Source organism: bacterium (assembly GCA_035295165.1).
In the GTDB taxonomy this organism is placed as follows: domain Bacteria; phylum Sysuimicrobiota; class Sysuimicrobiia; order Sysuimicrobiales; family Segetimicrobiaceae; genus JAJPIA01.
In genome coordinates, this window is the sequence record DATGJN010000085.1 from 57,672 (window position 1) to 110,571 (window position 52,900).

Sequence of the window (52,900 nt, forward strand, 5' to 3'; positions counted from 1 at the left end):
CCGTTGGGGTTCGATCTCGGGCATGCGGAATCCCGGCGCCGTCAAGGTGAGGCCACCATGGCGAAGCCACATGCGCATCTCTAATCTCTTCTCTCTCGTTCACTTCAACGATTACGTCGGTCCGCTCGCCGTCCCATCACCGATCTGGTTCGACCGCGCCTATCATTCCGACCACGGATCTTGACGCAGCAGACCTCGCCGGCGTCATCCGCAGGCGCGGCGCAACGCATCGACCAGTTCGGTCGGAGAAATATGGTAGGCTTCGGCCACGTCCGCCACCGACTCGAACCGTGCAATCGGGCAGCCCACGCACGCCATACGACGATGGATAAACACGCGCGCGGTCCGCGGCCAACGCCGCAACACCTCGGCAACGGGGAGACGGGCAAGCATCGTGGGCGAGAGCATACGCCTCGAGGGTATCCAACCCGTGCGGGGATGTCTTTGCGCTGGAACAAAGCGCCGTACGCACGGAGATCGCATGCACGCTTCCGACGACATTACGCTGGGCAGCGGCCGTCCATCCTGCCGGTGCCCGGTGCCGCGATCGTGAGCTCCGCGACCACGAAGTCGAAGCCGCTGTACGATCACGTGTGCGGCGAGGCGACGATCGCCGAGCGCTGGAACCCGGTGAGCGCCTACAGTCGCGCGGGCCGGCGCGGCCCCACGAACCGAGGCCGCCCGGCGGTTACGCAGCGACTAGCGGTCGCGCCGCTGCCGCCATCACCTCGAACCCACGTTGCCGGCGCCGCCGTCGCTGCCCCCGCCGATGGGGCTGTCGCTCGCGGTGCGCTTGGCGCTCGACCACGAACCGTCGTCGACGTACCCCGCGGGGCGTGGCGCCAGGTCGTCGGATCGCGTCGACCGCCCTACTCGTGCATACGCTCGGAGGGCCAAGGGGAACTCGGTGCGTGCCTGGATGCGTGGAACGTAGCCGAGCGCGGTGATCTTGGCGATGTCGAAGTGATAGTCACCCAAGAACACGTCGACGTCTCGCTGCCGCAGCTGTGCTATCTCAGGAATCTGCGCCAACCGGCCAACAATACGAACCAGAGGCACGGCGCGGCGGGCGACCCACGGAGAAATGGATGGACACCACGGGGACCGATCTAGCGCGTCGGACATCCAGCGGATCAACTCCCGCAGCTCATAGCGGCAGCCGTCCGTCACGTTGTACGCTTCCCCGTGAAGTCCGGCCTCCATGACCAGCAGATGAGCTGCCGCGACATCATCCGCATGGACCAGATCTACCACGTGACGCCCGCCGTCCGGGAGGGGGATCACGGGGAGGCGCATCGTAGTCACCGTTTGGGGGATGAAATACCGGTCGCCCGGGCCGTATACGATGCATGGACGCACGATCATGCAGCGGAGTCCACTTGTCACCGCCTCCCGTATCAGGCGTTCCGCCCGAACTTTCGAGATCCCATAGGCCGACGACGCATTCACGGGGGTCTGTTCGGTGGTCCCCTGCGCAAGATGGTCACCGTACACTGCGACTGAACTCGTGTACACAAGCTGGGTGACTCCGCTCGCCTCCGCGGCCTCCAGAAGCCGCCGGGTGCCTTCCACATTGGTCTCGTAGATCTCCGCGCCAGTGCCATTCCGAAACCCCAGTTCTGCCGCGGCGTGGTAGATCTCCCCGACGCCGTCGCACGCCTTCCGTAAGCTCGCCGCAGCGCTCAGGTCGCCGACGGCAACAGACACCGATGCGCCAAAAAGGACACGGGCCCTCGCCGGGTCGCGTGCGAGCACGCACACGGAGCGCCCACGGGCCAGCAGCGCGTGCACGATCGCACGCCCCACCATGCCGGTGGCTCCGGTCACCAGGGCGGATCGCCGCCTCGTGGACCCGGTGGTGTGGGGCCGCCCGCTCACACCGGCATCGACGGACATCCCGTTAGGCACGCTGCTGTACAGGTGCATCGGCTCCTCCGTTGCTGACGCGGTGCTTGAGACGTCGGCAATCCTGGCGGCGAGATCGGCTTCGAGGACGCCCCGAAAACCTGGCCAGGGCACGCGCGAGCCCGCGAAAGCCTCGCGCTACCGACCACGCCATCCGCACCTCTGGTGGCTCGGCGCGCACTGACGACGGACACGAAACTCCCCCAAGGAGATGCGTCATCGGACGGGACCCTACACAATCGCATGATCGGCCACCTGCCTGACTATTCGACACTCACCCCGGAACGTACTTGTCCTGAGTTTCCGATTTGGCTGGGCACTGGAAACCAGGGTGATGTGTCGAATGCCCTTATGGATGCAGGCATGCGCGCAATGATGACGCTGGGAGGGCGGTCTCGTCTCTTCGTTCGAACCTTTCGAACGCCGCGTTTCTGATCGTGGACGGAGGTTGGAGCGGTGGCCCCGCGGGCACGACACGCCATTCAGCAGTGTGGGATGACAAAGGGAAACGGGTGGCATCTTACGGGACATGGGTTCCATACGCAGGCGTTGCGGCACGATTCTTAGCCGCTGTGCTGCTCGCCGTCGCGGCGGTGTTTTGGTACCTCGGGAACAGATTACGCGGCCCAGTTGCGGTTGAAAGGCCTGGGGCCGTTGTTAGCGGCTTTATGATCGTTATCTGGGCTCTATCAATATGGACGACGCTCGTCGCGTTCTACGCTTACGGGGTGCAGCTGTATGAAGTGCATCTGTTTTCGCGACCGCCGGTGGACCGGATTGCTCCCATCACTGTGCTGACCGCCGCGATCACCTTCTTCACAATCCTGTATATGACAAAGACGCACGGATGGAAGGTCGCTCTTGGCAGCGCGTTTGTCGGTGCCGCCGCGGCTCCAATGATCTTTGAGCTGCCATTTGATCTCATCGTCATGGCCCGAACCGTCCCTTCCATTCCTCCTGCTCCAACACTGTATAGAGAGCTTTTCTTCTTTCCCTTGTTCATCGCCGAGATTTCGACAATCGCCCTCCTCACGCTGCTCCCTTCGATGAGGATATCAAGCTACACACTATACTCGCTTGCGGCAATGTTCTTTGTGTTCGCAGTGTGGGCGGTGTTAGGCTTCCACTATCCAACCGATCCGATTCCCTACGCACTGAACGCCGTATCCAAGGTGGTGAGTTTCGTCAGCGTGATCACGCTCTTCTTGGATGGAAAGAACGCCAAGACCTAGTAAGCGAACATTGCCCGTTTGGCACGATCTTGGGGGACGATCGGATCCGCTCGGAGACGGAACTCCGCCTCATGCTCCTCGTGGGCACGGCGTGGGTGCGCGTCCCGAGGAGCGATTTTGCGTGTCGCCGAATCTCGCCGCGCCATCGCGGCTCGTACTCTATACCGCTGGCGCCTGCGACTATCGGAGCGCAGCGAATCGATCGGTTGCGCGGATCAGTTCTTGGGTGACGCTCGGATTATCGGGAGAGTGCCCCGCCTGGTCAACGATCACGAGCTCGGCACGTGGCCACGCGTGTTTGAGCTCCCATGCGTTCGCAATCGGGGCCTGGAAGTCAAAGCGCCCGTTCACGAGGATACCAGGAGTGTCGATCAGCCCATCGGCGCCTCGGAGCAGGCTACCGTCTTCGATCCACGCATCGTGTCGGACGTAATGGGTAACGAGACGCGCAAACGCCATGGCAAACGCAGGATCGGTGAACCTGCGGGCCAACCCACGAGTCGGCGGCCACGCGGGTGTCGCGGACTCCCACAGACACCACGCGAGCGCGGCCCGCCGGCGCACCGCAGGGTCTGGATCGTGCAGCAGTCTATGGTATGCCTCGACGAGATCGCCGTCTCGCTCGCCAACCGGCACAGCGGTCCGCAGGCGTTCCCACTCCTCGGGAAAGAATGCGGCCACACCGCCACGGAACAACCAGTCGAACTCCTTGCGGCGTCCAGTTGTGACGCCAAACAGGATCATCTCCGCGACCCGAGCCGGGAACCGCTCGGCGTAGGCGAGCCCCAACGTGCTGCCCCATGATCCGCCGAACACTAACCACCGCGCGACGCCCAGGTAGTAACGCAACCGCTCGATGTCCGCTATCAGGTTCGACGTGTTGTTGCTCGCCAAGTCGGTATCGGGTTCGCTTGCGTGCGGCAGACTCCGCCCGCAGCCCCGTTGATCAAACAGCACGACGCGATAGGCGCTGGGATCGAACAACCTGCGGTGCCACTCCGTACACCCGGAACCCGGCCCGCCGTGCAGAACGACGGCGGTCTTCCCGTGCGGATTGCCACACGCCTCCCAGTAGACGAGGTTGCCGTCACCAACCTCCAACATGCCGTGCTCGTATGGTCTGATCTCTGGATACAGACCTCGCATGATGGCCACGGCTCCTCTTCCGTTCCTGAATTCACCGCCTGGTACGGGACGCCGGCCACCCGCGCGTCAGCGCTCCGTCGTCCCACCGGCGGGACGGGCAGCGCGTGCGCGGACGCCGGGCGGCATACGTCCATGCCACTCGTTCTGACGCGAGAGTGGAGCCGAACGACGCGCCCGAAGCACGTTCCTCCAGCGCCCGCGATCGTTCGTGGACACAGTCCCGACCGCAAACGGACGGGTCGCACGTCATCCTCACCGCCCGGGATCACCCTGTTCGCGGTCCGGCACGTACACAGATGGCACCGCCCCACTATATGGCCCCGCACCGCTGCGTTGCGGCACGAGCACCATCTTCCGATGATCGCGTGCAAACCGCCCGGCGAGCGCGTCCCGCAGCCAGTCCGCAAGAAACGGGTAGATTTCCAACCCCGCAATCCCCGCCTTCCCCGAGACGCGGTGAAACTCGTTCTCAAACACCCAAAGCTCTTTGGGACCGCCGAGCTCCTCGAACAGCGCGACCGCTTCCTCCAGGTGCGACAGCGGATCGTACTCGCCCGTGACCAGCAGCGTCGGGCACGTGACGTCCGTGCCGTACCCGGCGGTCGTCATCTGCGCCGCCATCGCGTCGAACGCGTCTTCGTCGGTCATGCCCGCCATGTACATGAACATCTGCTTGAACCGCGGCGAGGCTTCCTCGAAGATCGACACCTTCGGCCCGTACACCGCGTGGGTGGTGGCGAGGGCGCGCACGCGCCGATCCATCGCGGCGACGCGAGGCCCCCAGTGCGATCCGAAGCTCACACCACACACGCCGATGCGCTCCCCGTCGACCTCGGGGCGCCCCGTCAAGTAGTCAACAGCCGCCTTCGCCGCTCGTTCGTAGTTGTCGACGGTCACCCAGAGCTTCCGGAGATTGCTCACGCCCTGACCAGGGCCGTCGATCACCAGAACATGCATCCCCCGTGCGGCGAATGCGTTGTCGAGCGGATTCGGGGCCGCTTCCTTCGTCATATCCATGCCAGGCAGCAAGAGGATGGTCGCCGCTTTCCCGCGTTCTCCGCCGAGGTGCAAGAGCGCGCTGATCGTCCGCCCCTCCCACGGGATCTCAACCTTCTCGATCGCGTAGTCGGCCAGCGCGATCACGTGATCGAAGCACTCCAGAAGCTTCCCGTGGAAGTACCGCTTTTCGGGTTGGTCATCCTCGAAGATCGCGTGCTGCGCCTCCCGGTACGTCTGCGCCGCCCGCCAAAACAGCGACCGGGCGGTCTCCCGGTGCCCTGCTGCAAGCGCCGCCCGCGCGATCGCTTCCGCATGCTTCGCGTCCCGGTAGAGTGTCCGTGGAATCATCCGGTAGCTCTTCACCTCGGCCGGCACGTCCCGCTCGTCGTTCGCGAAGTTCTGCACGCGACCCGTCTGCTTCACCGCCAGATCCAAGATCCACTGCTGGCCGTCCCGCCGCCGTTTCAATTGCGGCCCACCATCCTGCGCGCTGGTCCGGTCCCTCGTCACGCTCGTCACCCCTCCGATCTGATCCGCGTCGCGGGACTTCCCGCGCCGGTGCCGCTCACGTCCGCGCCACCAGCACCGCGAGCGTCGCCGCCATCGCAACGACGACTCCTCGAGGCAGCGTCTTCGTCGGCGTTGTCCCGCCTCCTTGAACCGCCGCGCGGACGGTACGTCCAGCGCCACGGCATCGCTCGCGCTGGAAGTGTGGGGCACGATGAACCAGTAGGCACCCGATCTCCTCGATGGCTGAGCCAAACTGGATGGGCTACTGACGTCGCGCCGACTCGATCACCGCACGGGCGTTTGGCGGCCGGCTCGCAATTCGATCACTTCCTTTCCTCTTGGAACCAGCCGGCGGATGAAGCAGTGTCACCGCAGCGGCGCGTCTTGTGAATCTTCACATTGTGAACGTGTGAAGCCCATGAAATATGAAGGCGACTCTGCCGGGTAACATCCTAGAAGACTAGAGATAAGGAGGAGATCCCGATGCTGGTCAGACAGGCGGGCGTAGGCGTGTTGATTCTGGCGCTCGCGTTCGCAGGCATGAACACCCTGCCCGCGGCGCTGCCACAAGCACACGCGCAAAGCTACGGCGTCGCCGGCACGATCTTGGGGCTCGCCATCATCGCGGGCGTCGTCTACCTCGTTTCCCGAGATCGGGACGGCGTGTACCATCGCTACTACTACGGGAGGTATAACGGGCCGCATTACCGGTACGAAGGAGCCTACTACAACGCGTACCCGCGGTATCACGATCGATACTATCGCGGTCCCTTGCCGGGCCGGTGGCGTAGCAACGAGGGGTGTGTGGGCGGACCGCCCTGGGTTGCGGAGTGCCGCTAGCGCGCACGAACGGTCCTACACGAGGGGGCCCGGAGCCGCGATCGTGGCTTCGGGCCCCCTCGTACACGGCTCCGGAGCTGACGCCGGCCCGGCACCAGATCCGGCCGCGCGTACGTCCGTACGTCCCCGCTGGATCAGTCGGCGGGCGAACACAGAGATACGAGCGTGTCGATGCTTGGGGGGCAGAGCTTGCTTCCGCCACATCTGCGCGATGGTGACAATTGATCATGCGAACCATCACTCTGGAAGAACACTACGCAAGCCCCGCGTTTCTGGAAGGCCCTGGGCGAAAGCTGATCAACTGCCAGTCAGCTCCACCGACAGGGAACGGATCGCCCATGGCAATGCCGAACGCCTCCTTCGATTCTTTGCGTGAGGTGGCAATCTAGCGCCTCAGTATCGCCAAGCGCTGACCGGGAATGCTCCGCGCCCCGACGTCACCCGCGCTGACGTCGTAAGCGAGCAAGGGATCCGCCAAAACGGGTGCGATCATCCCTCCTCCCCGGCGGGAGGCGGCGTATCCCGCATCACTTCCACCATGGCGTCGAATGCGGCTTGACCGGCGGAAAAGTCGAACGTGTCCACGGCTTCATCGGGGATCGCCGATACTCCTGATGTGAGACGGTTCAGGCCCGCCCAGCCGTCGCGCATCCATACCGTCCCGGGCAGAATTCGATCGGTGACGTGCGCGCGAGCGTGGAACTCTCCCCGACCGTTGAAGATGCGGATCGGTGCGCCGTCCTCCAAACCCCGCGCCGCGGCATCGTCCGGCGAGATCCACAGGTTCGGCTCCGGGTCGAGCCGCGCGAGCGTTGGAAGCGCCTGGCCGTGGTCGTAGAAACTGTGAAACCTGGTGAGCGTCCGTCCCTGGCGAAAGATCAATGGATAGCGGTCGGAGGCGGCCAGCGGCGTGTAGACTGGGAGGGCTGGGAGCCCAAGCGCCTTCGCTCGCGCCGAATAGAACTCGATCTTGCGCGATGGGGTCGGGAAGGAAAGATCAGGGTGGGCGACGTGGGAGATGCGCAGAGCCCGCATCCCTCCCTCGGCACGCAGCGCAGCAACGGTGGCGCGGCCCGTGGCCGGATGATCGAGAAGCGCGTCGATCGGCCCTTCGTCTGTGTCCCACGGGAAGAAGTCCGCGAGACCCAGGCGACGTCCCAGCTCCCGAAGGATCCAGGTGATCGACCGCGCCTCGCCGGGCGGGTCGAGGACCTGCGGCATCAGGTAGAGATGGGTGTTGGTGCTCTTGCAGCCCAGCTCCTCAAGCCACGCCGTGGCGGGGAGGACCACGTCGGCGAAGCGTCTCGCCGTATCGTTCATGAAGAGGTCGTGGCTAACAACCAGGTCGGCACGCGCGAGGCCCTCGGCCAGGCGCTCGGCGTCCGCGAAGGAGGAGAGCATATCTGTCCCGAGGAGGAAGAGCACGCGGACGCGGCCGTCCAGCAGGGCCTCCGTGATCCGGGCCATCTGGTTCGGGATGTAGCGTCCGGCCGTCCGCCGTTCCATGGCGGTGATGTTCCCAAGCGCCTGGCCGTGGCTTGCGGCGCCGTGGCGCGGACCGAAGCCGCCACCGGGTATGCCGAGGTTTCCCGTGAGCGCGGGCAGGCATGCGACGGCCCGTGCGCCCTGCCACCCGTTCGCGCCCTTATGCATCGAACTGCCGCCGAGCAGGATCATCGAGGGCCGCGTCGCGCCGTAGCGGCGCGCGAGCGCCACGATCCGATCGGCGTCAAGCCCGGTCTCGCGCGCCGCCCACTCGGGGGTATAGGCTTTGACGTGCTCCCTCAGCTGGTCGAACCCGACCGTGTGCGCTTCCACAAACTCACGATGATGGAGCCCCTCGCCGACGAGCACGTGCATCATCGCCAAGGCGAGCGCCGCATCAGTTCCCGGACGGATCACGAACACCTCGTTCGATTGCGCCGCCGCCTCCGTGTGGCGAACGTCGACGGTCACCACCCAGGCCCCGCGGCGCTTCGCCGCCGCGAGATGGCGCCCGGTATTCGGCTGGCTCGCCAGGTTCGCCCCCCACAGCAGGATCAGGTCGGCATGTGCGCCCATGTCCTCCTTCGTGTTCGTCTCGATGGGGCCGGTGAGTCCGATCCCGAAGCCCCCGAGCCCCCAGCAGATCATCGCCGGGTGCCACCACTGGCAGCCGTAGAAGTTGGCAAACCGTCGCAACAGCTGAGAAGCGATGCGTGTCCCGTAGTTGTTGGCGAAGTGGCCGTGGCCCTGCCACAGCCCCACCGCCTCTCGCCCCGCCGATTGCATGCGTCTCGCGATGAGGTCGAGCGCCTCGTCCCAGCTCACCGGCCGCCAGCCGGTGTCTCTCCGGTCGCGGACCAGCGGCGCGAGTAGCCGCTTCGGGTTGTCGATGATCTCCCCCGAAGCGTGCCCGCGGATGCACAGGAACCCACGGCTGTCCGGGTTCTCAGGATCGCCCTTGACGCCGATGAGTCGCCCGTCCTCCACCTCCACGAGCATCCCGCAGAGTGTGGGATGGCAGTTCATGGGGCACATCGTTCGGATCGTCCGGCGCATCGAACCCATGGACTTCCTCCTGGTTCCCGTCTCGGCCGGTGACGCCGAGCGACGTGACGGGTCGCTGCGGACACCACCGATGATTCGAGCAATCCGGCTGGCGCGCCCTCCTTCGTCCGGGCCACATGTGTTCGTGGGAACAACGAGACGCACAATACGAGCTCAAGAGCAGCCGGAATCGTCGACTAATTCAGCCTATGCATGCCGATGTCCCGCGTGCTCGGCGGCCCGATATGGATCGCGGCATACGAATTTGCAACGTCGGCCGAATCCGCGCGAGGAGGGGCTCTGTTCGGCACACTAAAGTTGGGGCACGCACCAGACTCCGTGTTCGATGGATCGCTCCGGAACGAAGGACGTAAAGCCCAGACGGTCATGTCGATTTCGAGCTAACGCGTTCGACTAAGTAGTGAACGAAGCACCGGCAGCCAACTGAGAATCGGAGGGGCACATGACAACGAGAACGGAGTATGCACACGGCGAGTTTTCCTGGGTCAACCTCGGCACGACTGATCCCGCGTCCGCGAAGCGCTTCTACGGCAGCCTGTTCGGGTGGGAATGTGACGACATGCCCGCCGGACCGGAAATGACGTACACGATGTGCCGGTTGAAGAGCCACTACGTGGCGGGGTTGTATGGCTTGGATACGAGAACGTTGTCGCAAGGCGTCCCGCCGCACTGGCTTCCGTTCATCAATGTGAGGAGTGCGGACGACGTCGCGACGAAAGCGTCGCAGAGTGGCGGGAGGGTCCTGTTCGGTCCGAACGATGTCCTCGACGTCGGCCGGAGTGTGGCGATGCAGGATCCCACCGGCGCCCACTTCGCGGTATGGCAGGCGAAGAAGCATGTCGGCGCCGGGGTCATCAACGAACCCGGTGCGATGTGCTGGAATGAACTGATGACCCCTGACGTCGGCCTCGCACGGCAATTCTACTCCACGACATTCGGCTGGACCGCCGAGCTGGTCGATATGAGCGCGGATAGCACGTATACGATCTTCAAGGCTGGCACGACACAGGTCGGAGGCATGATGGCGCGACCGCCGCAGATGAAAGATATTCCCCCGCACTGGCTCACCTATTTTGGCGTTGCCGACTGCGACGGTACCGCCGCGAACGTCGGGGAGCTCGGCGGGACGGTACTCAGGCCGCCGACGGACATCCCGAACATCGGCCGCTTCGCGGTATGCAGGGATGGGCAGGGCGCGGTGTTCGCGGTCTTCAAGGGCGCCTGAACACCACTGCGGGCCGGGCGGCGGGGGTGATCGATGCGGTCTCACGCCCGCCGCCCTCGAGGCAAGGAAGACGGTTCCTGAATTCAACAGTTCGGCTGGACGCGATGACGGGAACCGCGGTTTGCGCTTTTGCCTCGCTCCCCCGTGTCGCGGCGTCGGTCGGGCCCGGGGCCGGCATCCGGCGTCACGTACTGACGAGCTCGCGGATGAACTCCCCTGCGATGCGGCCAATGGCTCGCCCGAGGTCCTCCTGAGACCGCGGTTCCCGAGGGGCGCGGAACGAGTGGTCGGCCCCCGGCACCACGTGCAGGCGCGCCAGCGGGCGAAGCCGGTCGACTACGGCCTCGATGAGGTCGATCCTCGCGAGGGCGTCCCGGCTGCCCTGGATGAAGAGCATCGGGCGACGGATGTGCGGGAGATGGGCGTCCCGCAGTTGTCCGGGCTTGCCCGCCGGATGCAGCGGATATCCGAAGAACACCAACCCCGCCGCAGCGAACGCGTCCGTTTCCTGGGCGGCCAGCATCGACGCCACCCGACCGCCCATCGATTTCCCGGCGGCAACTACCGGCCGGTTTCCATCCTGCGCGACATGGGCGAGCACGGCGCGCCAGGGCTCGACCAGCGACGCGGCGGATCCGGGAAGGCGCCGTCGGGACTCCATGTACGGAAAGTTGAAGCGCAGCACCGAGATACCGGCACCGGCCATCTCGTGAGCAGCCCCCATTAGAAACGGATGCGTCATTCCAGCGCCGGCACCATGGGCAAGAACGCAATCGGCACATGGCCGGCGCGCGCGAGTCCACACAGCGGACACGGGATGGGCCAGGGCCTCGAGCTGGAGCTGACACGGATCGTCGCGCACGCTCGGCGGGATGACCTGGTCAGCCATCGACGCGCCTCCTCCGCTCCCACGGCTTTGGAGCAGCCAGTTCCGCGCGGGATTTGCATCTCCTACCCAATGCGGCGTTCATTGCCCCGCTGAATGACGGAGCGGCGTCGCGGCGATCCGCTGACTAGGGACAGGCGCGGCACGCGGGAGATACCGAGCCGTGGAATGAGGAGGCATCCTGTCCGAGCACGCGGAAGACACGCACGATTGTGCCGAGGCTGTCCCGACCGGGCAGGCGGCGCGTTTTCACAGTCGTAGTTGCCCGGCCGCAGAAGCCATGAGCCGTGTCTGGAAGGGGTGCACTGAGCCATATGCCGTCCGTTGCCGACAAACGCCGCGTGTTTCGCCGGCTCCATGAGTCCGGATGCTTTGTCATTCCCAACCCCTGGGACGTCGGGACGACGCGCTACCTCCAGCATCTCGGGTTCAAGGCGCTTGCGACCACGAGCGCGGGGGCGGCGTTCTCGATGGGGCTGCCCGATGCGGACTGGGCACTGACGCGAGATCCGATGCTTGCCCACATCCGCTCGATCGTGGACGCGGCTGATGTACCCGTGAACGCGGACTTCGAGTCGGGGTATGCAGACGAGCCCGCGGAACTTGCCCAAAACGTGCTGCGGTGCGTCGAGACAGGCGTTGCAGGGCTGTCAATTGAGGATTCGACCGGCGACGCATCGAGGCCGCTGTATCCGTTCGACCTTGCCGTGGCCCGCATCCGCGCGGCGCGCGCCGCGATCGATCAGGTTGGTGGCGATGTGTTGCTCGTCGGCCGGACTGAAGGGTTCATCGCCGGGGCACCCGACCTTGACGAAACGCTGCGGAGGTTGAAGGCGTATGCGACGGCTGGTGCCGATTGTCTGTACGCGCCCGGGATTCACACGCGCGAGCAGATCCGGGCGGTGGTCGAGGCAGTGGCGCCGAAGCCGGTCAATCTCCTGATCGGCGGCGCGATCGGGCTGACGGTCAACGACGCGGCAGATCTCGGAGTTCGTCGGATCAGCGTTGGCGGTGCGCTTGCGCGGACCGCCTGGCGCGGGTTCATGCGCGCGGCGCGGGATCTCGCCGCCGGGAAGTTCGACAGTTTTTCGGACGCAGCGTCGGGAGCCGATCTTAACCGCCTGTTTACCGACGACGCAAAACGCCGCTTGCCATCCTAGGCGTGCTCCATGCGACGCGCCACCCCGGTAGGCCGGCACGTTGGGTTCCGCCAGCGAGCAACTAGAGGCTGAGGGACCCATGACTCGGACGGAGACCACGGTGAGGTCGACACACGGCATGAGGAACGACCGTCACGCCAGGCGGTGGCGCGAACAGGTCAACCGTCACGCTGGCAAGCAATGCCGGTGAACGGGCCATGCGACTGTACTTGGTTCACCATGCCGAGGCGAAACGAGAAGACGAAGACCCTGCCCGGCCTCTCACAGCGCTGGGCGTGCAGGACGCCCGCAGGGTCGCCCGCTATGCTACGAAGCAGGGACGTGTGCGCGTCGGCCGGATCTTCCACAGCGGCAAGACTCGTGCGGAGCAAACGGCCAGGGTCTGGGCGGAATCTCTGCTCGATGCCCAGGTTGTCCACGTCGATGATCTCGGCCCGCAGGCTGACCCGACGATCTGGGCAGAGCGCCTGGCCACGGAGACCAGCGATGTGATGCTCGTCGGCCACTTCCCCCATCTGGCGAGGCTCGCGGCGCGACTCCTGTGTGCGCACGATGGCGAGGTATTGACGCCGTTCAACGGCGGGATCACCTGCTTGGAACGGACCGGTTTGGGTCGCTGGGCGATCCACTGGATGCTCGCTCCCGACGTCATTGACGATGAATCAGGCCGGTGAAGATTCGCGCCGGGATTCCCAAACCATTGACCGACCAATCTGGGACGCAACCACACGGCCCAGTCGCCACAACCGGCGCATCACAAGATGACCGCAACCACCATCGTTCTGCGCCTCTCGCCTCTACGGGCGGTGGATGGGGCGATGTTGCCGAGCGCCTTGCCCGTAGTTGATCGCAGGACTGGCGCCAATCACCGGAATGTCGAGTCCGCCGCCGCGAGGGGGGCGTAGTCCACTTGCCAGTCTTGCCCATTGTATCGTAGCCGTGCCTGTATCTGTCTCGTGATCGCCGCCGCCCCGGGGTGCGGTACCACGCTCGCCGTGAACGCCGCAGTTGCCACATCACCGCCGACGGTGATACGCATCCCGGAAAGATCGAACGCGACGAGCTGGACGCGATGCAAGGACGCGGGCCACTCGGCGGGGCGATCGTACGTGAATCGTTCCACCCATGCCTGCGAACCGGCCTCCGCGGCGTGAAGGAACCCGTCGTACACCTGTGTGACTGCGTTCGCGATCAGCTCCGCGGGAGTCGATGGGTAGCCAATCACCAGACCGGCTGCCTGATCCGCCGCGACGGCCGCAGCGGCCCAATGCCACGGAGGTACGTCCGGAAACGGGGCTGCGGCCCACGCGGGCGCGGCGCCGACGCATAGACAGATCGTGACCGCGGCGACCCACCTTCCGACTCCTGCCTTCACGGGGATCGATCTCCTCTCCCTGGCTCCCTACCCTTATATTCCGAGGGTACCGTGCCCGTTTCCACTTCCGAAAGCAACGCGGGACGCGGCCGCACTCGAATCGGTCGTCACGGCTTCACACGACATGATCACGCCGGGGATCGGCGTCGAGGCCCGGATCAGCGCGGTTTTGATGTCACTGGCCTGGGAAAGATAACGAGCTCGCCTCAACCCGCTTCGCGCCGGACCGAAGCCACAGTTCGTCCACACGCGCGCGGATCGTTGTCGATTTCGAGCCGGCGCGTTCGACTATCCAGTGAAACGAGAAGCGCCGGCGTCCCGCATGGTCCACATGCGGGTGCGTCGCGCGGGCCACGCCGAGCGAGAACGGCGATCAGGCAGGACGGAGGACCCTAATTATGAGCTACGCACTGTGGATCGACCAGGGGCTACTCGCGCTCCTGTTTCTGTTCACCGGCGGAATCAAGTTGATACTTCCGCTTGATCTGTTGACGAAGCAGATGCCGCTCCCGGGTCTGTTCGTGCGATTCGTTGGGGTGGCCGAGGTGTTTGGCGCGCTCGGCCTGATTCTTCCGGGCGTGCTGCGCATTCGACCGAGCCTAACACCGCTGGCGGCGGCGGGGTTGGTGGTCGTCATGGTTGGTGCGACCGGGTTCACGCTGGCCACGGGAGGTGGGGCGTTGGCGGTAATTCCGCTGGTGGTTGGGCTCGGCGCGGCGTTCGTCGGCTACGGCCGCTGGCGACTCGTGCCGCACGTCGCTGGCGGCGGATTTGCCTCCACGGGTACGAGGGTTGCGGCCAGGCCGGCCACTACAGGATCAACGCCAGACTGCTGAGGGCACGGCGCGGCTTGATGCGATACGATTCGCCGGGAATGTCGCGCGCGACAGTCTGAAGGCGCCGCGATACGCGCTACGCGGAGCCTCGGAGGAGCACGGGGCGGCGGGAAGGGGTGGAGGTGGCACACGATGACACGTGACGTAAGCAAGGGGCGCGTTCGAGACTGGATGGCGGCTCCCCGGCCAGCGATCACGCCGCGGACCACGATCGCAACGGCGCTCCGGTTGCTCCGGGAGCACGGCAGCGCAGCGCTCCCCGTGCTCGACGGCGCGGGGGTGGTCGGGTTGGTGAACGAGACGGCGCTGCTCCGGTTTACTCCATCCGAGGCGGTCACGGTTGACGCGTACGAACTGCGGGAACTGCTCGACCACGTGACGGTGTCACGCGCCACCACGCCGGTGTCCGCGGCTGTGGCGCCGGACACACCGCTCTCCGCGGCCGCCGCGGCGATGCGCCTCGCGTGTGCACCGGTGTTGCCGGTGATGGACGGCGATCGTCTCGTCGGGTTACTGCCGTGGACGCAACTGCTCGCGGCGGCGGCCGAAGACGCTCTGCGAGGCAATCGCCCGTCGGGCACGGCCGAACGCGGAGCATCCGCACCGTTTCATCTGTGACGTCGGCGACGGAGTAGCGCAGCACCGCATGGACGGTGCACGGGGCTCATGCCCGACTCCCCGCCGCCTCCTTGGCGGAGGTCACATGACGGCACTTGCGCCATAGGGGATCCGCGGAGACGACCCGTCCGTCCGGCGACGCCGCGGGCGTCCGGATCCCCACGGCGTTGATCGCGGCACCAACAAAGAACAACACGCACCCAACCAGCATGGCGAGATGAAATGCGTGCGTCGATGCAACACGGGCGGCGCTCTCAACCTCTCCGGGGACACCCGGTGCCACGGGATTGAGCGGGGCAACGTGCTGGCGAACGCTGGCGGACGATGTAGGGAGGTCCGGGACCAGGGTCGCCAGCGTGGTGTAGAAACTGGCCGTGACCGCGATGAAGATCAGGGCCACGGCAAGTTGTGGTCCGACATCGGAGATCGCCGTGTTGATCGCGGACGCGACCCCCGCGTGCTCGGCCGGGATCGAGGCCATAAGCGTTGCGGTGAGCGGAGCCACCATCATCATGGCACCGAGGCCGAGGAAGAGGAAACCGGGAAGGAGATCGATGACATACGCGCCCGGGGGAACAAACGTGGCGATTTGCCCAGGGCGCATGACCCAGCCGGCGCTCTGCGGAGGGACCCGGGTGAGCCAGGCCGCGCCAAGGCCCATGAGGAGCGGCCCCGCCGTCATAAACCACCGCGCTCCGTAGCGCGAGGCGAGCACGCCGAACCTCGTTGAGAAGAGCGCCATGAAGATGGCGCCGGGGACGGTGGCGACGCCGGCGGCCGCGGCGGTATACCCGAGGGTCCCCTGCACGAAGAGTCCGGAATAGTAGAACGTCACGGCGAGCGCCGCATAGATCACCAGGGTCGACAGGTTCGTGACCGTGAAGTTGCGGGAGCGGAAGAGCGCGGGCGGGACGAGCGGATGGGACGCTCGGAGCATTCGCAGCGGCAGCAGCACGGCGGCCGTCCCGCCGATGCCGAGCGCCAGAAACGCCTCCGGGCCATGCCACCCGCGCTGCTGGCCAGAGATCGTTCCGGAGACCAGTCCCCCTACCGCCAGGGCCGACAAGATGGTGCCGGGCACGTCGAACTGCCTCGACGCCGTTTCGTCGCGGCTTTCCCGTACAAACCGCTGCACCATCCACCAGGTGAACACAACGACCGGGACGTTGACCAAGAACACCGCCCGCCACGACACCGTATCGACGAGCACCCCCCCGATGAAGGGCGCCAGGATTGTCAGTCCGGCCGAGGCGCCCGACCAAAGGCCAAAGGCACGGCCCTGCTCCTCGCCCGTGAACGTGGTGGTGATAAGCGCCAGCGACCCTGGCACGATAAATGCGCCGGCCACGCCCTGCAGGACGCGGAACACGACCAGCCACTCCATAGTAGGCGCCAGGCCGCTAAGGACCGACGCCACGCCGAACCCCAGTACGCCGAACGAAAACATCCGGCGCCGCCCGTACACGTCAGTGAGTCCTCCGGCCAGGATGAGCAGCGCGCTCTCTGCGAGCAGGTACCCATTGTAGACATAGGACTGCCCTTCCAGCACACCAAAGAAATGGGCGGGCAGGTCGCGCCCGATTCGAGGCAGGGCCACGGTCACGACGCTTGAGTCCAGAAACACCACGCACGACCCGAGGATCGCGGCGAGCAGCGTGCCGGTCTGATACCTCACGGCGCGGAATCCGCCCGCGGTCGGAAGCAGCCGGGAATCACCAAACGGACGCGTGTCACCTGCCGGCTGCGCGATCCCACCGCAGCGACCCGACGGTGGCGGGCGGGTGGACGTCTCGCCTCAATCAAGCGCCACGAATACATCATTTCCCCGAACCCGCACCGCGTAGGTGGCGACGGGTCGGCGGGCCGGTCCCTTCGTCACCTGGCCCGACGTCACGTCAAACTGGCTGCCGTGCCAGGGGCATGTGACGGTGGCTCCTTCGAGATGCCCCTTGCCTAAAGGACCTCCCACATGCGTGCACTCGTTCGCGACCGCGTAGAACGTTCCGCCGACATTGAACAGGGCGATCGCTTTCCCTTCTACCGACACGACCGTCCCCGTCCCGGGCGCCACCTCGCCAGCGTGGGCCACCTTGACCTCTGCCACGTGCGCACCTCCTCCCGGTCAGCGGCATGGGATCGGCACATCGTCTGCGACGGTGCCTGCGCCGCCCGACCTCATCCGTGTACTCTTAGCGATCATCTCAAACGGCACGTCCGCCGCCACCTGTCGGCGGCGGCCCGAGGGTTCCTGCCACGGGACGCTCATGTGTCCCGCCGGCATCAGACCGCCTGCTCCAGGTGGCCTACGTGCGTTCCAGATTCTCGCGATCCCACTGTCCCAACGTCGCGGCCGCCGCGTACGTGCTCTGCAGGAAGTCCAGCACCATCTCACGCGGATCCGTCGCGGCTCTCACGTCGTCGTACAAGAGCAGGAAGTTGGAGAATTCGGCGCTGTAGAACGCCGACGCGGGGCGGATGTGCGCGTCCTTGAAACCGAAGGGTTCGGGCGCCGCGTACGAGTAGAATGCCGGGCCGGCGAGGCTGCCGCTGCCCGGCCAAAAACCGCAACTGCTCACTTCGTGGGAGTACCCTTCGCGGGTGACCGGGTCGGCGTCTTCGCGCACCGGCGCGCGGAGGCCGGAAAACCGAGTCACGGCTAGGTCGAAGGTCCCCCAAAAGAAGTGCACCGGGCTCGCCTTCCCAATGAAGCGGGTCCGGAACTCCTTGAGGATGGCATCCGCCTTAAGCAGGATGTGCCAGAATCGATGCGCATATGCCGCATCGTACGATGCGTGTTGACTGTCAAGTTCGAAGCGAATCGGATGCGGGACTTCAACTGGCATGGTCCAGATTTTGACGTTGATGCCGAGTTTCCGGAGCGTCGCCATTGCCTCGCGGTAGAAACCCGCAACCGACTGGGACCGTAACGGGATCGCTTCGGTACGTCCGTCGCTCGTTTGGAAGACCAGCGCATGGTCGATGAAGTCGAACGTCGCGTCAAACGTGCGTCCACCGGCCGGGATGGGCGTGGTGGTCAGTCCGCGCGACGTCAGGTAGAACGGAACCTGCCACCAGTGGTTGAGGTGGGGCGTGAGTTTCAGCCTGACCTTCCCGATGATCTGCGTCCACATATGGAGCGTGTGGTAAGTACCCGACCACGCCTCTAGCGGCAAAGCTGACCACGCCTCCGCGTCGCGTTGCATCTTGGAACTCCTTTCGTGTGCATCGGTCACACGCAGCCAGGTCGCGCGAGATACTGGCCGTGCCCGGACGGCCCTTCGACCGGTAGCCTCACTCCATCCTGCACCGCGGTGACGAGGGAACGCACCGCATTTCCTCTTGCTTGCGAGCGCAAAGACGCTCCCACTTAGCGACGCCGGCAGGCATGACCGCGCGACCTGTGGTTCTTGTACCTCGGGTAGCGCCGCCTCCTCGACGAAATCAACCCGCGTCTCAGGATGTGAGCACCCGTCGGGAACGATCCGGCCCGCGTCACAGGAGTTCTCCAGGGACTGCGTCGTCTCTTTCGGATGTTCCTCCTCCGGAACCGCGACAAGATTCGTTCAACCCGCCCGCGTACGGCCTCAGGAATCGAGCGCGTCTTGTCCGCGGCGAGTCGTTCCGGCCGTGGCAGCGCAAATGCCAGCTGTCCGGACGATTGCATACGTCCTCCCATCCGCCTACACTCGGGAGGAACGCATCCATCTCCACCTCCGGCGAACAGCGCGGCGTGCGCGTAGGCGACCATCAGTCCGATGTCGTGGGCGAGGAGTTTCGCGTGCGCGACACCGAGCGGCATCGCCAACGCTTAGAGGTGCATGGCCGCGGGTTTAGCGGACCACCGTTTGCGCTCTGAGCTGCCGGTTGCGGAGTTACCGGTTGCCGCTATGCCGTCGGTGTTTCTTCATACGGGGTGCGGCTCGCGCGCGGGAGGCCGCTGAGATCGTCCCTGGCGGCTCAGGGCGCACCCGAGTGCGATCATTCCGGCGCACCGTGGCCGGATGCGACCCGCACGACACCTCGGACGATGTCGCGAAACGCCTCGTCGAAATTCACGCCGTGAATACCCCAGGCGTAGTCGATCCCGTGGTAACGCATTCTCCACGAGCCGGCCCACCCTGGCACCGCCCGTTTGAACGCCAACGTGCCTGCGACCACCGCCTCGTCCGCCGAGGGTGCAACCTGCGGCGAAGGAAACTGTCCCACCGTGACGCCCCACGCGGCAAAATCAGCGTCGGTCGGAAAGCGCACCTGCATGCCCAAATCCCGGGCCACGTCGGCGAATGCCACACGCTGATCGGCGCCGGCGGGGCTCTCGGCGCTCAGCAAGTAGGCCGCGGTGTACCCACGCACCATGAGCACCGGCATGATCACCGGCCGTTGCCCCCGCCAGGGCTGTTCGCCCAGATCCGCCAGCGCCTTGTCGATCAGCGCGGGGACGAAATGCACGGTGAGGTTGAACGGTCGATCGTACGTCCCCTGGTCGTCGTGATGGTGATACGCGGCCAGTTGGTCCACATAGTCAAAGGATGCGACGAAAAGGTCCGCCTCCGCAGCCAATCTGTCGACCCGCGGATCGTGGGATAGCCGCGGCTCCCCGGAGACCTTCACGAGCACCTCGCGCAGGCATCGCGCGAATCCGGTCGGACGGCTGCGCCGGTCCGACCCTGTCACCACGGCGGTCGCCTGATACCGATTGCTCATGTCCTGGGCCCCGCTCGATCGGGCGACGGTCACAACGGGCGCGACGGAGATCATGACGAGGAATAGCGCGAACGTACGCGACCGGCGCCGTGCTTGCCAATCCGTCATCGTCTGTCTCCTCATCGGTAATAACCATCTATATCGCATTATAGGTTATTGCGATCTGTCACGGAACCCTCCCCCAGTCAAACTCCCATTGGCCGGCAACATGCTACGATGGTTGGCGACGGACATGGAGGCGAAGATTGGAGCCGGGGCGACGCGAGCAGGCACCGGGGACCCTGCGCCTGCTTCAACAATTCGTCAACACGTACAACATCGAGCGAGAGCAGATCGGGTTGCGAACAGAGGAGTTCGCCTCCCCTGCCGACCTCCGCCGCTGGCTGGTGAGTCATGCGTTGCTGCCTCGAGACGCTCGGGTCCGTACACTCGAGCTCAAGCGTACCTTAGAGGTCCGTGAGGCGTTGCGCCGGCTCTTACTCGCACACAACGGATGGCCGATGGATTCGACCACCGTAGCGGTCCTGAACCGCCTTGCGCGGGATGCACGGCTGGTGGTCCGCCTCCAACGCGATGGCCAGATGCGGCTCGAACCGGACGCGGCCGGCCTCACCGGCGCGCTCGGCCGCCTCCTGTCAGTGGCGTTTATGGCGGAGATCGAGGGAACGTGGCAACGACTGAAGGCGTGCCGAAGATGCCACTGGGCCTTCTACGACCACTCGAGGAATCGGTCTGGAAGGTGGTGCGCCATGTCAATCTGCGGGAACCGGACGAAGGCTCAAGCCTATCGGTCGCGTCATCGCGTGAAAACAAGGCCACGACCCCGGCTCGCATCGGCAATACTCCATGGGCGGGCACGAAGCCGGTAGACGCGCAGGTTCTTTGCTGGGCGTGCTCTCCGTCATCACGCAACCACCATCCATCACCGCCTCGCGCCGCCAGGCTGAATCGGCCCCCCCGCCGAGCACCCTTGTCGGCATAGGGGTCCGCGCGTTGGCGGGGAAGACTCCGACGGTACGGCTTGTCGGTCGTTGGGCCGACGGAGCGTCGGAGGAATGGGGAAGAAGGAGGGATCAGATAGGATGCCCCGCGGCATCGTAGCGCACCGCGTGAGACGACGTGCAAACGAAGCACGCCCGACGACCATTCGGCTTAATCCCATCGGCATTATCCGATCGACCCTGAAGACGCGCGCCAACGCGCCCAAACAGGGTGCCGAGGGCGCGCCTGACGCGTGGCTCGAGGTAAAGGCGTCCGTCGTGCAAGCGCTCGACGGCATCGTCGTCGGCGACGAAATCATTGTCGTCACGTGGTTGCATCAGGCCCGGCGCAATGTGCTTAAAGTCCATCCGCGCTCGGACAAGCGCCGTCCCCTGATCGGCGTCTTCGCGACACGATCCCCGGATCGACCCAATCCGCTGGGGCTCCACCGGGTCACCGTAAAGGCTGTTGCCAAGACTCGAGTGCTTCTCGGACCAATCGAGGCGATCGATGGCACTCCGGTCGTGGACATTAAACCGGTTCGCGTCGGCGTGCAGGACTAATGTGGCGACGGCCATCTAGATGGGAAGTCTGCCTACCCTTCTACTGCGGGAGCGCGCGCATCAAGGGTATCGGCCTGCAAGGCGGTTGAACCATGCCGCGGGCATCGGTAAGCGTGCCAGAGTGCCACCCCCTCGTCCACGCTCGACACCCCAGTCATGGCTTGCGCCTGGCTGTTCAGTCGCCAAGCGCCACGTCACCGGCTCAGAGGCACGACCGGCCGCTTGGGTCAGAAGTAGTTCGACGTGATCCCGCCGTCCGCGACCATCACGCTGCCGTTCACCCAGGTGGATTCATCCGACGCGAGATAGAGGGCCAAGTTGACGATGTCCTCCGGCCGCCCGAAACGTCCCATCGGAATGCGGTTGAGACGGAGCTGTTTGGCCTCGGGGTTGTTGAGCAGCCAAGACGTGAGCAGAGGCGTTTCGATCGGGCCGGGCGCGATCGCGTTCGTGCGGATCTGCTTGGGGCCGAACTGGACCGCAAGTGATTTCGTGAGCGCGATGACCGCGCCCTTGCTCGCCGTGTAGGCGTCCTGCGGCACGCTGCAGCCGACCAATGCGACGAACGACGCGATGTTGATGATCGACCCGCCCCCGGCACGCAGCAGTTCCGGAATTCCGTGTTTGCAGCAGAAGTAAATACCTTTGAGGTTGACGGCCATGACCTGGTCCCATACGGCCTCCTCGACGTCCACGACCGAGCCGTCGCGCTCGGGGAAGATCCCGGCGTTGTTGTACAGGACGTCCAGGCGGCCGAATGCCTTGACGCCTGTCCGCACCGCGTCCCGGACCTGCGCCTCCCGTGAGACGTCGACCGCAACGGCGATCGCGCGCCCGCCGCTGCGGCCGATCTCCGCGGCGGTATCCTGTACCGCCTGCGCGGAGACGTCGGCGGCGACGATTTGCGCGCCCTCTCGCGCGAAGGTCAGGGCCGCCAGCCGGCCCATCCCCCCTCCCGCGCCGGTGATCAACGCGACCTTGTCACGTAGCCTCATGTCTCTCTCCTCTCCTGACCCCGTTGGGAGCGTACCTAAGCCCGCGCCGAGCGGGAAACGAACAGTGGGCCCTCCGCCGCCTCAGGTGCGCTCAAGGTAGCGCTCCCGCTCCCAGCACGTGACGACGCGGTCGAACTCGCCCTGCTCAACCTCGGCCGCGTGTGCGTAGTGATCCACCACCACTTCGCCGAGCGCCTTCGTGGCGACGGCGCTGCTCCGGGCCGCCCGCGCAGCCTCGAGCAAGCCCCTCGGCATTCTCGGCAGGTCGGTCGCCTCGTACGCGTTGCCACGATACTCGGCCGGCGGTTCGATCTGTTCGCGGACGCCGTGCAGGCCGGCCGCCAACATCGCGGTGTACGCGAGGTACGGGTTGACGTCGGCGCCCGGGATTCGGCTTTCGATCCGCAGCGAATTGCCCGACCCCACGAGCCGGAACCCGCACGTCCGGTTGTCCCACGACCACGCCATGTTGACGGGGGCCCAGCTGCCCGCGGCGTACCGCTTGTACGAGTTCACGGTGGGTGCGAGGAAGACGGCGAAGTCCGCCACGTGGGCGACGAGGCCCCCGAGGAAGTGGCGCATCATTGGCGACCAATCGCGGCCGCCCGACCCCGCCTGGAACTGATTGTGCGTCCCGGCGGGGTCCCACAGGCTCACGTGCAGGTGGCAGCTGCTCCCGGTCCAGCGGTGATCCGGCTTCGCCATGAACGTCAGGGCCAGGTCTCGCGCCATCGCCATTTCCTTGGCGCCCTCCTTGAAGAGGACGTGTTGGTCCGCGGCCTCGACCGGGTCCCCGTACCGAATGTTGATCTCGTGTTGCCCAGCGCCGGCCTCGCCCTTGCTGAACTCTACCGGAATGCCCGCCCCAAGCATGCGGTTGCGGATCTCGCGGTACAACGGTTCCGCCTTCGCGCCCTGGAGGACGTGGTAGTCTTCGAAGTACCAGCCGAACGGCTCGATGTCGTGGAACTGCTTCCGGTGGGCCGACTCGTACGTCTCGCGAAGTAGATAGAACTCGAGCTCCGAGGCCATCTTGGCTCGAACGCCCAGCGCGCGGGCGGCGGCCACCTGCTGCTTCAACAGCGTCCGCGGGGACACCGACACAGCCTGTCCCTCCTCGTCGAGCACGTCGCACAGGACGAACGCGGTGCCCTCGCGCCACGGAGTCACGCGCAGCGTGCCGAGGTCCGGCACGGCCAGCCAGTCGCCGTACCCCTGCGCCCAACTCATGAGGCGGAAGCCGGGGGGGCACGTCATTTCCATCTCGGTCCCGAGCAGATAGTTGCAGCAGTGGATGCCGTGATCGGCGACCTCGTCGCAGAAGAACTCGCCGGTCACGGCTTTGCCCATCAACCGTCCCTGCATGTCGGTGAAGGCCGTGATCACGGTATCGATCTGTCCGCCACGCACCCGCTGCCGCAGTTCGTCAAGGGAAACTGACATGACGACATGCCTCCTGTGTCGATCGAGTCGCGCGATCGCGCATCGCGCTTCCCTAGCGCCGCACCATCACGATGGCCGCCCCCGGGTCAAACGGCGGCCTCGCCCGTTGCCGCGTCGGATGCGACCGCCGTGAGGCGCCCGGCCGCGTCCACGTTCGGACATTCCCCGTCCGCCTGGATCACAATCACGTTCGACCGCGGCGCGGTCGCGCGCGCATTCATGTCGATGGAAGGGACTGGGAACCACACGTCGGCAGCGCTCTAACACTCACCCCGGGCACGGTTCACCGCGTCGGGGCCATGGACGATCTCACGCTCTCCCAAGTATCGACGCCGGATCCACGTGACGTCGTGCGAGTCGGGAGATTGTAGAACCGCTGGGGTGGCAGCCGGTCTCCTCGCGACTCGCCTCCTCGGCCGACCACGCAGTCGTCAGTCTCCGCGACATAACATCGCTACCGTAGCGGTCGGGTTCGGCAGGTCAGGGGTGTGGACCTCCGGGTCCCTACAGACTGATCCGAGTCACGTCCGACGGGTCCCGAGGCATCAGAGAGACAGGAGGTGTTTAGCCCGTCCCCAAGCTCGCGTGGGCATAGGCTTCGCTTCACGGAGCTCATGTCATCGGCTTACCGCCCTTCGCTGACCTGCAGGACCCGCACGCCACGCATATCCACCCAATAGCGCCCGTTCACATGCGCGAGGCGAATCAGGGCGGTGTCGCAAGAACGACAGCGCACCACCATCCCCATGGCGTGCGTGTACGCTGCAGATGCGCCAATCGGCTCGGTCGCTCCACACCCATCACAGGTTGCCAGGGGACTGGTCATTTCGAAGGGGAAGATCTCGCCGAGGACCCCTCCGGCAACATTACCATCCAGCCTCGTTTCCATTACTCGCCTCCTGTCGGCCCGAAGCGCTCGGTTTTGATGAGGGTTGGATCGTACCCCAGCGCCGCAAGGCCCGTAGCAGCCGTCTCGACGAACTGCGTGGGGCCGCAGATGTAGGCGAGCGGACGGTCTTGGGCGGGCCATGCCACGTCCCGCAAAAGATCGCTGTCGATACGGCGCCCATACCCTGTCCACCCCGAGGGCTGTCGCCGGGTCAGCGTGTAGATCACCTTGAGCCCCGTCTCGCGCGCCGCTACGTCATCGAACTCGTTGTGGTAGATCACCTCGTCTTGCGACCGCGAGGAGTACAGCAATCGGGTCGGCACGGTGCTAGCGCGCGCCCGCCGGTGCCGGAGCATGGCCATGAGCGGCACAATCCCCGACCCCCCGCCGACGAGCAACAGCGGCCCGCCCATGCTCGCCTCCCAGACGAAGTACCCTCCGATGGGACCCCGAAGCTCCAGGCGGTCGCCGCCGTGCACCTCGTCAACCAAATAGGGCGACACCTCTCCATCGTCCAGCCGCTCGACCGTGATGGTCACCCTCGGGTTCTCCTCGGGAGGTGAGGCGATGGAATAGCTTCGCTCCGCCCGGTAGCCGTCTTCCGCGGTGAGCCGGACGTCCACGTGCTGGCCCGGGCGGTGCCCGGGCCAGTCCGGCACCATCAGTGTCAGGCTTCTCGCCCGCGGGGTCTCCATCCGTGTCTCTACGACCTCGCCGAGCTGCCAGGTCAGTCGCCGGCGTACCGCTGTTCCTTCCATGGATCACCAAGATTGTGATAGCCGAGGGTCTCCCAGAAACCTGGCTCATCCGTATCGACCAGGCGCAGCCCCCGGACCCACTTTGCGCTCTTCCAAAAATACAGGCGAGGCACCAGCAGCCGTGCCGGGCCCCCGTGCTCAGGCGGGAGCGGCTCGCCATCGTACGCATACGCGATCCACGCCTTGCCTCCCGTCACTTCATCACGTGGCAGGTTCGTGGTGTAGCCGCCGTCGCAGAAGGCGATGACGTAGTCGGCTTCGGATTCGATCTGCGCCAGCAACGTGTCGACGGAAACCCCCTCCCAGTGCGTGTCCAGTTTCGACCACTTGGTCACGCAGTGGATGTCGACCGTGATCGACTCGTGCGGCAGGGCGCGCAGTTCGTTCCAGGTCCAGCGCTTGGGCTGCGCCACACTGCCCAGAATTGAAAAATCCCACCGCTCCAGCGGCGTATGAGGAGTCGGACCGGCCGACAGCACGGGAAACCCACGTTCCAGATACTGTCCAGGAGGGAGGCGCGCCGACACGTCGTTGCTCTGCCGACGTCCATGGAACGCGCGTGAGATGAAACTCTCTGGCACCTTGCCACCTCCCAGCAAACCGCTGCGTTCCTGTTCCAGCGGGACGCCGTCAGTCTGGTCCACGAGTCGCTACGTGGTTCCAGCAGTCCCTGGGGATTCCTGCGGCCAGTGTTCGGACAGGCGGACGGTCGACTGGATGCACGGCGAAGACGGGCACGGGGCGGCGCAGCGATCGCCCGTACCCAGGATCGCGCGTGCGGGATTCTTGTCCACGATGGCGGCGAACGTGCACCTCAGGCATCTTGATTGGACCGCCGATCGGCGAGGAAGTGTTCGCGGGGATCTTCAGTCACGACGGTCGTCGGAGGACGAGGACGGCGTTGTGTCCCCCGAATCCGAACGCGTTGGTCATCGCCACGTCAACCCGAGCCGGCCGTGCCGTGTTGGGGATGCAATCGAGGTCACACTCTGGGTCCGGGGTCTCATAGTTGATCGTCGGCGGCAGCACCGCGCGTTCGATAGCCAACGCACACACCGCGACCTCGACAGCCCCGGCGGCGCCAAAGAGATGCGCGGTCATGGATTTCGTCGAACTCACCGCAAGCTGAGCGGCGTGGTCACCAAACACGCGCTTGATCGCCACCGTCTCTAGGCGATCGTTCAGGATCGTGCTCGTCCCGTGAGCGTTGATGTAACCGACCTGCGCCGGGTCCAGCGACGCGTCGCGAAGCGCTAGCCGCATCGCTCGCGCGGCTCCGTCCCCCTCCGGATCCGGCTGGGTGATATGGTGCGCATCCGCGCTCCTCCCGTACCCCGCAACCTCGGCGTAGATGCGCGCGCCGCGCCGCTCGGCGTGTTGCCATTCCTCGAGCAATACAATCCCGGCGCCTTCGCCCAACACGAACCCATCCCGGTGGGCGTCAAAGGGCCTCATCGCCTTCTCGGGAGCGTCGTTTCTCGTGCTCATCGCCCTCATGGCGCACAGCCCTGCGAGACTGAGGGGGGTGATGGCGGCTTCTGTGCCACCGCAGACCATCGCATCGGCCTCGCCGTGCTGGATCGCCCGCAGCGCGTCACCCACGGCGTGTCCACCAGTCGCGCAGGCCGACACAGCCGACGCATTCGGTCCGCGCGCGCCCGTGTCGATGCTCACCATGCCGGCCGCCCCGTTGATCATGAGACTGGGGACGAAAAACGGGCTCACACGACCAGGGCCGCGTTCCAACATGAGCCGGTGCTGTTCCTCCCAGGTCTGCGCTCCGCCGATCCCAGACCCAATGATCACCCCGACGCGTTCCGCGTTGTGGAGCGTGATGGCGAACCCGGCGTCCTCTAACGCGAGCCGTGCGGCGGCGAGCGCAAACTGCGCGAACCGGTCACTGCGACGGATCTCCTTCTTGCCCATGAAGTCACCCGGGTCGAAATCCAAGACCTCCCCGGCGATCTGTGTGTCGTACGGGCGAGCATCAAACGATGAGATCCGGCGAACCCCCGACCGGCCTTCGATGAGGCCACTCCAAAAGGCCGTCTTGCCGACCCCGACCGGAGTAACAACGCCCAAGCCCGTAAGCGCGACACGGTTGCCCATAGTCGTCCCTTCCTCAGCACGGCCTTGACGCGCGACAGCGAGTCCTTCACCGCACAACGCCGGAGGCCTGCCCGGCAGTCCCCAACACAGCTCACTCACGAGGGTTCGGTGGGGGGAGCTGCCGGCGTGAGCGCCGGCCCGACGTCCGATTCAGTCACCCGGAGGGGAGAACCGCCGGCAGCCGATCACAGCGGGGCCGTACCGGACGACCCGGGCAACGGGGGCCGCATGAAGAGACTGCGCGCGCTGCGCCCAGCACGGCGCCCTGAGTGTCGCGCGCCACCTCAAACCGCGGCACGTACGGGCTGACCGACGAGCATCGGAACGATACGCGTTCGGGATGCACCGGTCGGTCCCGCATCGTCTCGCGGGGCCCCGCCGGTGCCAGGGCGCGAAAGAGACCTCAGGAGGCGGATCAGCGGGCGTCGCTTCGCGCCAGTGCGGCCCGACGATTGCGCAGGCACCTTCCGTCCTCGGCTCCCGGTACCGGTCGATCGACGCCGCAGCCGACAGGGTCGTGCTGCACCGTCGGACGGTGGGTCGCCAATCACCACTCCGTCAGTCCGCTGCCCCACCGGGCTTGGGACGGCTCCGCGACTCAATCTCCGACAGAGGAAGCACGCTGTCGTCCTCCGCCAGTCCGCCTTGCTTGTACAGGGCACGCCGCTTCTGTCGGTCGCCCTCGGCGACCTCCCGGGCGTACGTCGCCACCTGGTCCGCGAAGTCGCGCGGCACGACCACGACGCCGTCACCGTCCGCGACCACCACGTCCTCCGGTTTGACCAGCACACCTCCGCAGTTGATCGGCACCTGCTCCGCGTTGAACTCAAGGCGGGCCGGCCGGATGGTCTTCTCGATACGCGCGCAGTACACGCGGCATCCTTGTCGGATCAGCTCGTCGGTGTCTCGTGCTCCCCCGTTCGTCACCACGCCAACCGCGCCGCGAAGAATCCAGCTGAGCGTGTTGTTGGATCCCGCGAAGCCGACGCGAGTGTCGGCGCCATCGATGACGACGACATCGCCAGCGTGGATTTCCATCTGCGGCCCCGAAGCCAACTGTCGGTACCAATCGCGGATGAACGCCCGCATCTCATCCGGGGTGCGTGCCGTGACCGGGTGATTCGTCGGCACAAACCGAAGCGTGTGCGCGAACCCCACGAAACGGTGTGTGAGATTCACGACGTCCCGCACCAGTGGACGGATCGCCGGATCCATGAGTCCGATATCCTGATAGCCGAGCATGTCCAATCCGTCCGCAACATCCGTCACGCGGAGTTCCCGATACAGGTCGAGCAACCGCTGCCGTTCCGGATCCATGTGGCGCTCCCTCCCACTGTTGTGAGCGTCTCTCGCTGTTCGACTACCGTTGAGACACGTGTGCGGTTGGTGAGGTTTCACTTGGCGGCATCGCGGTCAGCGGCTCGATCACGAGCGCGGAACGCCTCAACGCCAGCTGCCTCTTGTTCACTTGATCCCTGTCGTCGCGATGCCCTCGGTCAGCAACCTCTCGAAGAACAGGAAGATCACGAAGATCGGAACGAGGCTGAGCGCCGACATCGCGAAGAGCGGGCCCCATTGGGATGCCTCGTTGAGGTCGAGGAACAAGTTCAAACCCAGGGGAACCGTATACATCACCGGTTTGGTCAAGTAGAGCAACGGCCCCAGGAAATCGTTCCACGAGTTGATGAACGTGAAGATCCCCGTCGTCGCCATCGCCGGCATGGACAGCGGGACGACAATGCGCAAGAACACCTGCCAATGGCCGCAGCCGTCGATGATGGCGGCCTCGTCGATTTCCCTCGGCAGCCCGCGGATGAACTGAACCATCAAGAAGACGAAGAACCCGTCGACCGCAAGCAAGCGGGGCACCACCAGCGGCAGATAGGTATTCAACCATCCGAAACGGAGGAAGAGGATGTACTGGGGAATGATCAGCACCTGGTAGGGTAGCATGATGGTCAACAGCATAATGGCGAAGAGGGTACCTCGAAGCCGGAACTGCAGCCGCGCGAAGGCATACGCCGCCATCGTGCACGAGCACACGTTCCCGAGCACCGCGACGCAGGCGATGATCAGGGAGTTCGCGAACAAGCGGCTGAACGACAGGTTCTGCATCGGATACCAGCCGCGTTGATAGTTGGCAAACGTCCACACCTTCGGCAGCAGCCCGACGTTCACGAAGATCTGAGCGCTCGGTTCGAACGACGCGCCCACCATCCACAGCACCGGGTAGAGCGTCGCCACCAGCAGGGCGATGAGCAGCACGTGGCGGGCCCCTCCGCCCAGGGTGGCGGTGAGGTGTCTCCGAGGGATCGCGGCGGTATCCATCCTGCCTCAGTCCGCGTAGTGCACCCAGAAACGCGCGCTCAGGAATGCCGCCCCAGTCAACACCGCGATCATGACCACCAGTACCCATGCCATGGCCGCCGCATACCCCATGTCGTAGTTCACGAAACCCTGCTGATAGAGATAGAGGGCGTAGAGAAGCATCGAATCGGCGGGGCCGCCGGTGCCATTGCTGATCACGTAGGCGGAGGTGAAGACCTGAAATGCTCGGATCAGACCCAAAACCGTGTTGAAGAAGATCACCGGCGACAGCATGGGGATCGTGATCTGGAGAAGCTGTCGCCACCGTCGCGCGCCGTCCACCGCAGCGGCCTCATAGAGGTCCTGGGGAATTTGACGAAGGCCGGCCAGGAAGATGATCATTGTCGCCCCGAACTGCCAGACATTCAGCAACACCAACGTATAGAGCGCGGTGCCCGGGCTCCCGATCCAACTCTGTCCCGTGATGTGAACCAGGGCGAGTACATGGTTCAGCATGCCGTCGATGCCGAACACCTGGCGCCACAGGACGGCAAGTGCAACGCTTCCGCCCAGCAGGGAAGGAAGATAGAACAGCCCCCGATACAGGGTCAGGCCGCGGAGGCCGCGGTTCAGCACCAGCGCCAAGGCCAACGAGATCACGAGCACGGAGGGCACTGAGATCGCGACGTAGAGGACCGTCACGACCAGCGACTGCAGGAAGCTGGGGTCCCCTGCTATCATCCGCCGATAGTTCGTGAGTCCCGTCCATGAGGGGGCGGACAACAGGTCGTAGTGCGTGAACGAGAGCCCGAGGGACGCCAGGAGCGGGCCGACCGTGATCCCGACGAGCCCGAGTAACCACGGAGCCAAGAAGAGATACGCGATACGGTCATCCCGACGGCGGGGCTTCGCCCCCGGGTGGCGCGGCCCCGCCGGCATCATCGCCGACTCGTGCCCGACCGACATGTTCGCATCTCGGCGAATGGGGGCCATGCGTCCCACCCGGGCGTGCGATGGATCACCCATCTCCGCCATATACCTAGCGTATGGCCGCGTTGGTCTCGGAGAAAAAGGCCTTCACCGCTGACTCGACGCTCGCTTTCCCGAAGGCCACATTCGAATAGTTCCTCGCCAGGGCCTGGACCGCCGCGCTGTAGTTGGCCGGAAAGTCGACGATGGTGGGCTTGCCGGTGATGACCCCCCTGATGAACTGGAGGTAGTCCTTTGTCGCCGGCAACGCAGCACCCGCCTCGGCGATTTGCGCGTCCAACAACTTCGTCCCGGTCACAGCCCCGTTGTCCGAGGCGTACGCCTTCGCTCCGTCGGGGTCGTTGGTGAAGAAATTGATCCATGCCGCGGCGGTGGAGACGTTGGTACAGTTGGCCGCGATGGACAACCCGTTGTTCACGAGCACCTGACCGTTCCCGCTCGGACGCCTGGGGAAAGCGGCCAACTTCAACGTCCCCTTGCCGCTCGCCGTGAGCGGGGCCTGGATTGCGGCCAACTGGTTCGCCGGCCGCTCGTCGAACATTGCTCTTCCGAGCGTGAGGTACCCCTGCTGGTTATCGCTCGGCTCCTCCTGCATCATGGCCGCCGTCACCGTGGCCCCCGCCTTGCGGAGGGTCTCCCACCAGTTCCAGTACTGCACCATGAGCTGTTCGGGAAAGCCCAGCTGCCCGCTCTTGGTGAAGACAGGTTGGCCATGAGATGCGACCCACGCCCACAACAGGGAGTCGTCGCTGCCGCGCAGGTCGCTGGCGTACACACCGGACGGCAGCCTGTCCTTGGCGGCCAACAGCCACTGCTGCAGCTGGTCCCAGGTCATGTCCGCTGGCAACGGCGCGAGCCCTGCCTTCTCGGCCATCGTGGCGTTGTACATCCAGTTGTTGGTCGCCGACCCCGTCGGCACCATGTACAGCTTCCCGTCCCGGCCCCGACCGGAGTCTACGATTACCTTGGGAATTCCGGACACGTCAATCGCCCCTGACTGAACCAGGTCATCCAGCGGGCGCAGGGCTTGCCGGGTGTCGTACACGGTGAGGTACCGGACCTGCATTTGCGGCACGTCCGGAAGGTTATGCGCCGCGGCCTCGACCGTGAGCTTCTCCCAGTAGGTGTTGAAATCACCCACCGGCTGCCCGTCCAGCTTCGCCTTGGGGAACTTCTGCTGAAACAGCGCCATCACCGCCTGGGTTTTCCGGCTCCGCTCCCCGGTCCCCCACCAGGAGAACCCGATCTCGCCTTCGACCGGCCCTTTCCCGGGCGCCGGCGCGGCGTACCCGCTCTGCTCACCCTGAACTTCCTGGAGCAGGGCCGTCAGCCCGCCACTCGCTCCCAGCATGATGACCCCTTGACGCGCCAGAGCGAGAAAATCACGACGGCTTCGGACGGTACGGACCGCAGGACGGCTCACATCGGTGGAGATTGATCGATCCATCGCGGGCACCTCCCGAAGAATCTTCGCTGATCCTACCCCTGAGCTCCCATCGCACCCGCACGTCGCCGCTGATCGAGTCCGGCGATTCCGCCGGCCTCTCCGGCCGCCTCCTCAGCGGCCGTACGCGGCGCCGCCTCACAAGCCTGCGTAGAAGGCTTCCATTTCTTCCACCGCGACGGTCTCGTCCAATGGCATCCCCAACTGCTGATAGAGCTCACGCCGCTTCACGGCGTCGTCGATCAAGATGCCTTTGGCGATCCGGACCACGTCAAGTGCGACCTCCGCAGGGACGACGATGCACCCGTCGCCGTCACATCCGATGATGTCGCCCGGACGGACCAGGGCCCCGCCGCAGGCGACCGGCTCGTTCACCCCGGCAAACGTCACGCGCCCCGGGATGATGGTTCGACCTCGCCCGCGACACGCGACCGGGGTCTTCTGCAAGATCAGTTCATCGGTATCCCGTGCATATCCGTCCGTAACCACCCCGACCGCGCCCTTGGCGATCAGTCCAAGCGAGTTGTTCGACCCCCAGATGCCGGTCTCGGGGCATCCATCCGTTGCCGTGACCACCACGCAGCCTCGTCGCACGACACTGCCGATTTCGTTGCGTCCGTGCTCGGCAAACCACGTTGCGTGCGACCGGATCGCTCCCTCGGCCGAAAGCTTTGGCATGCGCACATTGGCCGGGAGCGCCCTCACCGTCACAGCCGGCCCCCAGAATCGCATGCCCTGCCAGAGCGGCCTGATGCGTTCGTCCATCAGTGTCAAATCCTGTCTGTCCACGGCGTCCAGGGCATCGACCACGTCGGTGATTCGGAGGTACTTGAACTTGCTGGCCAGTTCATACATGTCGGTCACGCTCTGCTACACCCCCTGTCTGCTCCGAGTAGGTAGCGCTACACCCGTGATGCGGCGTCGATCGATGAACGCACCTGCCTCCGTTAGAAGCGCCACGGCCACGATCCGCAGTCATCGTTGCTCAGGGCCGACGTGCCGTACATGTCGACCTGCCTCGTTGTGAGTGGCGTCCACGCTATGCACCCGTGTTGCCGAAGCCGTTTCGCTCCATTTGGCGAATCTTCTCCACGCGCCTCGCGGCATCTTCGTCCCCGCTGAATCGGGCCTGCAAGTACGTGCTGACCAGATCAACCGCCAGCCACGATCCCACGATCTTTGCTCCGATGCACATGACGTTGGCATCGTCATGTTCGACGCACTGGTGGGCGGTATGACCATCGTGGCAGATCGACGCACGAATTCCCCGAATCTTGTTTGCCGCGATCACCACACCGGCTCCCGTCCCCGCCACCAGGACCGCGCGGTCGGCGTTCCCGTCGAGGACGTCCGCGCAGACCCTCCGAGTGACGTCGGGAAAGTCCACCGGCGTCTCATCGTAGCTTCCATGGTCGGTCACATCATGACCGAGATCCTTGACGGCCTGGATGATCACCGTCTTCAGCCGAAAGCCTGCGTGATCACCGCCGATCGCGACTCTCATGCCGGGCTCCTTTCCTGAGTCCCGCCGCGGACCACCGGATTCACCGCCATCCGTTGCGGTGCCCTCACCGCGTTCCGCTGCCCTGGGGTGTCAGCGTTCCGCGCGGCGCGGTTCGCCGCCTCCATCGAGCCCGTACGACAGGATGTCCTCCAGGGCGCTGGATATGTGCTGATGCATGAGCTGCCCGGCATCGGCGCCGTCGCGCGCTGCAATCAGTTCGATGAGCCGGTGATGTTCCTCGATCGCGCGCACCGGCCGTCCAATGATACGGATGGTTCGCGCCACCAGCATCTCGCTCTGCGATTGAAGCTGGCCCATCACGGCGGCCAGGTACGAGTTCCGAGCCGCGCGCATGATGGCCGCGTGCAGGTCACGGTTATAGACTCGGTAGGCGTCCATGTCGCCGGCGGCCAGCGCGGCTTCCCCCACGGACTGGTGTTCTCGCAGCCACGTGATCTCGTCTTCCGTGATGCGCGCGCACGCCAGGCGGACGCTGAGACTTTCGAGCGCGGCCCGAATCTCGTAGAGCTCCTTGATCTCCTGCTTGGTATGCTCCCGCACAAACCAGCCCTGGTTCGGTCTCTTGATCGCCAGTCCATCGCTCTCGAGGCGCTGCATCGCTTCCCGAACCGGCGTCGTGCTCACTTCAAGCTGCCGCGCAATGGCTTCCGGGCGCAGCGGCGCTCCAGGCTCGATCCGCCTGCTGACGATACTGTTCAGCAGCGCCTGGTAGACTCGTGCGCCCAGCGGCAGGCTGTTCGACAACGGCTCAAGCGCCTGGGACTGGCTGCCGTTGGCGGGCTTACCACTTGGCATAGACGGCCTTTACGTCAGTGAAGACGTCTCTCGCGGTGGGGCCGATGGAGAACGCTCCCTGTCCAGATTCCCTTCGGCCGCCGAACGGCACGCACGCCTGGCTTGCCGTTCCGTGGCTCAGGTGGATGATCCCAGCGTCGATTCCCGCAGCGAACTTGTGTGTCAACTCCGTGCGCGAGGTGAACGCCGCCGCCAGACCGTACCGCGTGTCGTTCGCAACCGCGATGGCTTCATCCGCGTCCCGTACGCGGATCACCGGCAGGATGGGCCCGAAGATCTCCTCGCGCGCCAGGGCAGACATGACGAACACGGCGGAGCGGGGTGTCAGCGACGCCGGCTTGAACACCACGGTATTGCCGTACGCGATGGCCGGCGCGATCTTCCGCACGGGGGTGATGACCGGAACATTCCAGGGGTTGATGGTTGCGACCACCCCGAGCGGCTCCAGGACGGTGTGGCAGGAAACGCTCGTGCGCTCACTCGGAAATGTCTGTCCCAAGGGACATCTGGCCTGGCCGGCCATGTACCGCGCCACCACCACGGCCCGGGACACCTTGCCCACGGATTCGCTGAGCGCTTTTCCCTGTTCCAGCATGACGACCTCGGCAAGATCGCTCTTCGAATCCTCCAGGAGCTGCGCGGACCGGTAGAGTGGCGCACCCCGCTGCGGTCCTAGCGTTCCCGCCCAACCAGGGAATGCGGCAGCGTCGACGTGAGCCGGTCCGGATTGGGGGAACTGGCCCAATTCCTGTTCGGGATGGGCGGGGCTATGGGTCGCATAGTCGCTCCCCGTCCCGGGTGGCACCCAGTCTCCGGCAATAAAATTAGCGTACGGCTGCATGCGCGTCTCTCACTGCAGCGTCTGCCGGAGGATCCGCGTCATGTCGTCGACGCCCGTGCGGCGCGGGTTCACCGGGACGTTGCCGCTCGTCATGGCCTCTTCAACCACCGGGCGGACATGCTCCGCGCGCACTCCGTAGCCCGACAGGTCCTTCGGCATGCCGATATCGCGCGCCAACTCCCGCACGGCGCTGACCGCGCGGGCGGCCGCCTCCACACGCGAAAGATGCTCGACCCGTTCGCCGAGCGCGCGCGCCACATCCACGAACCGGTCCGGCGCAGCCACATAGTTGAACTCCATGACCGCCGGCAGTGTAACCGCCAGCACAATGCCGTGCGGCACGTGGAGGTCCCAGCTTCCGAGCGGCATCGCCAGGGCGTGCGCCAGCCCGAGACGCGTCGGGTTCATGGCGATGCCGGCCATGGTGGCGGCCAGCATCATGGCGTAGCGCGACTCGCACTTGCGCCCGTTGAGGGTGGCGCTGCGCAGGTGCCGGCCGATCAGCTCGATGGCCCGCAGCGCAAGCGACGCCGAAATCGGTTGGCAGGCGTTGTTGGTGTAGCACTCAACGGCATGGGCGAGCGCGTCCATACCGGTGGCCGCGGTCAGCGTCGGCGGCAGTCCCAACGTCAGGTCGGGATCGCAGAGAGCCACCGCCGGATAGATGAGTGTGCTGCCGATCGCCACTTTTGTGCCGCTGCCCTCGTCCGTGAACACCGCCCACAGCGTGACCTCGCTCCCCGTGCCGGCCGTTGTGGGGATGGCGATCATCGGAAGCGGCCGGTTACGGATCTTGTGGAGGCCGATGTACGACAGCGCGGGTCCTGGGTTCGTGGCGAGCGCCGCCACCGCCTTGGCCGTGTCGAGCGAGCTGCCACCGCCGACGCCGATCACGACATCGGCGGCGCGTCGCTTGAACTCGGCGGTGGTCTCGTCGATCAGGACCGACCCCGAATCCGGCTTCACGCGGTCGCACACATCGAATCCGATGGCGGCGTCTTTGAGGATGCGCATGACGTCTTCAAGAATCCCGGCCGCCGCGAGCCCCGGATCGGTCACCACGAAGGCGCGGGTGCCGCCCAAGGCTTTGATCCGCTCCGGAAGCGTCCGCAGCATGCCGCAGCCGAAATGTATGTCGGTGGGCACCGGGAAGAAATTAACCGGGATTTCCATTATCCGTGTCTGAACACCTTGTGTTGAAGGAGTCCATCTGGCTCTTCGGGGACGAGTGTGACCGACGGCCCCATGAAAGGCTGTTCGGGCCCGTCCGAAACCCCCAATCCCGGGCATGGTCGCGCTGGCCACCGATTTCTCAGACACGTCCCCCTCGGCCTCCTTCTCGTCCTTGTTGGCCGCGACGATCGCCGGCTGCTACCCTGCGGGCCCCGGCAGCATCCCAAGCCGCCGCACGATCGCCCCGAACAGCTGCGGTGTCAGGTGCCCCTCCGCCAACAGCAACCAGTAGTATCGCGCGTGTTTCACGAGCCGGCCACCCGTCTTCATCAGACGCTGCTGCAGACTCGTCAGCGACCACGTATCAATCCGTTTCGGCAGCCCGAACCGCCGCCACAAGTTGCCCAAGTTGTACGCGATCACGCTCAGCCACAGCCGCACCTCGTTCGCCCGGAACCGGTGGCAGCTCAGCCGCGTCATCTTCACCGCCTGCTTGCCTTCCTTGATCCACTGCTCCGCAGTCCCGCGCTTATTGTAGAACCGCACCACCGCGCGGCTGTCCGCCTCCAGAGTCGTCACGATGAACCCTACTCGCGGGAACAGTTCCTCGCAGTGGAACTCGATCTTCGCCACCACTCGCCGCGCGATCTTCCAACTCGCGGCCTGGTACCGGAAGCTCTTGTACCGGACCACCGGCTTGTGACTGGGGCGTCCGACCGGCCGCGTGAGCAACTCCGCGATGGCCCGCTCCAATGTGTCGTTCGAGGGGATGCGAATAGCGTACTTTGCGTTCCGAGTCTCCAGGGCTTCGTAGAGCTCCGGCTTGGCAAAACCGGCATCGGCCCGGACGACCACGTCCTTGCCCTCCCGCTGCTGCCGCTCGAGCTCGGGCAGCAACACCTGGTCCCACTCCTCGGCGCTATGAACGTTGCCCGGCCGCAACTTCGCCGCCAGACAGTCGCCCTCCCGATTGAACAGCAGCAGCGGATGATAGCAGGTCGACTCAAAGTGCCCGTTATAGGCGCTCTGCTCCTGTTGGCCGTAGACGGGGATCTCGGTACTATCGATATCGAGCACCACCCGCTGCGGGGTGTCCATAGGATCCACCTTCGCGATCAACTCCCGGTTGATCGCAGCCAGCCCAGCGAGGTTCTCATCTTGGGTCAGCAGCTCTGTCTCGAAGGAGTGCGCCCGGGACGTCAGAGCGGCCCCGCGCTCCCAGAGCTGCTCGGCCCCGATCAGCCGGAAAGTTGGATCCTGGGAGAGGCGTTCAGCATCGTTCACGTCCTCGTACCCCGCCAATCGGCGGTAGACCGATTGCCGGACCAAGTCGGCGAGCGGGAACTGCGTGTTCGTGCCCCTCGGATCGGTCAAATGCTGCGCGATGAGTTCACTGAAGCCCAACCGCTCGTCCAGTTCGCGCACGAGGATGAGCCCGCCGTCGGAGGTGACCCGCGAGCCTTGGAATTCGATGCGGAGTCTGGGGTTAAACGAGAGCTGAAAGGGCTGATTTTGTGCTTCACCCATAGGATGCAGACCTCTGCGGCGTCGCCATCGCGCTCAAACCCGCACAGATCAAGACGTTCGACGCATCTCCACAGTTTCCGTTCCGTCGTCACATCGGAAATCCGGGATTAAAGGACTGCCCGGCGTCGATGGTCATCAGGAGTAGCTCTCCTGTTCCAGGCAAGCGGGAAACTCGACATCCACGCGGCGGCCGAGATCCACCAGTTGCCGCACCACTTCGTCCGCGAGCGGCAGCCCGGACTCGCGGAAGCGGGCCTCCGTGTCGAACTCCACCTCCCCCGGAGCGAGTACGCGCGGAACGCCCGCGGCGGGCGGCGAGTTCTTGAGCATGCGCAGGATCGTGTCCATGCGCCGCGCGAACTCCGGCGCGGGCAGGAACAGATCCGTCCGCAGCGCGATGAACGCGTGGCCGAGGCCTTGCACCGCCTTCACGTTTTCGAGCGTGTTCAAATAGAGCGCAAAGGACGCGCCCGTCAGCACGCCGGACAGGATGTCGATGATAAACGAAATGGCCGACCCCTTAGGACCGCCGAACGGCAGCACCACGCCGGCCAGCGCGGCTCGCGCGTCCGTGGTGGGTCGCCCTTCCGCGTCGATGGCCCACCCTTCCGGGATCGGCAGGTTGCGCTCGGCGGCGATGATGATCTTGCCCCGCGCCACCACGCTCGAGGACGCATCGAAGAGCAGCGGCCGTTCCTCGCCCGCGGGAATGCCGACGGCCAACGGGTTGGTTCCGAGAATCCGCCCTCGTCCGCCGAAGGCCGCCATGTTGGGCGGGGCGTTGGACACCGCGCAGCCAATGTACCCTCGCCGGATCGCCTTGTCCACGTAGAACGCGGCGGCCCCGAAATGGTTGCTGCCGCGGACGCCCACGTAACCGATGCCGCTGGTTGCAGCAAGACGGAGCGCCTCGTCCATCGCGCGCGAACCGACCACCGGACCCAGGCCGTTGTCACCATCCACCAGCGCCACGGCCGCGTAGCGTGACTCCACACGGATCACCGGCCTGGCCTTCACGACCTTTGCCTCGAGCCGCCGCACGTAGACCGGCAGACGGATCAAGCCGTGCGAATCCACACCGCGCAGTTGGGCCATGACCAGACATTCCGCTACTTCGCGGGCGTCGTGCGCGGAAACATCGAGCCGCTCCAAGACGGCGCGCGAATAGGTGACCAGATCGTCCGACCGGAACCGCTGGGGCTTGTCGCCGGCGGTGTCGCTCACGTTCCGGAAACTCCGGGCTTGGCCAGGGGCGGCAGGTGCAGCAGTTCGATGGTGGTCTTGCCCTTGTTCAATTCCGCCATGATCTCCGCCTCGCGCAGGCGACGCCGCGCGGCGGCCTCCAGGATCTGTTCCGCCCGCTCCTTCGCCACGATCACGATGCCATCCGAATCGCCGAGCACGATATCACCGGGACGTACGATCAGACCACCGAACTCAATCGGGATGTCGAGCGAGCCGAAACGCTCCTTCGTGCACGAACCGATCGCGAGGCCGCGGGCAAAAACGGGAAACCGACGCTCGGCGATGGCCTCGATATCCCGAGCCGCGCCGTCGATCGCCAGGCCCGCGACGCCTCTCGCCTGCGCGGCCACGGTGAGGACTTCCCCCCACGCGCCGGTTCGCAGATACCCGCCCAGAGTGGCTACGATGATCATTCCCGGCCCGGCCGCCGCCACGGCATGGTGCAGCATCAGGTTGTCCCCGGGCGGGCATACCACCGTGCACGCGATCCCGCACATGCGCGCGCCCGGCCACGCAGGGCGGATCGCGGGATCCACCATACCCTGGTGGTCCGCAGCCTCATACAGTGTGGCCGGATCGAATCCGATAAACTGGTCGACGACGCGTTCTGCGCCGATCGTCATTTGTGTGCTCCGCGGGTCGACGGTCCTCGCCTGCTTTCGGGGTGATGCAACTCGACACCGGCTAGCCCGGCCAGGTACTGCGCCGCGGCAGCAAAGTCCGCGTCGCCCTTTCCCGCGCCGCTCGCGGCCGAAAACACCTGGCCCACGATCGACGTCAGCAACAGCGGAACCCCCTGGGCACGAGCCGAATCGAGCGCGAGATTCACATCCTTCTTCATCAGGTCGAGTTTGAACCCCGGCTGGAACGACCCTTCCAGAAGAAAGCCAGGCAGCCGCGCATCCATCATCCTAGAATAGCCTGACGAGTCTTTGATGACGTTATAGAGAGTCGCTGGATCGGCGCCGCACCTGACCCCTAGCGCAAACGCTTCCCCGATCATGGCCAGATGAACCGCGGCCATCATCTGGTTGACGATCTTGACCACTTTGCCCTGACCTACCGGTCCGACATGCACGATCCGGCTCCCCATAGTTGCCAACAGCGGGCGGCAGTATTCTAGGAGGTCGGGATCGCCACCAACCATGATCGTGAGTGTTCCGGTCGCGGCACCCGGCGTCCCGCCGCTCACAGGCGCGTCGAGAACGCGACCGCCGACCGACGTGAGCGCGCGTTCGACGTCCTGCAACGTGAGCGCGGTACAAGTGGTCATATCGATCAGGATCTTCCCCTTGGAGAAGCCCCTCAACAAGCCATCGGAGCCGAAAACCGTCTCTCGGAGCTCGGCATCCGCGGGCAGAATGGTGACAATCGTATCCGTTGCGCGGGCTATTTCGGCGGGCGAGTGGAGAATGGTAGCGCCCAACTGGGCGAGTACGTCTGCGGGTGCGCGGCGCTTATGGAACGTCGTGAACGTCTCAAATCCGGCCTTTACGACACGTTCGGCCATCGGAGCACCCATGGCGCCGAGGCCGATAAATCCAACTTTCATTTGAGGAACGCCTCCGGAGTTTATGCCGGCACATTCCACTTTCGTTCGATTTGGAGTATATCCGACATTCGACATCGTGTCAAACTTGGCTAACCGGCATTTCCCTCGCCTCGTCACCACGAAACCAGCGGTTGCACATGGCCGCCGTCCTGCCTGCGGCGCCGTGGCCGCGCACAAGAGGTCCTCGAAGCGTGTATCGCGTACACGAACTGTGCGTGCGGATATCCGTGCGACCGTCGCCAGGGTCGAACGCGTTCCCCGGGACCTGCCCGCGACTCGGCAGCCTGTTTGACGTGAGCACCGGCCAAGGCACGGACGCTCGGCGCGCACAGCGGTGGCGACGTATCGCGTCTACGACCGAGGCGACAAGGCGCTCGTGGAAATCGGCCAGGAGGCAGGCACATGGCACGCCAGGTGAGCGGGATCGAAGCGGTTCGCGAGTATGTGCAGAAGCGCATCGACCGATGCACCGCTCGGATCAAGGTGGCGGGAGCGTCGGCGGCTGGTGCACGGCGCAGAACACGGAGCACGACCGCGCGTGCGGCGCCAGAGCTCGCGGCCCGCCGGGCCTATCGCGACGCGTTGCGGGCGTTCGAAGACGGCGTCGTGACCGAGGCGCAGCGACTCGCATCCGAGGAGATCGGTCGGGTGAAGACCGCCCTCGAGCGGCTCTACGAAGTATCACTCCACCCCAACCACGCCATCGCGGACGCTGCCGATTGGGCGATCGTCGAGGGTGAATCGCAAGCGGCCCTCAATATCTTACGCGAGGCCGACCTGGGCGCCGGCGGCTCGAGATTGGGTGAGGGGTCGTCCGGGCCTGGTAGAGGGGCGGGTGGCCGGACCGCGAGAGCGTGACCGTGTGAGCAGGCAGTGCTGGGCTGCCGCACGATATTCGTGGACCGCCACGACGAACCTGTAACGGCAGCACGGCCGACGCAGAGCGGGCGCGGACCGCGTCAGCCAGGGGGCGGCGACCCACCCCGCTGGGTAGTGACGAAATCAGCCGACGCACTACCCGGCGCCTGTCGACCTTCCCCCTTCCCTGTGGCTCGCTGCGAGTTCATAGGATCGTCGCAGCAATACGATCGCCTTCTCAACATCCTCTGCCTCACGAATGTAGAAGCTGACCCATCCGCTGTTTGGCAAGACATGGTGGGGTACGGCTTGCCCCGCTGCCACGAGCTCGTGCCACACGCGCGTTGGGAACGGGATGTCAACAAGGCCATCACCGTGGACGTGGCCGATCTCCCGATCTCCCAGCCGATATTCGATCCCACCGAACCGGTGGGGGTTCGTGGTGATGCCTTCCCACCTTGAAACGGTCGCCTCAATTGATTGACCCGCGCCGTGAACGGACATGCTGATCCTCCCTGACGCCTTCTCTGTTGAGACAACCATACTGCGGCTGCCCCGCGCGTGCCACCGTGCGCACGGTCAGGTAGCCCCTGCCTCATGGGCCAGCTTGCGCAAACTTGCTGCGCTTTCGTGCGCGGATGGGACGCGGCCCGTGACCGCACGCGTGGGGTTCCGCCACTGGCTACGGAGGCTGAACGAAGTACTGAGGCGCTGGTGTCGACTTGAAAACCAGGTGGCGGGGTGTCAACGCACCCCGCCCCTCTGGTCCGGTTCCGAGGCAAAAAGGCGCTTCCCGGTGGTTCCGTAGGCCGCACCTCGCGCACGCGGTCACATCCGATCGCTCCCGACGAAGGGCTCCCGCGCGCAGGCAACGATTGCCCGTCGGCCGGATCATCCACGCTCTCTATACCAACGAATCTGTTTGGACTTCTTGTTGTGGTCTTGCATGTACGGTCTCACGGCATTGAGGCCGGACCCGCGACCGGGTGGGTGGACAGAATTACCGGGCGGCGCGCCGACTGCGAAAAGTCGAAGTCTGAGCGCAAGTCGCCCAGAATCGTGGCGTTCTCACGGACATCCGGCCGCGAGTCGGGCCGTCCGTCGGTTCTGGGATCGATCCGCGCTCCGTGCAAGAAGTCGTCCTCGATGAACTTATTGAAGGCATCGAAGGAGAGCGTCTGATGGTCGATGTACCCTTTCTTCGCGTAGGGACTGATGACGATACACGGGACCCGGAGCCCGTACCCGCGGCCGTCCACCTGCGGTGGTGCCACGTGATCGTAGAAACCACCCCAGTCGTCCCACGTCAGGAAGATTGCCGTCGACGTCCAGTCGGGGCTCCTCATCACAGCGTTGATGAGCGACGTCACGTAGGCCTGGCCAGCCGCAGGAGTGGCGGGCGGGTGCTCGCTATCGACAAAGGAAGGGGCGATCCAGGAGACTGACGGTAGCGTCCCTGTCCCAGCTGCCGCGTAGAACTGGGACAGGTCCTTGACGTTCGCCAGTTGACCATCCTCCTTCACATCCTCGAAGGAGGGAAGCGGATTCCAGATCGACGGCGTCGCGGCGCTCTGCGGTCGAGGCGTGCAGCCTGCCGTGGTTTCCTGCGGGTTGCCATCACAGTCCGGTTGGATACCCTTCTGCACGTAATAGGCCCACGAGATACCGTTCTTGTGCAGCAGGTAGGTGAGGTCGGTCCAGGGGTACGGGCCGGTTCGCGCAGTCCGCTGCGCCTGCGCGGCGCTCCTGAGCTGCTGGCGATCCGCCGAGGAGAGTGGCGCCAGGCACTGTTGAATGACCTGGCGTCTCGCCGATCCCGTGACCTGCCCGCCTGTGACACCGCGTTGAGTCAAACAGGCGACGAACGGCTCGGGCGCGACCCCCAAGAGGGAGCCTCCCGCGAGTGCCGGATCGCTCGTGCAGCTCATTGGGTCTGTCGGGTTGGTACACCTAGCGGCCCATCCGCTGACCGTGTACAGATGCGCGGGCAGGCTCCACGAGTCCACGGACTCGAACATGTGGGTATCCAGCGCGAAGTCGGCGGCATAGGTCCAATAGTTGGGAATCTCCCGCGCGTCGTGATAGCCCATCACGTCCGTCGGGCCCGAGGTCAAACAGTTCGGGTTGACGTTGTTGGTGACCCCGCACCCGCGGTTGGTTCCCTCCTCGGCGCTCTTGATGAACCCATCCATCCTCCCGCCATCGATGTCGGTGATCGCGGCCTCCAGACTATGACGTGCGCCCCCGTTTACCTGGCTGGCATCGTGATAAGGGCGCTGACAGCCACCGCTGCGGGGGTCGGGGACGCAGACCGTGAACTGTCCGTTCTTCCTCGGCAGGCCATTGGCTCCTGGGAAGGTACCGAAGTATGAATCGAACGACCGGTTCTCCTGCATGACAATCACGACGTGCCGGATCTGTGTGATGTCGACCGGCACGGCCGGCGAGTTCTGCGCGGACCCCATCGTCACAACGAGCGCCAGGAGCAGTGCAACAGTGAACAGGCGGAAGGCTTGCGCCCCGCAAGACCCGTGAATCGGTTCACTCAGCTTGGTGGCCCGATCCCACAGGATCGTGAGCTTACGCCTCAGTAGAGTGGTCATCGTTCTCCTCCCTGGTCGGGCACGCGCGACCGGCCCCCGGCTCCGCGGGTCGAACATCCGACCAACGCAGAAACATCTCGTGCTTCGACGGGGCCTGATAGTCCTAGTATCGTCGCCGGCGTGTGTTGAGGTTCCGGAGAAGGACGGTCCAACAATGACGCCGTCGTGTTGTTTTGACCAGGTGTTTCACGTGGGCGCCATTTCTAGCTGCAAGTTGACCCTTCGGGACACCAGCTTCTCCATGCGCTGGCATCCTCGAAAGACGCTCGCGGCATGACCTCGCGGCAGCTTGAACGCGCTACCCGCGCACCGCCTCGGCGACAAACATAAAGACAGCGCGGCGCGTACGAAATGGAAGAGCCAAGTCCAACGCCCGGCGCCACGATCCAAAACATACCAGATCACATCACGCGTCTGTTGTGTCAGTCTTCCCGTCATCTTCCACGTACCCTGATACGTGAGCCCGCACTTCTCCATGACCCGCCGGGACGCAACGTTGGTCGGAATGGTCCTTAGCCTGCTTGTGTTGCCTCTCGGCGAGCTCGGGCGCGGGCCAGTACGACCTACGCTCCTTCCATGGGAGTGGAACTCAGTGGCAGGCTGCGATAGCGGTATTTGCTCCCGGCCATCCCCACAAGGTCCAACGACAGGAACGCCTCCACGACATTGGGATCGAAGTGCTGGCCCGCCTGCTCGCGGATATACGTGAGCGCGTCAGCCTCCGACCAGGCCGTCCCATAGGGACGGTCCGAGGTCAGCGCGTCCCACACGTCCACAACGGCAAAGATCCGCGCCGCCAGGGGAATCGCCTCCCCACGGAGACCCCGCGGATACCCCGTCCCATCCCATTTCTCGTGGTGACCGTACGGGATGTCCAGGGCCGGCCGCAGATACTCAATCGGCGCGAGCAGGTTGTGCGCATACTCCGGGTGACGCCGCATCACCTCCCACTCGGCCTCCGTGAGGGCCCCGGGCTTGAGTAAGATACCGTCGGGAATGGCCATTTTTCCGATGTCGTGCAGCAACGCCCCGCGCCGCAGGTGCACAAATTCGGCATCGACGACCCCGAGCGCGCGAGCCAACCGCTCGGTGAGGGCTGCCACCCGTCGGCTGTGCCCTTCGGTCTCGCGGTCCCGAAGATCCAGCGCTCGCGACCACCCTTCGATCGTCCGGTCGTATGCGATCGCGAGATCCGTGTTTACCCGTTGGAGGCTGGCGAGCAGCTCGGATGCGTCGATGGCGATTGCCGCTTGGCGGGCCAGCGCTTCGAGGAATTCGTGCGCCTGGGGGTCGGGGTCCGCGGGACGCCGGTAGAATAGCTCAATGACGCCCTTGACGACCCCTTTCGCCACAAGCGGGATCGCGTGATACGCGACAAAGTCTTCCTCGGCGATCAACCGCGCCTGGGTGAAGCCGCCGGGCGCGACTCGGAGATCCGCAACCGAGATCTGGCGCTGCTCGTAGGCGGCTTGTCCGGCATACCCCTCTCCCGCCCGGAGCCGGGTCTCGCGCAACGCGACCGTGCGGAAACCGCGCCCCGTGGCATAGTTGAACGTCCGCGTCGCCGCGTTGAACAGCAGGACGTCGGCCGCATCGGCCCCCAGGTGGGCGCTGATCTTGTCTAGCAGCACCGACAGGGTCACCTCGAGATCGAGGCTGGCGCTTAGGGCGACGTCACCCTCCCGAAGCGCCTCGAGTTGCCGGAGCCGGCGCACTCCGTCATCATGGAACCGTGCGGTCTCCAGCGCAGCCGCAGCATGCCGACAGAAGATCGGGACGATTTCCCGCTCTATCACCGACCATGCGTGAGGTACGTTGTAGTGATAGCCAATGACACCCAGCAGACGACCCCCATACACCAGCGGCCACACCGCCTGTGCGCGAATGCCTTCCGGCTCTCCCAATTGACGACTCGCCGATGTAGGCGCGAGGGTCATGATGTCCTCGAACAAAGCGAGGGGGGCAACCGTCTCGACGGCGTGGTCGACGTCGAGTGTGGCCGTCTGCGCGCGCGGGCCCGAAGAAAGGCCGGTTTCTCGTAACAAGTCCTGCTGCCGACCCAACACTCCGGCGAGGTATCGGGTAGACAACCCATAAGACCATGCCCGCCTCCATGAGTCTTCCAGCAGCCAGAGAGTGGCGCGGTCGGCGCCGAAGAGCGCGAGCGTCGTCTCTCCGATGGCGACAATTGTCTGTTCGCGCGTTTTTGCCAGAGTCAGGCGATCCGCGGCGGTAACCAGCTGCGCCATCAGGCGGGTACGCTCCGCGGCCTCGCTCTGAGCCAGGGAGCCGTCTCCGTCGCGACGCGGTCGCACGGGCCATTTCCGAAGCGCAATGCTAAAGCGCTGCAACGGTGTCTTCATGAGGCACCATTGTTCCGCAAGAGCAACGTGTGTAGTCGCAGGCTGACCACGGAGGCCTCCCTGTCAAGTGCGACCAAATTGCACCCGATTTGCCCTATACCCGACTCGGCAGGCTTTCAGCCACCAAGAGATCCCGTGGCAAATCGACCATCGGAACAAACCGAGGACTCGATAGGCTTTCTTAAGGAGCGCGAGAGTGAACGCGAGCCGCTGGTGCAGGCCGAGCACTCCCCGGTGGGGTGTGTCGCGACCGACTCTCCTACCAGTCAGCGGACATCCGGCTGCGGACGGAGCGTTCGGACGGCCGCATCATGGGCGCGTCATGGGAAGAGACGGCGCTCCTCGTTGCGTTCAGCTAATCCGGGGTCGATGTCACACGGACCACGGCGATCGGTCACGCGACGGGCATCGTGCGGAGCCGCCTATCGCAGCGTCTTGTGCCGCAATCGACAGGTCGCAACGTCCATGAGATCCTGAGGGGTCTGCCCGTCCACCGGCCACGTGGCCGCTCCCCACGCGAGGGAGAGCGCGACCCTGGGATGCGGTGCGCCTGGAACGATCGGTGTACGCTCGACACTGCGGAACACATCGTCGTCCGGGAACACCTCGATCTGGTCGAATTGCTGCAGGAATGCTTCTGCCTCGGCAGCCGTGGTCTCTGGCAACAACAGGGCGAACTCGTCACCGCTCATCCGGGCGGCCACGTCATGTCGGCGACACCCGCGCCGCAACTTGTGCGCGACGGCCACGAGCCCGCGTTCGCCCGCATTGGCTGCCAGCTGCACCACGGTCCGAGGTACTCCAATGGGGCGCAATACGGCCACGGTTAGGAGATGGGGGGTACCGACGGCACGACGGATCTCTCCCTCGACGCGGCTGACGAAGTTTGCCTGCGTGGCGAGGCCGGTGACAGGGTCGTGCGCGGACGCGTCCCGAAGACGCTGATGCACCTGTGCCGCGTTCAGCGTGCCTGCGATGGGTCGCGCGACGAGGTCGAGGGTCGCCACTTCGTCAGGCGTGAATGCGCCAACGGACGCGCGGTAGGCACCAAGGATGCCGATCGGGCGTCCGCCCACGACCAGGGGCACAAACACCCCGGAGCGTTCCTGTGGGGTGCGTGCGCAACCCCGTGGATCTGCGGTCAGGTCCGGGACCACCGCGTTCGCTTGTGACTGGAGCACGTCCCAGACGATCCCGCGGCCCTTGCGCTCGATGGTTCCTTGTAGGTCCGCGTGCGATCCGGACGCGCCCACGACTTTCAGAACGTCGACGCTCCCCTGCTCCAGCATCGCAACGGCGCACGACTCGAACCCGAGATCGTCCCTCAGGAACCGTAACAAGCTGGTCGCGACCGCCGACAAGGTGAGGAAATCCGAGAACTGGTTGGCGAGACGCGCGAGAAACGCGGACGCCGCATCGGCATGTTCATGTGGAGTGTCGCCCACGTTCCCTCCCGTGCCGCACATGTTCAACCGCGATGCCGAGTCGTATCGCACTCCTACCAGGAGGGTTATCGGAAATGGCGAAATAGGCGACGGCGCCGCACTTATTTTCTATCGCCGCACCTCACGTTCGTCAATACGCATCATACGCAGGTCATGTGGATAGCGGTCGATGGGCGCGCGAGGGCGGAAATGGAGGGATTGCGAGCCAGCGATCTTAGGCGAGTCCTGGATTTCCTGCACGTTTTGTACAGCATACACGACGCCGGAGAGTTTCGAGAGCGTCTGCTCTGGGCGCTCCACAGCGCGTTTCCGGCAGACAGCATCAGTCTCACGGACGTGGACCTCCGCACGCACCAAGTGACGGGTACTATCGCCCCCGACATTCCGATGGACCGCACCAAGTTCACACAGCACGCCACGGACCATCCGGTTATTGCACATTACGAACAGACGGGGGACGGCCACGCGCTCAAGATCTCGGACTTTCTCACCCGCCGCCAGTTTCATCGTCTTGGACTCTACTCCGAGTTCTACCGGTGGGTAGGCACGGAGTACCAACTCGCCGCGACGCTGCCCGCCCCGGCGGGACGGGTGACCGGTCTTGCCGTCAATCGCACGCTGCGGGACTTCTCAGAACGCGAACGGCGAATGCTGAATCTCCTGCGCCCGCATGTCATCCAAGCCTATCAGACCGCGTCTCTGATGACCCAACTGCGTCATGATGCTGCACGCGGCGCCGAGGCATCGGGCCCCGCGTATGGACTGATCAGCGTCACGCGTGACGGCCGCGTGCTCTCGATGACGCCAGAGGCGCAAACTGTGCTCGCGCAGTACTATGGGGACATCGTCCAGCCCGGACGTCGCCTCCCCGAGGACTTGGATGCATGGTTCACCCACCACGAGGCGCCGCAAGGGCGCGTCGACGAGGTCCCGCAGGCGCGCCTTCCATTGATACGCGGACACCAGGGCCGCGGGCTGGTCGTGCGACGTGTCGTGGATGGCGAGCAGATCCACCTCGTCGTGGAGCTCCGGGGCCGCACGATTCCGCCCACATCGCTTGAGCGATTGGGGTTGACGCGGCGGGAGGCCGAGGTGATGGCCCTGGTCCTCCAGAATTACACAAACAAGACAATCGCCACTCGATTGGGCATGGATCAGCGCACGGTCGCGAAACACCTCGAGCATGTGTACAACAAGTTTGGCGTGACAACTCGGGGTGCAGCGGCCACATGGACGCTGCAGGGCATCAGGCTCGTCGAAGGCGCGCACGGTTGAGCCCGCCCACTACATCGTCCACCTGTGTGATCTGGTTCTCCAACGGCACGCGAGCCGGCACCGCCGTTTTGAATTCCTCCGCAGTGACCCGGATACAGGCGCCAGTAGGAGGTCGTGTATGGTTTCCGCGCGAGGGGCGGTCCAGAATTTGGGGCGTTCCGGGAATGGCCCTGCGAGCAGCCGCCTTCCGGCCCGGTGTCCCCTCACCGTGACGAACGGACACCTGCGCACTTCGGGCCATCTAGGTCGGACTGCCAGCGACCACGCTCTGCTGAGTATGGGGCAGGCGTTTTTGGCCCGTGGGGAGAACGGACACCGCGGTCGCGATCGGTGCCTCACACCATCATGACGCGCGGAACTGGTACTCGGAGACGGCTCTCCGCGGCGCATGCAGTGGACGCGATTCAGCGGGACACCGACAGCGCCTCCATCTATTGGGAGAGCGGGTACGCGTCGAACACGAAGAGAATGCCGATGCGATGGGCAAGGCGGCCGGGCGAGCGATGGCCGGGGCACAAGCGCCGTACCGACACCTCCCGTTCTTCTACTCCGATCTGTTCGAGCTGGGGGACGAGGCCGTGGGTAGTCTGGATCCGCGGCTCGAGATCGCGTCCGACTGGAAGGATCCGTTCCGGGAGGCGTTGTGTACGACCTCGGGAACGGCCGGGTCCAGGGCGCCCTGCTGTGGAACACCTGGGGGCCAGGTCGACACGGCACGCAGGCTGACCGCGGAGCCGGGCCCGTTTCGCCCAGGGGATCTCAAAGGTCGTCTTCGCGCCAAGGGATAATTAGATCATACGACGCGACTGCGGCCAGGCGCGGGCGACTTCACCGGCCCCTTGACACGACCCGCGTTGAACCAGCGCATGCGCTGCCGAGTCCGGTCGGATTGCGCGGCTCCATGCGGTGTAGCCGCAGCGCCGACGACGCTCGACCTCGGGCTTTCTGAGCGCGACGGGCTCGCGTTGCGATCGCGACTACGCTATGATCTCCTGCCGCCCAACATGATACTGTCAGCGCTGCAAAAGCGCGATAACCTGCGAGAAGGCACGCTGGACGGTCGTCCCGTTTATGCGCATGACGATCATCGCTTCCTGCTCTCGATCTTGTTTGAAGCGCAGCGGTGTGGCCATCTCCCGGAACCGTGCACGCTCGTCATGTTCGATCAGCACCACGATGCGGTACCACCACGTACGAAGGAGGCGCTGGATCGGATCGACGAGCTGCTGGCATCATCGCCGACGGGACAAGACATCCTGGACCTGTGCGTGGAGGACCTTTCCAAACTCGATGATGACTGGATCACCGCCGGGATGAGCCTCGGGCTCTTGGACGATGCGGTAATCTTTGGCGTGCAGAATCACGTCCGCGAGGCTGAGACGTTCGTGAGCCCGGGTGGGACCCTGCATCACGTCCACATGCTCGGGTTCCCCGGACCGTCCCTAGCCTACCAAGGAGAGCTCAGCGACCACGCGCGACATGAGGAGCTCGTCGGGTTGTGGGACACGCTCGATTGGCGGCCAGGCGGCTTCGGGACGCGACGCGACCGCATTCTGCTCAGCATCGACCTGGACGCGTTTGTCATGAGTTGGGACGAGTTTACCCTTCCGTGGCCGGACGAAGTCTTTGAGGGACGTTTCTTCAAGCAGTCTGACTATAGCCCTACCCGCGGATGGACCGGGCGTCGTTTCTTCGACGAGCTAGTCGAGCGCGCCGGCGTGATCGCAATCGCGCGCGAACCCGCATACTGTGGTGGCCCAGACAAGATGCACCGAGTGTGGGGGCAAGTCAACCACTTTCTCTTTGGTGACCGCCTGACCGTGTCTTGAGCTCATCCCGTGAGATTATCACACTCCAATCCTACTTCGGGCACCGGCAATGAATCTCGAAACTCTCAAATCCCCAGGCCTCACACTCCCACACGCCAGCCTTTTTCACTGGGGACTTTCGGTCGATCCCTTTCCCTACGCGGACGACACGGCCGCGAACGCAAGGATTGTCGCAACCCCCGAAATTCGGGCAGGGCAGCGTCTGCACTTTAGTAACGGCTTTGGCAATTTCAGCGCGGGCACCCGCAAGCGCGGCTTGAACGGCGGTGGCTGCGGTTGGACCGCGTCCTTTGTCGCGCCCCTGCGCGCTGCGATAGGTCGTTTTGCATCTGTTGATCGGGCCGCGCGGGAAAACATCGTTCGAGGGATAGACTCCAATCGGCATGCCACCGATACCTCCCTCTTCAAGTAGCCGCCGACTACGCAGAGTGGCGCTGCAAAAACTCCAAAGTCTTTGTGTTGAACTCGTCCACCTTCTCGTAAATGGGTGCGTGAGCGCAACCTTCGAAGACTACTAATTCGGCACCCCGAATGCTACCTTTCATTCGGTCGGCGAAACGCGTCGAAGTAACCATATCATATCGCCCAAACGTAATCTGAGTTGGGGCTTTGATCTTACCGAGTTGAGATTCAACGTCGTGCGCTATCACCGCATCCGATTGCCTCATGAACGCGTCCACGGGTTGTGCAGGCCTTCCTCTGACAAAATCAGCCAGCGACTGGACGTACTCGGGCTTCGCTGCATGGAGCTCAGGAGTCAAGCACCACGGGAAAACACCGAGAATAACCATGTCCGCCACATTCTCCAAAGCTCTGGCCATCAATCGCCAGCCTTCCACAACGGTTTTCAGGAACGGATCGGTTCTCGTCCAGCCACTGTGGAGAGACAATGACTTGACCCGACGGGGACATTTGGCCGCAAGCCACATGCCTGTTGCTGCGCCCAGTGAAAGACCGGCGACATGAGCCCTTTCGATCCCCGATGCCGGCATGAACGCGGCAACATCGTCTGCAAACAGCTCGGTGGAGTAGATCCCCTCGGGCTTATCAGTTTCGCCCGCTCCCCGTGGATCAAGGGAAATGCACGTAAAGTGTTTTGAATAGTCTGCAACCTGAAATGCGTAGCAAGCATGGTCGGCTGCCAGATAGGGAAGGAGAATCAGAGGTTCTCCAGTTCCTTGCTGATCATAATTCACCGTCATGCCATTCACTTTGATCTTGGGCATTCTCTCTTCTCCTCTTTCGTGTTCCTGGAGACTTGCACTAGCAGGCTACGGAAAAATCAGGTGCGAGCATGACCATGCCTCCGGAACCGCAATCAGTTCGCAGCGCGCGTCCGTCGGTTAGCGCGTCCGCGCCGGTGGCGCAAGGACCACGAGCAACGCGGGTATGTGCCTCACGCCC

At 64.9% G+C, this 52,900-nt stretch carries 47 protein-coding genes and 1 pseudogene; 12 read left to right on the forward strand and 36 right to left on the reverse strand.

The window, feature by feature from the left end; genetic code table 11:
* Nucleotides 1-204: 204 nt before the first annotated feature.
* Together VKZ50_13415 and VKZ50_13420 are read right to left on the reverse strand one after the other, a co-directional pair.
* Entirely contained in the window at nucleotides 205-501 is a 297-nt protein-coding gene (locus VKZ50_13415; GenBank protein ID HLJ60718.1) for a DUF1858 domain-containing protein, read from the reverse strand.
* Between the two features lie 222 nt (nucleotides 502-723).
* Nucleotides 724-1,926: an NAD-dependent epimerase/dehydratase family protein gene (locus tag VKZ50_13420; protein HLJ60719.1), complete on the reverse strand. Its 1,203-nt coding sequence runs from the start codon at nucleotides 1,924-1,926 to the stop codon at nucleotides 724-726.
* A gap of 551 nt (nucleotides 1,927-2,477) precedes the next feature.
* On the opposite strand from VKZ50_13420, the gene VKZ50_13425 reads away from it, so the two are divergent.
* A complete protein-coding gene (locus tag VKZ50_13425) occupies nucleotides 2,478-3,137 on the forward strand; it encodes a hypothetical protein (protein ID HLJ60720.1) in 660 nt (219 codons plus the stop codon).
* Between the two features lie 180 nt (nucleotides 3,138-3,317).
* Here VKZ50_13425 and pip read toward each other — a convergent pair whose 3' ends face one another.
* Together pip and VKZ50_13435 are read right to left on the reverse strand one after the other, a co-directional pair.
* The gene (gene pip / locus VKZ50_13430; protein ID HLJ60721.1) at nucleotides 3,318-4,283 is read right to left on the reverse strand and encodes a prolyl aminopeptidase; all 966 of its coding nucleotides are present in this window, start codon (nucleotides 4,281-4,283) and stop codon (nucleotides 3,318-3,320) included.
* A gap of 252 nt (nucleotides 4,284-4,535) precedes the next feature.
* Nucleotides 4,536-5,792, reverse strand: coding sequence for an alpha/beta hydrolase (locus VKZ50_13435; protein HLJ60722.1), 1,257 nt, complete (start codon nucleotides 5,790-5,792; stop codon nucleotides 4,536-4,538).
* Between the two features lie 483 nt (nucleotides 5,793-6,275).
* On the opposite strand from VKZ50_13435, the gene VKZ50_13440 reads away from it, so the two are divergent.
* Entirely contained in the window at nucleotides 6,276-6,632 is a 357-nt protein-coding gene (locus VKZ50_13440) for a hypothetical protein (protein ID HLJ60723.1), read from the forward strand.
* A 489-nt stretch (nucleotides 6,633-7,121) separates the two neighbouring features.
* Here VKZ50_13440 and VKZ50_13445 read toward each other — a convergent pair whose 3' ends face one another.
* Nucleotides 7,122-9,182 (reverse strand): molybdopterin-dependent oxidoreductase, encoded by a 2,061-nt coding sequence (locus VKZ50_13445; GenBank protein ID HLJ60724.1) that lies wholly within the window; start codon nucleotides 9,180-9,182, stop codon nucleotides 7,122-7,124.
* A 442-nt stretch (nucleotides 9,183-9,624) separates the two neighbouring features.
* Here VKZ50_13445 and VKZ50_13450 point away from each other — a divergent pair, with 442 nt between their 5' ends.
* Nucleotides 9,625-10,407 (forward strand): VOC family protein, encoded by a 783-nt coding sequence (locus VKZ50_13450; protein HLJ60725.1) that lies wholly within the window; start codon nucleotides 9,625-9,627, stop codon nucleotides 10,405-10,407.
* A gap of 184 nt (nucleotides 10,408-10,591) precedes the next feature.
* Here the strand turns inward: VKZ50_13450 and VKZ50_13455 are convergent, their stop codons facing one another.
* Nucleotides 10,592-11,296: an alpha/beta family hydrolase gene (locus VKZ50_13455; protein HLJ60726.1), complete on the reverse strand. Its 705-nt coding sequence runs from the start codon at nucleotides 11,294-11,296 to the stop codon at nucleotides 10,592-10,594.
* A gap of 311 nt (nucleotides 11,297-11,607) precedes the next feature.
* Here VKZ50_13455 and VKZ50_13460 point away from each other — a divergent pair, with 311 nt between their 5' ends.
* Both VKZ50_13460 and sixA read left to right on the forward strand, forming a co-directional pair.
* Nucleotides 11,608-12,453 (forward strand): isocitrate lyase/phosphoenolpyruvate mutase family protein, encoded by an 846-nt coding sequence (locus VKZ50_13460; GenBank protein ID HLJ60727.1) that lies wholly within the window; start codon nucleotides 11,608-11,610, stop codon nucleotides 12,451-12,453.
* Between the two features lie 197 nt (nucleotides 12,454-12,650).
* Nucleotides 12,651-13,127: a phosphohistidine phosphatase SixA gene (sixA, locus tag VKZ50_13465; GenBank protein ID HLJ60728.1), complete on the forward strand. Its 477-nt coding sequence runs from the start codon at nucleotides 12,651-12,653 to the stop codon at nucleotides 13,125-13,127.
* A gap of 191 nt (nucleotides 13,128-13,318) precedes the next feature.
* Here sixA and VKZ50_13470 read toward each other — a convergent pair whose 3' ends face one another.
* Nucleotides 13,319-13,828 (reverse strand): hypothetical protein, encoded by a 510-nt coding sequence (locus tag VKZ50_13470; protein ID HLJ60729.1) that lies wholly within the window; start codon nucleotides 13,826-13,828, stop codon nucleotides 13,319-13,321.
* A 398-nt stretch (nucleotides 13,829-14,226) separates the two neighbouring features.
* Here VKZ50_13470 and VKZ50_13475 point away from each other — a divergent pair, with 398 nt between their 5' ends.
* Nucleotides 14,227-14,664 carry a DoxX family protein gene (locus tag VKZ50_13475; protein HLJ60730.1) on the forward strand — a complete coding sequence of 146 codons (438 nt, stop codon included), beginning with the start codon at nucleotides 14,227-14,229 and terminating at the stop codon, nucleotides 14,662-14,664.
* A gap of 132 nt (nucleotides 14,665-14,796) precedes the next feature.
* The gene (locus VKZ50_13480) at nucleotides 14,797-15,282 is read left to right on the forward strand and encodes a CBS domain-containing protein (protein HLJ60731.1); all 486 of its coding nucleotides are present in this window, start codon (nucleotides 14,797-14,799) and stop codon (nucleotides 15,280-15,282) included.
* Between the two features lie 46 nt (nucleotides 15,283-15,328).
* On the opposite strand, the gene VKZ50_13485 is transcribed toward VKZ50_13480, so the two are convergent.
* The 4 genes from VKZ50_13485 to VKZ50_13500 all read right to left on the reverse strand — a co-directional run bounded on the left by VKZ50_13485 (nucleotide 15,329) and on the right by VKZ50_13500 (nucleotide 20,094).
* Entirely contained in the window at nucleotides 15,329-16,957 is a 1,629-nt protein-coding gene (locus VKZ50_13485) for an MFS transporter (GenBank protein ID HLJ60732.1), read from the reverse strand.
* 120 nt (nucleotides 16,958-17,077) lie between these two features.
* Nucleotides 17,078-17,386 carry a non-heme iron oxygenase ferredoxin subunit gene (locus tag VKZ50_13490; protein ID HLJ60733.1) on the reverse strand — a complete coding sequence of 103 codons (309 nt, stop codon included), beginning with the start codon at nucleotides 17,384-17,386 and terminating at the stop codon, nucleotides 17,078-17,080.
* 199 nt (nucleotides 17,387-17,585) lie between these two features.
* Nucleotides 17,586-18,485, reverse strand: coding sequence for a DUF5996 family protein (locus VKZ50_13495; GenBank protein ID HLJ60734.1), 900 nt, complete (start codon nucleotides 18,483-18,485; stop codon nucleotides 17,586-17,588).
* Nucleotides 18,486-19,260: 775 nt separating this feature from the next.
* Nucleotides 19,261-20,094, reverse strand: coding sequence for a DUF2066 domain-containing protein (locus VKZ50_13500; protein HLJ60735.1), 834 nt, complete (start codon nucleotides 20,092-20,094; stop codon nucleotides 19,261-19,263).
* Nucleotides 20,095-21,068: 974 nt separating this feature from the next.
* Between VKZ50_13500 and tsaA the strand changes: the two genes are divergently transcribed.
* A complete protein-coding gene (gene tsaA, locus VKZ50_13505) occupies nucleotides 21,069-21,530 on the forward strand; it encodes a tRNA (N6-threonylcarbamoyladenosine(37)-N6)-methyltransferase TrmO (protein ID HLJ60736.1) in 462 nt (153 codons plus the stop codon).
* Between the two features lie 227 nt (nucleotides 21,531-21,757).
* On the opposite strand, the gene VKZ50_13510 is transcribed toward tsaA, so the two are convergent.
* From VKZ50_13510 to VKZ50_13600, 19 genes are all read right to left on the reverse strand, one after another.
* Nucleotides 21,758-22,525 (reverse strand): SDR family oxidoreductase, encoded by a 768-nt coding sequence (locus VKZ50_13510; GenBank protein ID HLJ60737.1) that lies wholly within the window; start codon nucleotides 22,523-22,525, stop codon nucleotides 21,758-21,760.
* Between the two features lie 81 nt (nucleotides 22,526-22,606).
* Nucleotides 22,607-23,968, reverse strand: coding sequence for a glutamine synthetase family protein (locus tag VKZ50_13515; protein ID HLJ60738.1), 1,362 nt, complete (start codon nucleotides 23,966-23,968; stop codon nucleotides 22,607-22,609).
* Nucleotides 23,969-24,593: 625 nt separating this feature from the next.
* Nucleotides 24,594-24,857, reverse strand: coding sequence for a DUF6510 family protein (locus VKZ50_13520; protein ID HLJ60739.1), 264 nt, complete (start codon nucleotides 24,855-24,857; stop codon nucleotides 24,594-24,596).
* Nucleotides 24,857-25,552: a ferredoxin reductase gene (locus tag VKZ50_13525; protein ID HLJ60740.1), complete on the reverse strand. Its 696-nt coding sequence runs from the start codon at nucleotides 25,550-25,552 to the stop codon at nucleotides 24,857-24,859. The genes VKZ50_13520 and VKZ50_13525 overlap by 1 nt, the downstream gene beginning before the upstream one ends.
* Nucleotides 25,553-25,584: 32 nt before the next feature.
* The gene (locus tag VKZ50_13530) at nucleotides 25,585-26,196 is read right to left on the reverse strand and encodes a sulfite oxidase-like oxidoreductase (protein HLJ60741.1); all 612 of its coding nucleotides are present in this window, start codon (nucleotides 26,194-26,196) and stop codon (nucleotides 25,585-25,587) included.
* 289 nt (nucleotides 26,197-26,485) lie between these two features.
* The gene (fabF, locus tag VKZ50_13535) at nucleotides 26,486-27,724 is read right to left on the reverse strand and encodes a beta-ketoacyl-ACP synthase II (protein HLJ60742.1); all 1,239 of its coding nucleotides are present in this window, start codon (nucleotides 27,722-27,724) and stop codon (nucleotides 26,486-26,488) included.
* Nucleotides 27,725-28,282: 558 nt separating this feature from the next.
* Nucleotides 28,283-29,041: an RraA family protein gene (locus tag VKZ50_13540; GenBank protein HLJ60743.1), complete on the reverse strand. Its 759-nt coding sequence runs from the start codon at nucleotides 29,039-29,041 to the stop codon at nucleotides 28,283-28,285.
* A 147-nt stretch (nucleotides 29,042-29,188) separates the two neighbouring features.
* On the reverse strand, nucleotides 29,189-29,989 hold the full coding sequence (locus VKZ50_13545) for a carbohydrate ABC transporter permease (protein HLJ60744.1): 801 nt from the start codon (nucleotides 29,987-29,989) through the stop codon (nucleotides 29,189-29,191).
* 69 nt (nucleotides 29,990-30,058) lie between these two features.
* The gene (locus tag VKZ50_13550; protein ID HLJ60745.1) at nucleotides 30,059-30,970 is read right to left on the reverse strand and encodes a sugar ABC transporter permease; all 912 of its coding nucleotides are present in this window, start codon (nucleotides 30,968-30,970) and stop codon (nucleotides 30,059-30,061) included.
* Nucleotides 30,971-31,070: 100 nt separating this feature from the next.
* Nucleotides 31,071-32,468 (reverse strand): hypothetical protein, encoded by a 1,398-nt coding sequence (locus VKZ50_13555; GenBank protein ID HLJ60746.1) that lies wholly within the window; start codon nucleotides 32,466-32,468, stop codon nucleotides 31,071-31,073.
* A gap of 135 nt (nucleotides 32,469-32,603) precedes the next feature.
* Nucleotides 32,604-33,320, reverse strand: coding sequence for an RraA family protein (locus VKZ50_13560; protein HLJ60747.1), 717 nt, complete (start codon nucleotides 33,318-33,320; stop codon nucleotides 32,604-32,606).
* Nucleotides 33,321-33,504: 184 nt separating this feature from the next.
* Nucleotides 33,505-33,969, reverse strand: coding sequence for an RpiB/LacA/LacB family sugar-phosphate isomerase (locus VKZ50_13565; GenBank protein HLJ60748.1), 465 nt, complete (start codon nucleotides 33,967-33,969; stop codon nucleotides 33,505-33,507).
* Nucleotides 33,970-34,059: 90 nt separating this feature from the next.
* On the reverse strand, nucleotides 34,060-34,785 hold the full coding sequence (locus tag VKZ50_13570) for a GntR family transcriptional regulator (GenBank protein ID HLJ60749.1): 726 nt from the start codon (nucleotides 34,783-34,785) through the stop codon (nucleotides 34,060-34,062).
* Nucleotides 34,772-35,626: an aldehyde dehydrogenase family protein gene (locus VKZ50_13575; GenBank protein HLJ60750.1), complete on the reverse strand. Its 855-nt coding sequence runs from the start codon at nucleotides 35,624-35,626 to the stop codon at nucleotides 34,772-34,774. Before VKZ50_13575 ends, VKZ50_13570 begins: the two co-directional genes overlap by 14 nt.
* Before the next feature lie 9 nt (nucleotides 35,627-35,635).
* Entirely contained in the window at nucleotides 35,636-36,916 is a 1,281-nt protein-coding gene (locus VKZ50_13580) for an iron-containing alcohol dehydrogenase (protein ID HLJ60751.1), read from the reverse strand.
* An 81-nt stretch (nucleotides 36,917-36,997) separates the two neighbouring features.
* Nucleotides 36,998-38,326, reverse strand: coding sequence for an IS1380 family transposase (locus VKZ50_13585; GenBank protein ID HLJ60752.1), 1,329 nt, complete (start codon nucleotides 38,324-38,326; stop codon nucleotides 36,998-37,000).
* 135 nt (nucleotides 38,327-38,461) lie between these two features.
* Complete coding sequence (locus VKZ50_13590; GenBank protein ID HLJ60753.1) at nucleotides 38,462-39,550, reverse strand: Ldh family oxidoreductase; 1,089 nt, start codon at nucleotides 39,548-39,550, stop codon at nucleotides 38,462-38,464.
* The gene (locus VKZ50_13595) at nucleotides 39,547-40,194 is read right to left on the reverse strand and encodes an RraA family protein (GenBank protein ID HLJ60754.1); all 648 of its coding nucleotides are present in this window, start codon (nucleotides 40,192-40,194) and stop codon (nucleotides 39,547-39,549) included. Before VKZ50_13595 ends, VKZ50_13590 begins: the two co-directional genes overlap by 4 nt.
* Nucleotides 40,191-41,123 carry an NAD(P)-dependent oxidoreductase gene (locus tag VKZ50_13600; GenBank protein ID HLJ60755.1) on the reverse strand — a complete coding sequence of 311 codons (933 nt, stop codon included), beginning with the start codon at nucleotides 41,121-41,123 and terminating at the stop codon, nucleotides 40,191-40,193. Before VKZ50_13600 ends, VKZ50_13595 begins: the two co-directional genes overlap by 4 nt.
* Before the next feature lie 402 nt (nucleotides 41,124-41,525).
* On the opposite strand from VKZ50_13600, the gene VKZ50_13605 reads away from it, so the two are divergent.
* Nucleotides 41,526-41,981, forward strand: coding sequence for a hypothetical protein (locus VKZ50_13605; protein HLJ60756.1), 456 nt, complete (start codon nucleotides 41,526-41,528; stop codon nucleotides 41,979-41,981).
* A gap of 156 nt (nucleotides 41,982-42,137) precedes the next feature.
* On the opposite strand, the gene VKZ50_13610 is transcribed toward VKZ50_13605, so the two are convergent.
* The 4 genes from VKZ50_13610 to VKZ50_13625 all read right to left on the reverse strand — a co-directional run bounded on the left by VKZ50_13610 (nucleotide 42,138) and on the right by VKZ50_13625 (nucleotide 48,392).
* Entirely contained in the window at nucleotides 42,138-42,485 is a 348-nt protein-coding gene (locus VKZ50_13610) for a luciferase family protein (GenBank protein ID HLJ60757.1), read from the reverse strand.
* A 452-nt stretch (nucleotides 42,486-42,937) separates the two neighbouring features.
* The gene (locus VKZ50_13615; GenBank protein HLJ60758.1) at nucleotides 42,938-44,584 is read right to left on the reverse strand and encodes an alkaline phosphatase family protein; all 1,647 of its coding nucleotides are present in this window, start codon (nucleotides 44,582-44,584) and stop codon (nucleotides 42,938-42,940) included.
* Between the two features lie 563 nt (nucleotides 44,585-45,147).
* A complete protein-coding gene (locus VKZ50_13620) occupies nucleotides 45,148-46,833 on the reverse strand; it encodes an HD domain-containing phosphohydrolase (protein HLJ60759.1) in 1,686 nt (561 codons plus the stop codon).
* Nucleotides 46,834-47,369: 536 nt separating this feature from the next.
* Nucleotides 47,370-48,392 carry a GAF domain-containing protein gene (locus VKZ50_13625; GenBank protein HLJ60760.1) on the reverse strand — a complete coding sequence of 341 codons (1,023 nt, stop codon included), beginning with the start codon at nucleotides 48,390-48,392 and terminating at the stop codon, nucleotides 47,370-47,372.
* A gap of 189 nt (nucleotides 48,393-48,581) precedes the next feature.
* Here VKZ50_13625 and VKZ50_13630 point away from each other — a divergent pair, with 189 nt between their 5' ends.
* On the forward strand, nucleotides 48,582-49,667 hold the full coding sequence (locus VKZ50_13630; GenBank protein HLJ60761.1) for a helix-turn-helix transcriptional regulator: 1,086 nt from the start codon (nucleotides 48,582-48,584) through the stop codon (nucleotides 49,665-49,667).
* A gap of 434 nt (nucleotides 49,668-50,101) precedes the next feature.
* Nucleotides 50,102-50,455: pseudogene (locus VKZ50_13635) on the forward strand (NAD(P)/FAD-dependent oxidoreductase).
* A gap of 225 nt (nucleotides 50,456-50,680) precedes the next feature.
* Here the strand turns inward: VKZ50_13635 and VKZ50_13640 are convergent.
* The gene (locus tag VKZ50_13640; GenBank protein ID HLJ60762.1) at nucleotides 50,681-50,842 is read right to left on the reverse strand and encodes a hypothetical protein; all 162 of its coding nucleotides are present in this window, start codon (nucleotides 50,840-50,842) and stop codon (nucleotides 50,681-50,683) included.
* Here VKZ50_13640 and VKZ50_13645 point away from each other — a divergent pair.
* Entirely contained in the window at nucleotides 50,774-51,496 is a 723-nt protein-coding gene (locus tag VKZ50_13645; GenBank protein HLJ60763.1) for a hypothetical protein, read from the forward strand. The genes VKZ50_13640 and VKZ50_13645 overlap by 69 nt on opposite strands.
* A 419-nt stretch (nucleotides 51,497-51,915) precedes the next feature.
* On the opposite strand, the gene VKZ50_13650 is transcribed toward VKZ50_13645, so the two are convergent.
* Nucleotides 51,916-52,722: an alpha/beta hydrolase gene (locus VKZ50_13650; GenBank protein ID HLJ60764.1), complete on the reverse strand. Its 807-nt coding sequence runs from the start codon at nucleotides 52,720-52,722 to the stop codon at nucleotides 51,916-51,918.
* Between the last annotated feature and the right edge of the window lie 178 nt (nucleotides 52,723-52,900).

Coding starts and splice junctions, on each gene's coding strand:
- VKZ50_13445 (HLJ60724.1), bottom strand. CDS start 9,182: ATGGGTTCGATGCGCCGGACGATCCGAACGATGTGCCCCATGAACTGC.
- VKZ50_13605 (HLJ60756.1), top strand. CDS start 41,526: ATGGCACGCCAGGTGAGCGGGATCGAAGCGGTTCGCGAGTATGTGCAG.
- VKZ50_13510 (HLJ60737.1), bottom strand. CDS start 22,525: ATGAGGCTACGTGACAAGGTCGCGTTGATCACCGGCGCGGGAGGGGGG.
- VKZ50_13555 (HLJ60746.1), bottom strand. CDS start 32,468: ATGGATCGATCAATCTCCACCGATGTGAGCCGTCCTGCGGTCCGTACC.
- sixA (HLJ60728.1), top strand. CDS start 12,651: ATGCGACTGTACTTGGTTCACCATGCCGAGGCGAAACGAGAAGACGAA.
- VKZ50_13600 (HLJ60755.1), bottom strand. CDS start 41,123: ATGAAAGTTGGATTTATCGGCCTCGGCGCCATGGGTGCTCCGATGGCC.
- VKZ50_13585 (HLJ60752.1), bottom strand. CDS start 38,326: ATGGGTGAAGCACAAAATCAGCCCTTTCAGCTCTCGTTTAACCCCAGA.
- VKZ50_13650 (HLJ60764.1), bottom strand. CDS start 52,722: ATGCCCAAGATCAAAGTGAATGGCATGACGGTGAATTATGATCAGCAA.
- VKZ50_13570 (HLJ60749.1), bottom strand. CDS start 34,785: ATGCCAAGTGGTAAGCCCGCCAACGGCAGCCAGTCCCAGGCGCTTGAG.
- VKZ50_13455 (HLJ60726.1), bottom strand. CDS start 11,296: ATGGCTGACCAGGTCATCCCGCCGAGCGTGCGCGACGATCCGTGTCAG.
- VKZ50_13580 (HLJ60751.1), bottom strand. CDS start 36,916: ATGCCCGGGATTGGGGGTTTCGGACGGGCCCGAACAGCCTTTCATGGG.
- VKZ50_13615 (HLJ60758.1), bottom strand. CDS start 44,584: ATGACCACTCTACTGAGGCGTAAGCTCACGATCCTGTGGGATCGGGCC.
- VKZ50_13575 (HLJ60750.1), bottom strand. CDS start 35,626: ATGCAGCCGTACGCTAATTTTATTGCCGGAGACTGGGTGCCACCCGGG.
- VKZ50_13565 (HLJ60748.1), bottom strand. CDS start 33,969: ATGAGAGTCGCGATCGGCGGTGATCACGCAGGCTTTCGGCTGAAGACG.
- VKZ50_13440 (HLJ60723.1), top strand. CDS start 6,276: ATGCTGGTCAGACAGGCGGGCGTAGGCGTGTTGATTCTGGCGCTCGCG.
- VKZ50_13500 (HLJ60735.1), bottom strand. CDS start 20,094: ATGACGGATTGGCAAGCACGGCGCCGGTCGCGTACGTTCGCGCTATTC.
- VKZ50_13560 (HLJ60747.1), bottom strand. CDS start 33,320: ATGTATGAACTGGCCAGCAAGTTCAAGTACCTCCGAATCACCGACGTG.
- VKZ50_13450 (HLJ60725.1), top strand. CDS start 9,625: ATGACAACGAGAACGGAGTATGCACACGGCGAGTTTTCCTGGGTCAAC.
- VKZ50_13610 (HLJ60757.1), bottom strand. CDS start 42,485: ATGTCCGTTCACGGCGCGGGTCAATCAATTGAGGCGACCGTTTCAAGG.
- VKZ50_13630 (HLJ60761.1), top strand. CDS start 48,582: ATGGAGGGATTGCGAGCCAGCGATCTTAGGCGAGTCCTGGATTTCCTG.
- VKZ50_13415 (HLJ60718.1), bottom strand. CDS start 501: ATGTCGTCGGAAGCGTGCATGCGATCTCCGTGCGTACGGCGCTTTGTT.
- VKZ50_13495 (HLJ60734.1), bottom strand. CDS start 18,485: ATGCAACGCGACGCGGAGGCGTGGTCAGCTTTGCCGCTAGAGGCGTGG.
- VKZ50_13550 (HLJ60745.1), bottom strand. CDS start 30,970: ATGCCGGCGGGGCCGCGCCACCCGGGGGCGAAGCCCCGCCGTCGGGAT.
- VKZ50_13540 (HLJ60743.1), bottom strand. CDS start 29,041: ATGGATCCGGAACGGCAGCGGTTGCTCGACCTGTATCGGGAACTCCGC.
- VKZ50_13475 (HLJ60730.1), top strand. CDS start 14,227: ATGAGCTACGCACTGTGGATCGACCAGGGGCTACTCGCGCTCCTGTTT.
- VKZ50_13620 (HLJ60759.1), bottom strand. CDS start 46,833: ATGGCGCAGCTGGTTACCGCCGCGGATCGCCTGACTCTGGCAAAAACG.
- pip (HLJ60721.1), bottom strand. CDS start 4,283: ATGCGAGGTCTGTATCCAGAGATCAGACCATACGAGCACGGCATGTTG.
- VKZ50_13520 (HLJ60739.1), bottom strand. CDS start 24,857: ATGGAAACGAGGCTGGATGGTAATGTTGCCGGAGGGGTCCTCGGCGAG.
- VKZ50_13420 (HLJ60719.1), bottom strand. CDS start 1,926: ATGCACCTGTACAGCAGCGTGCCTAACGGGATGTCCGTCGATGCCGGT.
- VKZ50_13595 (HLJ60754.1), bottom strand. CDS start 40,194: ATGACGATCGGCGCAGAACGCGTCGTCGACCAGTTTATCGGATTCGAT.
- VKZ50_13460 (HLJ60727.1), top strand. CDS start 11,608: ATGCCGTCCGTTGCCGACAAACGCCGCGTGTTTCGCCGGCTCCATGAG.
- VKZ50_13515 (HLJ60738.1), bottom strand. CDS start 23,968: ATGTCAGTTTCCCTTGACGAACTGCGGCAGCGGGTGCGTGGCGGACAG.
- fabF (HLJ60742.1), bottom strand. CDS start 27,724: ATGGGCAACCGTGTCGCGCTTACGGGCTTGGGCGTTGTTACTCCGGTC.
- VKZ50_13525 (HLJ60740.1), bottom strand. CDS start 25,552: ATGGAGACCCCGCGGGCGAGAAGCCTGACACTGATGGTGCCGGACTGG.
- VKZ50_13480 (HLJ60731.1), top strand. CDS start 14,797: ATGACACGTGACGTAAGCAAGGGGCGCGTTCGAGACTGGATGGCGGCT.
- tsaA (HLJ60736.1), top strand. CDS start 21,069: ATGCCCCGCGGCATCGTAGCGCACCGCGTGAGACGACGTGCAAACGAA.